This window comes from Polaribacter septentrionalilitoris (assembly GCF_009832745.1).
GTDB classification, from domain to species: domain Bacteria; phylum Bacteroidota; class Bacteroidia; order Flavobacteriales; family Flavobacteriaceae; genus Polaribacter; species Polaribacter septentrionalilitoris.
Map to the genome: position 1 here is coordinate 293,358 of NZ_VRMJ01000041.1, position 57,671 is coordinate 351,028.

The 57,671-nt window shown below is 30.7% G+C and carries 51 protein-coding genes and 5 tRNA genes (2 of these 56 cut by a window edge); 30 read left to right on the top strand and 26 right to left on the bottom strand.

The window, feature by feature from the left end; all coding sequences use genetic code 11:
• Positions 1 to 1,212 carry the 3' end of a glycoside hydrolase family 3 N-terminal domain-containing protein gene (locus tag FP421_RS11505; protein ID WP_159950767.1) on the top strand. The gene continues 1,707 nt to the left of window position 1, outside the view, so the window shows 1,212 of its 2,919 coding nt (coding positions 1,708-2,919); the start codon falls outside the window, past its left edge; the stop codon is at positions 1,210 to 1,212.
• A gap of 154 nt (positions 1,213 to 1,366) precedes the next feature.
• Here the strand turns inward: FP421_RS11505 and FP421_RS11510 are convergent, their stop codons facing one another.
• The 9 genes from FP421_RS11510 to FP421_RS11550 form a co-directional block, all read right to left on the bottom strand.
• Positions 1,367 to 2,413 (bottom strand): lysophospholipid acyltransferase family protein, encoded by a 1,047-nt coding sequence (locus FP421_RS11510; protein ID WP_159950769.1) that lies wholly within the window; start codon positions 2,411 to 2,413, stop codon positions 1,367 to 1,369.
• A gap of 10 nt (positions 2,414 to 2,423) precedes the next feature.
• Entirely contained in the window at positions 2,424 to 3,377 is a 954-nt protein-coding gene (locus tag FP421_RS11515; protein ID WP_159950771.1) for a bile acid:sodium symporter family protein, read from the bottom strand.
• Positions 3,361 to 4,002 (bottom strand): DUF4159 domain-containing protein, encoded by a 642-nt coding sequence (locus FP421_RS11520; protein ID WP_159950773.1) that lies wholly within the window; start codon positions 4,000 to 4,002, stop codon positions 3,361 to 3,363. The genes FP421_RS11515 and FP421_RS11520 overlap by 17 nt, the downstream gene beginning before the upstream one ends.
• A gap of 173 nt (positions 4,003 to 4,175) precedes the next feature.
• The gene (locus FP421_RS11525) at positions 4,176 to 4,709 is read right to left on the bottom strand and encodes a DUF3575 domain-containing protein (protein ID WP_159950775.1); all 534 of its coding nucleotides are present in this window, start codon (positions 4,707 to 4,709) and stop codon (positions 4,176 to 4,178) included.
• Between the two features lie 142 nt (positions 4,710 to 4,851).
• Positions 4,852 to 5,988, bottom strand: coding sequence for a helix-turn-helix domain-containing protein (locus FP421_RS11530; protein ID WP_159950777.1), 1,137 nt, complete (start codon positions 5,986 to 5,988; stop codon positions 4,852 to 4,854).
• Between the two features lie 68 nt (positions 5,989 to 6,056).
• Positions 6,057 to 6,851 carry a hypothetical protein gene (locus FP421_RS11535; protein ID WP_159950779.1) on the bottom strand — a complete coding sequence of 265 codons (795 nt, stop codon included), beginning with the start codon at positions 6,849 to 6,851 and terminating at the stop codon, positions 6,057 to 6,059.
• Between the two features lie 153 nt (positions 6,852 to 7,004).
• Complete coding sequence (locus FP421_RS11540; protein ID WP_159950781.1) at positions 7,005 to 7,715, bottom strand: 16S rRNA (uracil(1498)-N(3))-methyltransferase; 711 nt, start codon at positions 7,713 to 7,715, stop codon at positions 7,005 to 7,007.
• A 290-nt stretch (positions 7,716 to 8,005) separates the two neighbouring features.
• Entirely contained in the window at positions 8,006 to 9,124 is a 1,119-nt protein-coding gene (locus FP421_RS11545; protein ID WP_159950783.1) for a GTP cyclohydrolase, read from the bottom strand.
• 12 nt (positions 9,125 to 9,136) lie between these two features.
• The gene (locus FP421_RS11550) at positions 9,137 to 10,156 is read right to left on the bottom strand and encodes a transporter (protein ID WP_159950785.1); all 1,020 of its coding nucleotides are present in this window, start codon (positions 10,154 to 10,156) and stop codon (positions 9,137 to 9,139) included.
• A gap of 177 nt (positions 10,157 to 10,333) precedes the next feature.
• Between FP421_RS11550 and FP421_RS11555 the strand changes: the two genes are divergently transcribed.
• Genes FP421_RS11555 through FP421_RS11575 form a run of 5 tightly spaced genes read left to right on the top strand, consistent with a single transcriptional unit; the run spans position 10,334 to position 17,001 of the window.
• Positions 10,334 to 10,591: a DUF4834 family protein gene (locus tag FP421_RS11555; RefSeq protein ID WP_159950787.1), complete on the top strand. Its 258-nt coding sequence runs from the start codon at positions 10,334 to 10,336 to the stop codon at positions 10,589 to 10,591.
• A 2-nt stretch (positions 10,592 to 10,593) separates the two neighbouring features.
• Entirely contained in the window at positions 10,594 to 13,023 is a 2,430-nt protein-coding gene (locus tag FP421_RS11560) for a YfhO family protein (protein WP_159950789.1), read from the top strand.
• Between the two features lie 33 nt (positions 13,024 to 13,056).
• The gene (locus FP421_RS11565) at positions 13,057 to 14,247 is read left to right on the top strand and encodes a glycosyltransferase family 4 protein (protein ID WP_159950791.1); all 1,191 of its coding nucleotides are present in this window, start codon (positions 13,057 to 13,059) and stop codon (positions 14,245 to 14,247) included.
• The gene (locus tag FP421_RS11570; RefSeq protein WP_159950793.1) at positions 14,244 to 15,509 is read left to right on the top strand and encodes a glycosyltransferase family 4 protein; all 1,266 of its coding nucleotides are present in this window, start codon (positions 14,244 to 14,246) and stop codon (positions 15,507 to 15,509) included. Before FP421_RS11565 ends, FP421_RS11570 begins: the two co-directional genes overlap by 4 nt.
• 1 nt (position 15,510) lies before the next feature.
• Complete coding sequence (locus FP421_RS11575; protein WP_159950795.1) at positions 15,511 to 17,001, top strand: lipopolysaccharide biosynthesis protein; 1,491 nt, start codon at positions 15,511 to 15,513, stop codon at positions 16,999 to 17,001.
• On the opposite strand, the gene FP421_RS15230 is transcribed toward FP421_RS11575, so the two are convergent.
• The 10 genes from FP421_RS15230 to FP421_RS11620 form a co-directional block, all read right to left on the bottom strand.
• Positions 16,992 to 17,300 (bottom strand): DUF6122 family protein, encoded by a 309-nt coding sequence (locus FP421_RS15230; protein WP_236548102.1) that lies wholly within the window; start codon positions 17,298 to 17,300, stop codon positions 16,992 to 16,994. The two genes, FP421_RS11575 and FP421_RS15230, sit on opposite strands and share 10 nt — an antisense overlap.
• Positions 17,301 to 17,434: 134 nt before the next feature.
• Entirely contained in the window at positions 17,435 to 18,010 is a 576-nt protein-coding gene (locus FP421_RS11580; protein ID WP_159950797.1) for a Crp/Fnr family transcriptional regulator, read from the bottom strand.
• Positions 18,011 to 18,068: 58 nt separating this feature from the next.
• The gene (locus FP421_RS11585) at positions 18,069 to 18,668 is read right to left on the bottom strand and encodes a WbqC family protein (RefSeq protein ID WP_159950799.1); all 600 of its coding nucleotides are present in this window, start codon (positions 18,666 to 18,668) and stop codon (positions 18,069 to 18,071) included.
• A gap of 4 nt (positions 18,669 to 18,672) precedes the next feature.
• Positions 18,673 to 20,376, bottom strand: a complete 1,704-nt coding sequence (lepB, locus tag FP421_RS11590) for a signal peptidase I (protein WP_159950801.1) — start codon at positions 20,374 to 20,376, stop codon at positions 18,673 to 18,675.
• Positions 20,377 to 20,452: 76 nt separating this feature from the next.
• A complete protein-coding gene (gene dapB / locus FP421_RS11595) occupies positions 20,453 to 21,154 on the bottom strand; it encodes a 4-hydroxy-tetrahydrodipicolinate reductase (RefSeq protein WP_159950803.1) in 702 nt (233 codons plus the stop codon).
• 1 nt (position 21,155) lies between these two features.
• Positions 21,156 to 21,638, bottom strand: a complete 483-nt coding sequence (locus FP421_RS11600) for a DUF5683 domain-containing protein (RefSeq protein ID WP_236548103.1) — start codon at positions 21,636 to 21,638, stop codon at positions 21,156 to 21,158.
• A gap of 111 nt (positions 21,639 to 21,749) precedes the next feature.
• Positions 21,750 to 22,634 (bottom strand): ParB/RepB/Spo0J family partition protein, encoded by an 885-nt coding sequence (locus tag FP421_RS11605; RefSeq protein ID WP_159950806.1) that lies wholly within the window; start codon positions 22,632 to 22,634, stop codon positions 21,750 to 21,752.
• Positions 22,635 to 23,399, bottom strand: a complete 765-nt coding sequence (locus FP421_RS11610; protein WP_159950807.1) for a ParA family protein — start codon at positions 23,397 to 23,399, stop codon at positions 22,635 to 22,637.
• Positions 23,400 to 23,590: 191 nt separating this feature from the next.
• Positions 23,591 to 25,051, bottom strand: coding sequence for an aminoacyl-histidine dipeptidase (locus FP421_RS11615; protein WP_159950808.1), 1,461 nt, complete (start codon positions 25,049 to 25,051; stop codon positions 23,591 to 23,593).
• Between the two features lie 25 nt (positions 25,052 to 25,076).
• Entirely contained in the window at positions 25,077 to 25,709 is a 633-nt protein-coding gene (locus FP421_RS11620) for an NAD(P)H-dependent oxidoreductase (protein ID WP_159950809.1), read from the bottom strand.
• Between the two features lie 111 nt (positions 25,710 to 25,820).
• On the opposite strand from FP421_RS11620, the gene FP421_RS11625 reads away from it, so the two are divergent.
• The gene (locus FP421_RS11625) at positions 25,821 to 27,092 is read left to right on the top strand and encodes a DUF2851 family protein (RefSeq protein WP_159950810.1); all 1,272 of its coding nucleotides are present in this window, start codon (positions 25,821 to 25,823) and stop codon (positions 27,090 to 27,092) included.
• An 8-nt stretch (positions 27,093 to 27,100) separates the two neighbouring features.
• Here FP421_RS11625 and FP421_RS11630 read toward each other — a convergent pair whose 3' ends face one another.
• From FP421_RS11630 to uvrA, 7 genes are all read right to left on the bottom strand, one after another.
• A complete protein-coding gene (locus tag FP421_RS11630; RefSeq protein WP_159950811.1) occupies positions 27,101 to 29,554 on the bottom strand; it encodes an alpha-ketoacid dehydrogenase subunit alpha/beta in 2,454 nt (817 codons plus the stop codon).
• 178 nt (positions 29,555 to 29,732) lie between these two features.
• Positions 29,733 to 31,403 carry an androgen-induced gene 1 family protein gene (locus FP421_RS11635; RefSeq protein ID WP_159950812.1) on the bottom strand — a complete coding sequence of 557 codons (1,671 nt, stop codon included), beginning with the start codon at positions 31,401 to 31,403 and terminating at the stop codon, positions 29,733 to 29,735.
• Between the two features lie 14 nt (positions 31,404 to 31,417).
• Positions 31,418 to 32,098 carry a hypothetical protein gene (locus FP421_RS11640; protein WP_159950813.1) on the bottom strand — a complete coding sequence of 227 codons (681 nt, stop codon included), beginning with the start codon at positions 32,096 to 32,098 and terminating at the stop codon, positions 31,418 to 31,420.
• 120 nt (positions 32,099 to 32,218) lie between these two features.
• On the bottom strand, positions 32,219 to 35,029 hold the full coding sequence (locus tag FP421_RS11645; protein ID WP_159950815.1) for a gluzincin family metallopeptidase: 2,811 nt from the start codon (positions 35,027 to 35,029) through the stop codon (positions 32,219 to 32,221).
• Positions 35,030 to 36,223, bottom strand: coding sequence for a T9SS type A sorting domain-containing protein (locus FP421_RS11650; RefSeq protein ID WP_159950817.1), 1,194 nt, complete (start codon positions 36,221 to 36,223; stop codon positions 35,030 to 35,032).
• Between the two features lie 79 nt (positions 36,224 to 36,302).
• Entirely contained in the window at positions 36,303 to 37,010 is a 708-nt protein-coding gene (locus FP421_RS11655; protein WP_159950819.1) for an LOG family protein, read from the bottom strand.
• A 52-nt stretch (positions 37,011 to 37,062) separates the two neighbouring features.
• On the bottom strand, positions 37,063 to 39,885 hold the full coding sequence (uvrA, locus tag FP421_RS11660; RefSeq protein WP_159950821.1) for an excinuclease ABC subunit UvrA: 2,823 nt from the start codon (positions 39,883 to 39,885) through the stop codon (positions 37,063 to 37,065).
• A 113-nt stretch (positions 39,886 to 39,998) separates the two neighbouring features.
• Here uvrA and FP421_RS11665 point away from each other — a divergent pair, with 113 nt between their 5' ends.
• The 23 genes from FP421_RS11665 to rpoC form a co-directional block, all read left to right on the top strand.
• The gene (locus FP421_RS11665) at positions 39,999 to 40,220 is read left to right on the top strand and encodes a PspC domain-containing protein (RefSeq protein ID WP_159950823.1); all 222 of its coding nucleotides are present in this window, start codon (positions 39,999 to 40,001) and stop codon (positions 40,218 to 40,220) included.
• A gap of 3 nt (positions 40,221 to 40,223) precedes the next feature.
• The gene (locus tag FP421_RS11670; protein WP_159950825.1) at positions 40,224 to 41,222 is read left to right on the top strand and encodes a potassium channel family protein; all 999 of its coding nucleotides are present in this window, start codon (positions 40,224 to 40,226) and stop codon (positions 41,220 to 41,222) included.
• A complete protein-coding gene (gene rfbD, locus FP421_RS11675) occupies positions 41,223 to 42,122 on the top strand; it encodes a dTDP-4-dehydrorhamnose reductase (protein WP_159950827.1) in 900 nt (299 codons plus the stop codon).
• Positions 42,123 to 42,208: 86 nt separating this feature from the next.
• A complete protein-coding gene (locus tag FP421_RS11680) occupies positions 42,209 to 43,876 on the top strand; it encodes an alanine/glycine:cation symporter family protein (protein WP_159950829.1) in 1,668 nt (555 codons plus the stop codon).
• A 12-nt stretch (positions 43,877 to 43,888) separates the two neighbouring features.
• Complete coding sequence (locus FP421_RS11685) at positions 43,889 to 44,791, top strand: ComEA family DNA-binding protein (protein WP_159950831.1); 903 nt, start codon at positions 43,889 to 43,891, stop codon at positions 44,789 to 44,791.
• A gap of 20 nt (positions 44,792 to 44,811) precedes the next feature.
• Positions 44,812 to 45,978 carry an acyl-CoA dehydrogenase family protein gene (locus tag FP421_RS11690; RefSeq protein ID WP_159950833.1) on the top strand — a complete coding sequence of 389 codons (1,167 nt, stop codon included), beginning with the start codon at positions 44,812 to 44,814 and terminating at the stop codon, positions 45,976 to 45,978.
• A 461-nt stretch (positions 45,979 to 46,439) separates the two neighbouring features.
• A complete protein-coding gene (gene rpsU, locus FP421_RS11695; RefSeq protein WP_015480739.1) occupies positions 46,440 to 46,637 on the top strand; it encodes a 30S ribosomal protein S21 in 198 nt (65 codons plus the stop codon).
• A 184-nt stretch (positions 46,638 to 46,821) separates the two neighbouring features.
• Positions 46,822 to 47,712, top strand: coding sequence for a tyrosine-type recombinase/integrase (locus tag FP421_RS11700; RefSeq protein WP_159950835.1), 891 nt, complete (start codon positions 46,822 to 46,824; stop codon positions 47,710 to 47,712).
• Between the two features lie 3 nt (positions 47,713 to 47,715).
• A complete protein-coding gene (hpf, locus tag FP421_RS11705) occupies positions 47,716 to 48,024 on the top strand; it encodes a ribosome hibernation-promoting factor, HPF/YfiA family (protein WP_159950837.1) in 309 nt (102 codons plus the stop codon).
• 110 nt (positions 48,025 to 48,134) lie between these two features.
• A tRNA-Thr gene (locus FP421_RS11710) sits at positions 48,135 to 48,208 on the top strand.
• 35 nt (positions 48,209 to 48,243) lie between these two features.
• Positions 48,244 to 48,325, top strand: a tRNA-Tyr gene (locus FP421_RS11715).
• Between the two features lie 13 nt (positions 48,326 to 48,338).
• Positions 48,339 to 48,411, top strand: a tRNA-Gly gene (locus tag FP421_RS11720).
• A gap of 17 nt (positions 48,412 to 48,428) precedes the next feature.
• Positions 48,429 to 48,501, top strand: a tRNA-Thr gene (locus FP421_RS11725).
• Between the two features lie 59 nt (positions 48,502 to 48,560).
• Positions 48,561 to 49,748, top strand: a complete 1,188-nt coding sequence (gene tuf, locus FP421_RS11730) for an elongation factor Tu (protein WP_159950839.1) — start codon at positions 48,561 to 48,563, stop codon at positions 49,746 to 49,748.
• A gap of 76 nt (positions 49,749 to 49,824) precedes the next feature.
• Positions 49,825 to 49,897 (top strand) — tRNA-Trp (locus FP421_RS11735).
• A gap of 18 nt (positions 49,898 to 49,915) precedes the next feature.
• Complete coding sequence (gene secE / locus FP421_RS11740) at positions 49,916 to 50,104, top strand: preprotein translocase subunit SecE (protein WP_114425156.1); 189 nt, start codon at positions 49,916 to 49,918, stop codon at positions 50,102 to 50,104.
• A 10-nt stretch (positions 50,105 to 50,114) separates the two neighbouring features.
• The gene (gene nusG, locus FP421_RS11745; protein ID WP_159950841.1) at positions 50,115 to 50,663 is read left to right on the top strand and encodes a transcription termination/antitermination protein NusG; all 549 of its coding nucleotides are present in this window, start codon (positions 50,115 to 50,117) and stop codon (positions 50,661 to 50,663) included.
• A 71-nt stretch (positions 50,664 to 50,734) separates the two neighbouring features.
• Positions 50,735 to 51,172: a 50S ribosomal protein L11 gene (rplK, locus tag FP421_RS11750; RefSeq protein WP_159950843.1), complete on the top strand. Its 438-nt coding sequence runs from the start codon at positions 50,735 to 50,737 to the stop codon at positions 51,170 to 51,172.
• Between the two features lie 20 nt (positions 51,173 to 51,192).
• Positions 51,193 to 51,882 (top strand): 50S ribosomal protein L1, encoded by a 690-nt coding sequence (gene rplA / locus FP421_RS11755; protein ID WP_159950845.1) that lies wholly within the window; start codon positions 51,193 to 51,195, stop codon positions 51,880 to 51,882.
• Between the two features lie 19 nt (positions 51,883 to 51,901).
• On the top strand, positions 51,902 to 52,420 hold the full coding sequence (gene rplJ / locus FP421_RS11760) for a 50S ribosomal protein L10 (RefSeq protein ID WP_159950847.1): 519 nt from the start codon (positions 51,902 to 51,904) through the stop codon (positions 52,418 to 52,420).
• A gap of 50 nt (positions 52,421 to 52,470) precedes the next feature.
• Complete coding sequence (gene rplL, locus FP421_RS11765) at positions 52,471 to 52,845, top strand: 50S ribosomal protein L7/L12 (RefSeq protein WP_159950849.1); 375 nt, start codon at positions 52,471 to 52,473, stop codon at positions 52,843 to 52,845.
• A 155-nt stretch (positions 52,846 to 53,000) separates the two neighbouring features.
• A complete protein-coding gene (rpoB, locus tag FP421_RS11770) occupies positions 53,001 to 56,810 on the top strand; it encodes a DNA-directed RNA polymerase subunit beta (protein WP_159950851.1) in 3,810 nt (1,269 codons plus the stop codon).
• 114 nt (positions 56,811 to 56,924) lie between these two features.
• A protein-coding gene (rpoC, locus tag FP421_RS11775) for a DNA-directed RNA polymerase subunit beta' (RefSeq protein WP_159950853.1) crosses the window boundary here: on the top strand, positions 56,925 to 57,671 show its 5' end (the start). The gene runs 3,525 nt beyond the window's last position; 747 of the gene's 4,272 nt are visible here — the first part of the coding sequence; it begins with the start codon at positions 56,925 to 56,927; its stop codon lies beyond the right edge, outside the window.

A 57,671-nucleotide genomic window follows, 5' to 3' on the forward strand; every position in this document is an offset into this window, starting at 1 on the left:
AGGTTTGAATATACAATTCCAGAGGCTGCAAATGTATCCTCAGAAAAATTACAAGATATTGATTCTTTAGCCACTATTATTTTAGAAGATAAAATGGCTCCAGGTTTTCAACTCCTTGTTGCCAGAAATGGGAAGGTTATTTTAAAAAAAAGTTACGGCTATCATACAGATGAAAATAAAATAAAAGTTAAAGATTCTGATGTATACGACTTGGCATCACTTACTAAAATTTTAGCTTCTTTGCCTTTAATTATGAAAGCAGAAGAAGATAAAAAAATTACACTGAATGCAAAATTAAAAGACATTCTGCCAAGTTTTAGAAAAACCAATAAGGCTTCAGTTTCCGTAAAGCAAATCTTGTCTCATTATGGACGTTTAAAAGCGTGGATTCCTTTTTACAAAGAAACTCAAGATAGTATTACAGGCTTAAATCTTCAAGAGTTTTACAGTACAAAAAAGTCAAGAAAATACAACATTAAAGTTGCCCAAGATCTCTATCTCAATAAAAATTACAAAGACACTATTTATAAGCATATAAGAGAAGTAGATCAAAGAGAAAGACCAGGTTATAAATATAGTGATTTGGGCTATTACATCTTTAAAGAAGCACTTGAAAAAAAATACGATAAACCTTTGAATACTTTAGTAGATGAAGTATTTTACCAATCTTTAGGAGCAAATAGAACAAGTTATTTGCCGCTACAAAAGTTTCCAAAATCTCAAATTGTTCCTACAGAAAAAGATGATTACTACAGAAATCAACTATTGCATGGTTATGTACATGATATGGGTGCTGCAATGTTAGGTGGTGTAGGTGGTCACGCAGGTTTATTTGCCAATGCAAACGATGTGGCAAAAATTATGCAAATGTATTTGCAGAAAGGTTTTTATGGAGGTAAACGCTATCTAAAATCTGAAACAGTCGAAAAATTTAACAAAAGGTACTACTCAAATAAAAAAGTACGTAGAGGTTTAGGTTTTGATAAACCACAACTTAATAAACGTATAAAATCTACTTGTGGTTGTGTTTCAGATGAAAGTTTTGGACATTCTGGTTTTACAGGTACGTATGCTTGGGCAGATCCTAAAAGTGGTTTGGTGTATGTGTTTCTCTCAAATAGAGTCTATCCAACTATGGAAAACAAAGGATTGATAAAAAGTAATATGCGTACAGAAATACAGCAAATTATACAAGATGCTATTTTAGATTAGAAGCTGTTTCCTGCTATCCGCACTCGCTTTTTTTACTTTTGTTCTCGATACAAATTTGTTCATTCTTCTCAAATTCACTCGAACTGACAGTAAAAAAGAGCTCAAACAATTGCTCCTATCAGGGCTAAACTTGTTTGCCAACTTTTTAAAATCTTTAAACCTCAGTATTTGTTGGTGAACTTTTAGTGTAAATTAAGACCAATAAAAGAGAAGTAACTAAATAAACTATAGCAATTTCCCATCCCAAAAAAGCTTTAAGAATTAAAGTCTTGATAGCATAAAATAAAGGAAAAGTAACTGTACTCAATCCAAATCGAAACGTATCAACAAATTCAATTTCATCAATTTTTTTAGAGGCTATTTTCCAAATAAGAAATGGAAATATACTATTCAATACTATCAAATAATATAATGGTTTTAAATAGTTGTTATTTTTTGGTTTGTACTCAGGAATATTTTCCTCACAAATCATTGTATTTACAAAATCAACTTTGGTGAAATCTACATTCGCTTTGTTAAGTTTGTTTAAAATATCGTCATAGTTCTCATCATCAGGAATATGAACGCTTAACTTTTTTAACTGAACACTAACTTCATTCTTTAATTTAACTATAGAAATATTTAACTTCTCAGGATTGTAAAAATCATTTGCTAAAATTGGTGTTCCATAATTTATAGCAACTTTAAAAGGATATTGAGAAGCATTTTGATAAGTTAGTCCTACAGGAATAATCGTAATTTTTAAATCATTATATTTCTCAAGAGCACCAAATACTATTCTTGTAAAGCCTTTACTTAAAGGTCTTATGGTTCTTTTTCTATTATGACTTCCTTCAGGGAAAATCATCAAAGTCTCTCCTTTTTTAAAAATATCAAAACAGTTTTCAAAAATTTCTTGGTTTTTTCCTAACTGACTTGCGCCATCACGAATTCTGTAAATAGGCATTAAGTTTAAGGTACTCAAAAATTTTTTCACCAAAGGTCTTTTAAAAACAGCTGCTCTAACCAAATAATGATTTACTCTCGGTAAATGTGTAGTTACCATTAATGGGTCAATTAATCCGTTTGGATGATTTACCATAAATAAGACAGCACCTTTTTTAGGAATATTTTTTTTACCAGAAACCTTTATTTTTTTGGAATAAAAATGAAGACTTGTTTTTAGTAAAACTTTCCATAAATAGTACCAAATTGTTTTCAAAGTAGTATGATTATTGATCTGAATTAGTTTCTAAAACCTTAGCTTCTTTTTTTGCCTTACTTCCCCAGTAGGTTGCTAATGCCATTCCTGAAAACACATCCCAAATTCCCCAAAAAGCAGCTAATAAAGCCATTCCTCCTAAACCTTCAAAGAAACCAAAGATTAATAATAAACCTAAGCCACCATTTTGTATTCCAGTTTCCATGGCAATGGTTTTCATATCTTTTTTGTTTAGTTTAAAAACTTTTGCAGTATAAAACCCTAAGATAAAAGCAAAAATATTATGAAAAATCACCAAAAATAAAACATGATGAATATGATTGACAAACACTTCTAAATTTTGTGAAAAGGCAATAAAAATCAACGCAATAAAAACCAACATAGACAATGGTTTTAAAACTTTTTCAATTTTACCAGCCATTTCAGAATGATAATGTTTGATGAGCATTCCTAAGATTAAAGGAATCCCTAAAATTAAAGAAACCAATTTGAATAAATCAAAAGGATTTAAAGACACTGTTTTTAAGATTTCATTAGTAGGTTCGTATAAACTACCCCAAAACTGTAGGTTAAAAGGTGTCATGAAAATACAAATTAAGGTTGCAAAAGCAGTTAAACTAACAGATAACGCTGCATTTCCTCCAGCCATTTTACTAAAAAAATTAGATACATTTCCTCCAGGACAAGCAGCAATCATCATCATTCCCAATGCAAAACTTGGATGCGGTTTTAGAATCAAAATTGCCACAAAAGTAGCTGCGGGGAGTAAAAAAAACTGAGATAAAACTCCGACAAAAACTATTTTTGGGTTTTTAAACAATCGCTTAAAATCATCAAGGGTAATGCCTAAAGCTACACCAAACATAATAACAGCAATCGCAATATTCAAGACCCATAAACCTTCTGTGTCAAAGTTTATTTTAATGTCATCAATATCTAAATATGGACTAATTTTTAAAAGCATATTCAATAATATTAGCACCCATTTTCAGTGCTTTTTCGCGAACACTTTTTGGATTGTTATGTATTACTTCATCTTCCCAACCATCACTTAAATCGGTTTCATAATCGTAAAAAACGACCAATCTTCCCTCAAAAAACAACCCAAAACCTTGAGCTTGTTTTTTATCATGTTCGTGAATTTTTGGCATTCCGTTTGGAAATTTAAATGTCTGATTGTAAATAGGATGATTTGTAGGTACTTCTTTAAATTCTAAACTAGGAAAAACCTTTTTTAATTCTCTTCTAATGTATTTGTCTAAACCATAATTGTCTGAGATATGTAAAAAACCTCCAGAAATTAAGTAATTTCTTAAGTTGTTAGCTTCGTCATCAGAAAAAAGTATGTTGCCATGACCTGTTAAAAAGAGTATAGGAAAATTGTAAATATCTTCACTATTTACAGCAACAGATTGTGGATTCTTAGAAATATTTGTTTTGATATTTATATTGCTAAATTCAACTAAATTAGGAATTGCAGTAGGGTTTGCATACCAATCTCCACCACCATTGTATTTTAAAATGGCTACTTCTTGAGCGTTAGATTGTAGCAATAGCATACAAAGAAAAAAAGTAAAAATATATTTCATAAAATAAAACGTTCTCGATACAATTTCGATGTAAACGAAATCACTCGAACTGACATTTTGCTAAAGGATAAGCAAGATAGTGATTCTAATTTTGAGAATAAAAAAACGCCATTAAAATTTTAATGACGTTTTTTTTGGAAGACAATTTTCCTTTTTCAAATATTATTATGAGGTTAAAAGATTTTCCCGATGATGATGCCAGCTCTTGGATAAAGTAGATTTACTTTGTCAGAATTTACTAATGTTCTACTTATTCCAAAAGAAATTTCACCAATCCAACCATTTTTTGTTCTGTATTTTTTGCCCACATTAAAACCTATACCAAAACCAGTACCACCTTGTTTTTCTTCCGAAAAAAAATCACCTTCTGTTTTTTTCTGAGAATAAATATTTAGATTAGCTTCTACAAAAAATCCTGTGTTTGGTTTTTCTCCAAAATAAACTCTATAATAGGGTATTAAACTAAAGTTATAAGCATTGTTTTCTTCTTCATTAGATTTATTATCTATGGCAAAACTTAATGATATCCCTAAAGAAGTTTCTGACGTTAATACTCGTTCAAAAATTATTTCTGGATAACCAGCAATTAAATAAGCTACATTTAATTTTAGCTCATTTTTACTTGTAAAACCTTTATAAGATTTTTGTTCTTGGGAGTAAGAATTTATACTTAAAATAAAAGCAAATAATAAAATAAAATGTTTCATTACAAATGTTTTAAAGTTGTTTCCAAAATTATAGTTTGTAAAAAAACAAGAGTCCAGAATTTCTTAGTTTTAGAAAATTCTGGACTCATTTGTAAAATATCGGACTCATTTTAAATGTTAAAATGCCAATATGAAATTGCGTTTATTTTATAAAAGATTTTTGATATTCTGCAGGTGTAAAACCTGTATGCTTTTTAAAGGTGGCATAAAAGGTAGATTTCGAATTGAAACCAGACTCTAAACCAATAGATGTAATTGTGTAGTTTTTATATTCTTCGTGTATTAGTAGTTCTTTTGACAAATCAATTCTGAACTCATTTAAATAATCGTTTAGGTTTTTGCCTGAAAATAATTTAATGGTGTTGGATAATTTATAAGCACTCACATCTACTTCGTTTGCTAAAAATTCTGCGTTTAATTTTGGTTCTATAAATAGTTTTTTTTCTTGAATTAATGCTTCAATTTTATCGAACAATACTTTTTTATCTGCGTCTTTTTCTTCTTCATTGTTCACTGGTTCTTCAGCAAAAGGAGCAAAATTTAATTTTTTACGCAAGTGTTTACGTTCTTTTAAAAGCCTTAGTTGTATGATGGCTTGGTAACCAATCCAATAAATTAAAACAGTTGTTAAAACTCGCAAGGGATAATATGAATAAATAAATTCTTTAAAGTCTAAAGCCACAGTAATTGCCAAAGCAATAATCCAAAAAATATAAGTTAATAAGCCTAATTTAAAGAATGTGTATATCCATTTTAAATTATCAAAAGACAGTATTTTGGTAAATAATTGCTCTTTTTTAGATAAAATATGAAACGAATAAAAAAAGACACTTAAAGAAATAATTAAACTAAATATTTCTTCTATAGAGGTATATTTTTCAAATAAATAAGCAACATCTGCTGTGTTTTTATCACTAAAAAAAGATACAAAACCAATTCTAATACATATGATAATTACAAAAATGGTAAGTATTATTTTCAATAAGTTTTTACTCCGTTTTTGAATTTCTAAATAGTTCATTAAAAACATGTAAAAAAAGGGTGCAATTAAAAAATGCCAAGGAATATGTACATAATCTAAAAAGAAATATTCGATGAAAAAGTTTTTGGCAAGAATCCAAGATTGTATGTTGTTTAAAGAAATGATTAGCACTAATAAGTTGATGAACAACATGCTTTTTTCTTTCCTATTTTTAGAAAATAAGATGATTGTACAAAATAAAAAACCGTGTAAAGCACTTATTAATAAAAAGAGGTTGAAAATTTCTTTAACAGACATTCATTTTTTTAAAGCAAGATAGTAAACGAAATTGAAAGAGGTGAAAAATTATTGCTTTATGAATTGATTTATAATTTATACAATAAACCTATATTAAATCGCATTCCCCAAAAACCTTCACTATTTACAACATATTCAAAATCTTCCAAAGCCCCAAATACACTAGTTTGTAATCTTAAAAATAATTGTTTTTGTTGTATTAATTTATACTCTAAATTTGAAGATAAAGCAATTAAAAACAAGTTATTCTTATCTAAGTTTTTTGTTTGAAGATTGTTTTCATAATAAAACTGGTTTTCTAGTGATTTTAATTTAAAGTAAGAGATTTTTAACCCATACCCTAATTTTAGTTTTTTGTTTTTTAATTGTTTTGTAATGTTTAATTGTAGAAAATAGGTGTTGTAATTTTGGTTGATAAAATCAATCTCCTCAATAGTTTTAGGATAATATTCTCTTAATTTTAATTGTTGACTTTCAAAGCCCATCAATATTTCTGTAGTATTAAAACTACCTAATTTAAATAAATTTAACAAACCAAAACCTAAACTATATCCATGGTTTTTGTTTTCTACATAATCATAACTTGGATTTCCAAATAAACCTTTTAAAAAAGTATATCTTCTATTTCTCCAATTTATATAATTATAAGAACCAAAAAGGGCAATTTTATTACTTAATAAATAACTAATATTAAAATAGGGTTCAGATTTTGAGTTTATTAGTACTTCAAACTTGAAACTACTTTTTTGGGAATTCCCAATTATTATATTGGGTGTTTTTACATATCTTACTTCTTGAGAGTTTATTTTTTTTATGGATGTTACAATTAAAAAAAATAAGAATAGGTATTTTAGAAACTTCATACTTGAGATTTTTAATACATACAAAACTAAATACTTGTTTAAAAACAAGAGTCCAGAATTTCTCAAAATTGAGAAATTCTGGACTCATTTATAAAATTATGAACTAATTTTCCTATTAAGTTTTAAAGATTTAAATTTTAATTAAATAAAAAGCTACGAATTAATAAACGAAACCAAATTAACAGCTATCAAAGCAGCTGTTTCTGTACGTAATCTACTTTCGCCCAAAGAAATTGGAATGCATTTTTTTTCTAGTGCTTTCTCAATTTCATCCATAGAAAAATCGCCTTCTGGACCAATTAAAATGGTGGTTTTTTCAGATAGGTTAATAGCGTCTTTTAAATGATTTTTATCTCTTTGGTCCTCACAATGCGCAATGCAAACTTTTCCATCAAAGTCATGATTGATAAACTCGTTAAATTTTACAGGAGCGTTTAATTTTGGTAAGTTAAATTTTAAAGACTGTTTCATGGCAGATTGAATGATTTTTTCAAATCGTTCTAACTTAACCACTCTACGCTCTGAATTCTGACAAATAATAGGTGTAATTTCATCAATGCCAATTTCTGTAGCTTTTTCTAAAAACCACTCTGTTCTGTCGTTGTTTTTTGTGGGTGCAATTGCAATATGAAGGTAATAATCCCAGGGTTTTGGTTGCTCCTCAGAGTTTATGATTTCTGCCAAACATTTTTTATCATTGGCAATGATAATCTTAGCATCAAACAAAAAACCTTTACCATTGGTAATTTTTAAAATAGCACCTTCTTTTTTTCTTAAAACACGAACAATATGTCTGCTCTCAACTTTATCAAACGTAATTTGTTTGGTTTCTAAAGAAATATCAGGATTGTAAAATAATTGCACTTTAGGTTTAAAATTTAAAGTTGAATAATCAAAGTTAGGTATTTAAAACGATTTTTGAGCATCAAAGTTTCAAAGTAGAGATTTCTCCTATCGTCGAAATGACATTCGTTAGAAAGTTTTGTTTTTTATCGAAATTGTATCAAGAAGTCTTTATTAATTAGTTCTCGATACAAATTTATTCATTCTTCATAAATTCACTCGAACTGACATTCGGTTTTTTTTTTTGGATTTTTGTTAACCACTAACCACTAACCACTAACCACTAACCACTAACCACTAACCACTAACCACTAAATATTCTTTCTGTAAGTTCTACGTCTTTTGTGTGTTATAGGATCAAAGTTTTCCCATATTTTTTTGATGGCTTCATTGTCTTCCAATTCAGGCGTTCTGATACAATTTACAATTCCTTTTGCTTCAAAAGTTTTTTGGTATTGTTCAAAAATAATTGCGTGAACTCCTTTGTTTTGATATTCTGGATGCACACCAATTAAATAAAAAGTAACATCTTTTGAATGTTTTCTGGCTTTTAATAAATGGAATAATCCAAAAGGGAATAACTTTCCTTTCGCTTTTTGTAGCGCTTCAGAAAAAGAAGGCATTACAATGGCAAAGGCAATTAATTTATTGTTTTCATCAACTACAAATTTGATGTATTCTGGATTGATAAACGTAATGTACTTCTGCTTAAAATAAGCAATTTGAGCATCGGAAATAGGAACAAATGTGGAGAGTTTAGAGTAGGTTTTATCAAATACCTCAAACATTTCATCTACATAAGGTAAAATATCTTTTGTTTTGGTAAAATCTAAAGCTTTTAGTTTCAAACGTTTTTTAATAATGTTGCTAATTCTATCAAAATAAACACCATCTACATTTTTAAACTTGAACTTGTTCTCTAAATATTCTTTCTCTTTTACAAAACCTAATTGTTCTAAATGCTCTTTGTAATAGGGATGATTGTACCAAGTTATCATAGTGCCAATATGATCAAAACCATCAATTAAAACACCAGTTTTGTCTAAGTTATTAAAGCCTACAGGTCCTTCAATGTATTCGAGATTATTTTCAAGTCCAATATCTTTGACCTTGTTCAGCAACACTTTGGTTACTTCAATATCATCAATCACATCAAACCAACCAAAACGCATTTTCTTGATTTGCTGTTTTTCTACCTCATACCAATTAATAATACCTATAATTCTTCCAACAATTTTATGATTGCGAATTGCAACAAAAAAATGAGCATCAGCATTTTTAAAAACCGGATTTATTTTTGGGTCAAAATTGTCAATTTCATCTTTAATAATAGGAGGTACCCAATATTTATTATCCTTGTATAATGAGAAAGGAAAGCGTACAAAATCTTTCATTTCTTTTCTTGAAGTGACTTTTTTTACTGTAATCATAAATGATAGAAATTAGTTTCTTTTTCTTCTAGGTCTTTTTCTAGATCTTTTTCTCTTATCTTTTTTCTTAAAAATACTAAAAATACGAGAGAAGAAACCACCTTTTTGTTTTTTATTATATCTAGTTATTGGAGTATCTTTAATTGCTTTTCCTTTACTATCTAAATCAACATAGGTATCTTTATGTTTGTCAATTCTATACGAAAGTCCTAATCCTCCATAAAAACCTTGAGCTCTTCCTTCGGTAATAAACCTTGCTGAGGTGTTAATTTGTAAATCTTCTGTAAATAAATACGCTAAACCTGTACCTAAATTGTTATTGGTTTGATGTTTTTGATATACACCTTGATTTTCAAAAAAAGCAGACCATCTGTCACTAAAATTTTGAGTAGCAGTTATGATATAAGAAAACTCTTCAAAACCTGTTCCTGCTTTATCGTAATAAAAATTAGTGATAACATTTAAATCTCTGGTTAAATTATTTTGCAAAAGAATTCCAATTTTAGGAGACATGTTTCCAGTTTTATGAATTTCGTTTACAAAATCTGTGTTTAAGCCTAAGTATAAAGCAACAGAAGGTATTAATCTTTTAAAATCAAAAGCATTTCTTTTTTTCCAACTTCTAACTTCTTTAGATTTATCTGTGTATTCTTGTTGATACACTAAATACTTTGCACCAAGGGTAAATTGGCTAAACCCAGAAGAGAAGTAATGAGAGGTAAAAATGTTTTTAAACGCTATTTTGTCTCTCTGATAGGTTAAATGTGCATTAATTTCTAACTTTTCGAGAAAAAAACTGGTCCTAAATAAAAAATCTGTTCCAAAAGATTGCGGCCTGGAAAATGTTGGTTCTATGGATGTGTTTCTTAGAAAAAAATTACTTTCAAATTGATACACTCCAGTACCAACACTATAAGGACTCTCAGAAAAACCAGGTTTATTAGAGTTAATTACTTCTGTGTATTGAGCGTTAATTGAAGAGATTACAAATAAAAAAATAACAAGAAGAAGTTTTTGAAAAATATGCTTCATAAAATTAGAAAACGTTTTTTAGTAGTACCTATCAATTATCACAAACATACTTTAAAAAAGCTGTTTTTTAAAAGCAAAATATACTTTTTTGAGTTTATGAAAGTTTTATAGATTCTAAACGCTTCAATTGTGTTCAAATTGTTATTTTTGATTGATTTTTTATAAACAAAAGAGTTAATGGGTTTACTAAAAACGATATTTTTTATACTGCTATTTTACTATGCTTTTAAATTTTTAGCAAGATTATTTGCACCTTTTTTAATGAAAAAAGCTGCAGAAACCATCCAAAAGAAAGCGCAACAACAATATGGTGGTCAACAAAAACAAAAAGAAACTGTTAGAGAAGGAGAAACAGTTATTGATAAAAAACCTAGAAATCATCAACAAGGTAAAGATTCTGTTGGCGAATATGTTGATTTTGAGGAAATAGATTAAATATGAAATTAAAAAAGTTATTACCATATGGTATTGCAATTGCAATTTTTGCGTTGGCTTCTGTAATATATTTTCATCCTGTTTTAAAAGGACAACAATTAAATCAGTCTGACATCACCCAATTTAAAGGAATGGTGAAAGAAATTAATGATTTTAGAGCGGAAAATAATAAGGAGCCTTATTGGACTGGTGCTTCTTTTAGCGGAATGCCAACCTATCAAATAAGTGCTTACTATCCTAACGACTTTGTAAGAACTTTAGATAAAACATTACGATTCTTACCAAGACCAGCTGATTATACTTTTTTATATTTTTTAAGTTTTTTTGTATTGATGATGGCACTAAAAGTAGAATGGAGGTTAGCAACTTTAGGTGCTCTGGCCTTTGGTTTTTCTACATATTTAATCATCATTTTTATTCCAGGACATAATGCAAAAGCCCATGCAATAGCATACATGCCACTAGTTTTAGCTGGTGTTTTGTGGGTTTTTCAAAGAAAATATGTGCTAGGTTTTATTGTTACAGGTTTGTCAATGGCTTTAGAGATTTATACCAATCATCCACAAATGACCTATTACCTTGGTTTTTGTTTATTGATTTTAGGAATTGTAGAACTCATCAATGCAATTAAGGAAAAAGTATTGCCAAGATTTATAAAACAAGCAGCTGTAATTATAGCTGCAGTAGTTTTAGGAATTGGAGCAAATGCACCTCGTTTATTAGCAATGAAAGAATATGCTGACAATAGCACAAGAGGAAAATCAGCATTAACGATTAGCCCAGATGGAACAAAAAAAACAGCCACTAAAGGTCTAGATAAAGCATATATTACTGAGTATAGTTACGCAAAATTAGAAACCTTTAACCTATTTGTACCTCGTTTTATGGGAGGTGGAACTGTTGAAAAATTAGGAGAAAACTCTAATTTCTACCAAACGATTGAAGAAAAAGCGGGTAAAAAAGTTGCCAAAGATTATTCTGAACAAGTATTAACGTATTGGGGTGATCAAACCATTATTGAAGCTCCTGCGTATATCGGAGCAGTTGTTTTCTTTTTATTTTTCTTAGGGATTTTCTTAGTAAAAGGAAGGTTAAAACAATGGTTAGTTGCAGCTACGGTATTTTCAATTTTAATGAGTTGGGGTCGTAATTTTGAGTTTTTAACTAATTTCTTTATTGATTATTTTCCTTTATACAATAAATTTAGAGCGGTTTCTTCCATTCAAGTTATCGCTGAATTGTGTGTACCAATTTTAGCAATTTTAGGATTAAAAGAATTCTTTTCAAATACAATTTCATCAGAAAATAAAAAAGAGGCATTAAAAAAAGCAGTGTATGTATTTGGTGGATTAATTGTTATTGGCTTTTTATTAGCACACGGTTTCTCAACTTTTGAGGGTATAAGAGATGGACAATACAATCAGATTCCAGGATTAAAAGATGCAGTCATTGCAGATCGAAAAGCAATGTTGTTTGCAGATACTGTTCGTTCTTTAGTGTTATTGTTACTTTCTGCTGGTGTGTTATGGATGTTGCTAAAAAACAAATTAAAACAAGTTTATGCAATTTTAGCCATTGCTGTTTTTGTATTGTTTGATTTAATTTCAGTGAATAAAAACTATGTGAGTAAAGACGATTTTAAATCGTCAAGAAAAGTTAAAAAACCATTTGTGGCTTCTGCTGCTGATAAATTGATACTACAAGATAAAGAACATTTTAGAGTAGGTAATTTTACGGTAAACCCTATAAATGATGGAAGTACATCTTATTTTCACCAATCTATTGGAGGATATCATGCCGCAAAATTAGGACGTTATCAAGAACTCTTTGAGCATCAAATTGCAAAGAATAACATGCAAGTGTTAAACATGCTAAACACAAAGTATTTTATTGTTCCTGATGATAAAGGAAATCCTCAAGCTCAGTTAAATCAGAACGCAAACGGGAATGCATGGTTTGTAGAAAATGTTAAAGTTGTACATTCTGCTAATGATGAAATAAAAGCACTAGATTCTTTGAATACCAAAACTAATGCAGTTGTGGATAAAAGTAAAATTGATAGTAAAATTCAATTTAATATTCAAAAAGACTCAACTGCAACAATTCAATTAACCAAATACGATGTTACCACATTAACATATCAATCTAAAACTCAAAAAGATCAGTTTGCAGTATTTTCTGAAATTTATTATGAAAATGGTTGGAATGCTTATGTTGATGGGAAATTAACTCCACATTTTCGAGTAAATTATGTGTTGAGAGGAATGATTGTTCCTGCAGGTGAGCATACGATTGAATTTAAGTTTGAGCCAAAGGTAATTCAACAAGGAAAAGTAATTTCTTTATCTTCTTATGGCTTATTGATTTTAATTGGTTTAGGTTGGTTTTTCTTCGATAAGAAGCAAATAAAACAAGAAGAACCTGATGCTTAAACCAACAATAATTTCTCTATTGAAAGCACAAAAATGAAAATAGGAATGATACTAGATGCTCCTTTTCCACCTGATCCAAGGGTAGAAAATGAAGCAGTTTCTTTAGTGAATTCAGGACATGAAGTTTTCCTTTTTTGTTTACAATATTCTAACGAGAAAAAGAGCGAAAAACTTAAAGGAATCAAAGTTAAAAGATTTACATCTAATACGTTTGAGTACAAATTATCTGCTTTAGCCTATACAATTCCTATGTATACTTGGTTGATGCAAAAAAAAATACATCAATTCATTAATTCTACAGAAGTTGAGGTTTTACATATCCATGATATCAAGATTGCTGAAGCTGTTTTTAGAGCGAATCAAAAATTTAAATTACCAGTTGTTTTAGATTTACATGATAATCTTCCTGAGGTGATGAAATTGTATCCTCATCTTCAAAAATTTCCGGGAAAGTATATCATTTCACCAAAAAAATGGAAAACAAAAGAAGAGGAATTCATAAAAAAAGCGAATAAAGTTATTACAGTCTCTCCAGAATTTATAGAATCAATTAAAGAAAGAATTCCGACATCTGAAAAGAAATTGGTTTTGGTTCCGAATACAATTCGACAATCATTTTACAAAAATTATACAATTGAGAATTCAATCTTAAAAAGGTATACAAATCAATTTGTGCTTTTGTATTTAGGAGATACACATCTAAGAAGAGGTTTGCAGACCGCAATTGCTGCAGTTAAAGTTTTAAAGGATGAAATACCAAATATAAAATTAGTTATCGTAGGTAAAAACACGACAGATACAATTTTAAAACAGCAAGTTCAAGAGTTAAATATAGAGCAGTTTGTAGATTTTGAAGGTTGGCAAAATGTTTCTTTATTTCAATCGTATATTTTATCGAGCGCAATTTGTATTTCTCCTTTACATCGAAATTTACAACATGACGTAGCTTATGCCAATAAAATTTTTCAATATATGAGTTTTTCCAAACCACTTTTGGTGAGTGATGCAACTGCTCAAAAGAAATTGGTAACAAAGCACAAAACAGGTTTGGTTCATTTAGATAGAGATGTGAAAGATTTTGTAGCGAAAACCTTACAACTGTATCATGATAATAATTTAAGAGAAGAACTTGGTGTAAACGGAAAACAATTTATAGAAAATGAATTTTCTTGGGAACAAACTTCAAAAAAACTCCTACATTTATACGATAATCTATCTTCTTGAAAGTATTAATTATTACATATTATTGGCCACCAGCAGGAGGCTCTGGAGTTCAGCGTTGGCTGAAGTTTGTCAAGTATTTAAGACAATTTGACATTGATCCAATTATTTATACTGTAGAAAATCCGAATTACCCCAAAGAAGATAATTCTTTGTCATATGAGGTTCCTAAAGATATTCAAGTTTTAAAACAACCCATTTGGGAACCAACAGATTTGCTGTTCTGGAAGAAAAAAAAATCTAGTAAAACTGGAGTATCAAATATCAATAAGGGAGGTTTGCTATCATTTATTAGAGGTAATTTTTTTATTCCAGATCCTAAAATATTTTGGGTAAAATCATCTGTAAAATTTTTAAATGATTACATAAGGAATCATAAGATTGATACCGTAATTTCTACAGGACCACCACATAGTATGCATTTAATTGCTCAAAAATTACATCAAAAAAATGATGTAAAATGGATTGCAGATTTTAGAGATCCATGGTCTGATTTGTATTATGCAAATGATTTTAATCAACTTAGTTTTGCCAAAAAGAAAAATCAAAAATTAGAAAAATTTGTTTTACAAAATGCAGATTGCATCCTTACAGTTAGCAAAACTTTAAAAAATGATTTTTCAAAAAATGCAAGTAGAGTAGAGGTAATTACTAATGGTTTTGATGAAGAAGTTTTGCAAACTAAAGAGATAAATTTAGATAAAAAATTCTCGATTTCTTATATCGGTTTGTTGCCAAAACAAAGTAATCCAAAGGCTTTATTTTCTGTGTTACAAGAAATTTGTGAAGAGAATAATGAGTTTAAAAATGATTTGCAGCTTAATTTTATAGGTGATATTTCTGATGAAGTAAAAGCAGAAATTAATTTGAATTCATTAGAGAATAATACCAAATTTGTTGGGTATGTCTCGCATCAAAAAGCAATTGAATATCAAAAAAAAGCACAAGTATTATTATTATTGATTCCTAATGTAAAAAAATCAGAAGGGATTTTAACAGGTAAATTATTCGAATATTTAACGGCTCAAAGGCCAATTTTGGCTGTTGGACCATCCAAAGGAGATTTATCAGAAATTTTAAAAGAGACTAATGCAGGAAATGTTATCGATTTTGAAGATAAAGAAATGTTAAAGTCAGAAATTCTGGCGCTATATCAACAATATAAAAAAGATAGTTTAGTTGTTACCTCTAAGAATATTTACAAATATCATCGTAAAGAATTGACAAAACAATTGGCTTCAATAATTAAAAGTTTACATTCGTAAAATGGGAATTGTACTAAAACAGTCTTTTAGAAATACAGTCATTATTTATGGTGCTTTTTTAATTGGAGGTATCAATACCATTGTATTTTACCCAAGAATTTTAGAATCAGAATTTTACGGGATGGTTACTTTTTTGTTATCAGCTTCTAACTTAATAATGCCATTAACTGCATTCGGAATTCAATACACCATCGTTAAGTTTTTTTCATCTTATAAAACTAAAGAAGAAAAAGATAAGTTTTTATCCTCAGTTATTTTTCTACCACTTTTTATAGCATTGCCTCTTGGTTTTCTTTGGGATCATGCGCACGATTGGATTATGAGTAGAGTTACAGAAGAGAATCAAATTATAGAAGATTATACCTTTTCTATTTATTTGATAGCCATTGCTTGTGCGTATTTTGAGTTGTTTTATTCTTGGACAAAAGTTCAGTTACAAACTGTTTTTGGCAATGTCTTAAAAGAACTGTGGAATCGGGTTTTTGTGATGATTTTATTACTGGCAGTATTTTTCGGATTTATAACAAAACCAGAGTTTATCTTATACTTAACAGGAGCTTATTTATTAAGAGTTCTAGTAATGATGAGCTATGCATTTTACATGTATTTGCCTAAGTTCTATTTTAAATTACCAGAGAATTACATAGAAATTTTTAAATACTCATTATACATTATTTTAGCAGGAAGTGCAGGAGCTATTTTATTAGATATTGATAAAATTATGATTCCAGGAAAAGACACAATTGAGAAAGCTGCCTATTATTCTGTAGCGGTTTTTATAGGGTCTTTTATTGAAGCGCCAAGTAGAGCAATGACTCAAATTTTACAACCTTTAACCTCAAAATCTTTAAATGATTTTAATAATAAAGAAGTAGAAAACCTCTATAAAAAGAGTTCTATTAATTTATTTTTAGTTGGAGGTTTGTTCTTTTTATTAGTGAATTGTGGTGTTAGTGAGTTGTTTAAAATAATGCCTGATAAAGGATACGCTGGAGGAGAATGGGTGGTTTTAATGATTTCTGCAGCTAAACTATACACGATGTTTTTAGGAAGTAATGGAGCAATAATTAGCAATTCTAAATTCTATAAAATTACATTGCCTTTAGCAGTTGGAATGTCTTTATCTGTTTACCTTTTAAACAAACTGTTCTATTTTAATTTAAACTTTGGTACAGATGGGTTGGCTTTAGCAACATTGATTACAATTCTGTCTTTTAATACTGTAAAACTGTGGTTTGTGCATCATAAATTTAAAATAACTCCTTTTACCCCAAAATCATTAAAAATGTTTTTTGTTTTATTGGTTTTGTTCTTGAGTTTTTATTTTTGGGATTTTAATTTACCAAGTATTGAAATTGCCAAGTTTTCGATAACACCCATATTAAATATTGTTTTAAAAAGTTGTATTATACTTGTCTTGTATGTTTATTTGGTGTTGAAATTAAAAATCTCAAATGAATTTGATGTGCTTTTAAAACGATTTTATAAATAACAATCTATAAAATCAGTTAGCATATGAAAAAGCAAAGCGAAACATAATATTCTTGTTTTTTTAAAGAACAATCCTATAAAATAAATCGCGATTGCAATGTAAGAATGCAATGGGTGAAAATTAATACTACATCTATTTTTATCAAAAATTGGGTTTGCCAATAAATGATCTAAATCTACTAACATCGAGAGTAAAAAAATTAAATAAACGGTTTTCCACTGCTTTCTAAAGAATAGAAAAGCGATAAAAAAAGGGACTACAAAATGAAGTCCATAATGTATAAAAAACTTAAAATTCATAAAATAAAAAAGGCTTATTAAAAAATAAGCCTTTATTAAAATTGTTAGATTAACAATAAATTGGGGGAAATAATATGAATTCAAAAATACAACTTTATCTTTATTATCGTATTAACATATGTTAATAGGTTTGATTATTTTGAATAAATTTCTTTACGTATTCTGCTCAACTGAACAGGAGTAATATTTAGGTAAGAAGCAATGTGATATTGTGGTATTAAGTGCTCAATATCAGGTATTTGTTTTTTTAGCTTTAAATATCGTTCTGTAGCGTTTAATACAGAAAGGTCATAGATTTTAGACTCTAGCGTAAGAAATATGTATTCTAAGATAGTAGAATATAAGTTAGAGATCGCTTTATCTTCTTTAGTAAGTTTCTTAAATTTATTGAAATTGATTGAATACACTTTACATTCTGTTAAACAATCATAAGATAATCTAGAGGGTTTATTTAGTATTAAAGCACCTAATGCACCTGTTGTTTTAACTGGAATGAATAGGTTTCTAATATATTCTTTTCCTTTTTCATCAGTGAAAAACGAACGAATAACTCCTGATTTTAAAACATAAACATCACTAGGAATCTCTCCTAATTTGGCAATAGAGTCCCCTTTTTTAAATTCCTTGTAGCTTATTATAGTTAATAACTTCTCAATAGATACATCAGGAGTTTTTTCAATGCTATTAATAAAATCAGTTAAAAATTTCATGTTTAAAATGAGACATTAATCATTAATGTTTATCTGACTTAAAGTTAGTGTTTTTTTATTAAAGGTAGCTAATCGTATTAGGTCCTTCCATAAAAAGAAGATCTAAAATGGATAAATTTGGAAGAAATCCATGTTTGTCATCAAACATTTGAATGTATTTGCCTACCAATTTCTCAGGTTGATTTTTAACAGAAGCTAAATCTCTATAATCATTGTTTACTTCTAGATGATATTCTTTGGTTTTTGAATAGTCTTGATTGATCTGAAGTGCATCAGTAACAAACAAAAAAGTATCAATATTTACATCTTGTAAATACTTGTATTTTTTTGTAAATATTGGTAGTAAATCGTCTTCATAAAACTCATAAAAAGGAGATGTTCTGTATGCGGTTTGTAAAGATTTTAAATGATGATCTTGCCAAGAAACATTGTTTTCAACCAACATATCTTTGGTTTTTTTTCTAGAAGAAACTTCTTTACTGCCATCTTTTACAGGAATGTTAAGCAATTGTTTTCCGTTAGAATTAAAAATATAACATCTATTTCTATAGCTCTGTTTCTGAAAATTATCTTCCATTTCAAAAACAATAGCATCCGATTTTACAATCTCAGAATATTGTGAAATAGGAGAGAAGTACGTAGGAATAAATACAGACAAGATTTTATTTTTTTGCTTGTTTTTTCTTTCCTTTAAAGAAACTATAACCAATGTAGATTGCTATCAAAGCAAATACTAAATAACGATAAGAAACAGGTTCTCCATCTCCATGAACAGTGGTAAACATTCTGTCCCAACGAATTGATTTTAGTTTAGCGCCAAAAGAAGGTGCATTAGCATCCCAACTAAACCATACCATTACAGGTTTTCCAAGAACATGATCAAAAGGAACATAACCCCAGTAACGAGCATCTAAAGAATTGTGTCTGTTGTCTCCTATTAAATAAAAATAATCTTGTTTAAATGTGTAAGAATCTACTTTTTCTCCGTTAATGAAAATGTTTTCACCTACAACCTGCAAATCATTATTCTCATAATTTTTGATAATCTGCTCATAAAAAGGCAATGATTTAGAGTCTAATTTTACAGTTGTTCCAGCTTCTGGAATGTAGATAGGTCCAAAGTTATCTTGACTCCAACCTAGCTCTTTAACATGAGGAAAAATAGCATTATCAGCATCATGATTAATTTTGGTCACAGAGGATGTTAATGGGGATTTTTGTAAGCGAATAACTTCTTCTGCTGTTAAATTAATATTTATTTTATTAGAAACTGATTGCATTTTTAATCGTCTTGCAAAATCAGGATTTACCCCTCCAGCAACTTCTGTATATAAAGAATCAGCACCAATTTTTGTCAAACTTCCATTTTCTTTAATAGCTTCTTGAACTTTAGGATTTGTCCAGTATTCGGTTAAGATTTTATAAACAAAAGTACGTTCTTTATCAATTAAAAATTTGGGATATGTACTTTGACTAATTGGTTTTTTGGCCTCGTACGTATAATAAAATTGTAATTTAGCTCTGTCTGGTAAAATGTTTTTCTTACCGTTGATGTAGAAATATCCATCTCTCATTTCTAAAGAATCCCCAGCGATACCAACACAACGTTTTACATAGTTGGTTTTCTTGTCAACAGGTTTGTAGGTAAATTTTCCAGAAGTATCTCCCCACATTGTTGCCAATGTATCTGCAGGCCAATTGAAACAAACAATATCGTTGTTTTTTATTTTTTGTAAACCAGGAAGTCTAGTATATGGTAATTGAGGTTTTTTTAAGTAAGAAGCACTACCAGTAAAAGGTAAAGAATCATGTACCATTGGTGCAGCAATTACTGTTGATGGAACTCTAGCTCCATAATGAAATTTACTCACAAATAAATAATCACCAACCAATAAAGATTTTTCTAAAGATGATGTTGGTATGGTAAAAGGTTGCATAAAGTAAGTATGCACTAAAGTTGCAGCAATAATTGCAAATGCAATAGAACTTACCCATTCACCAAGTTCAGATTGAGGTTTTAAACTTCTATCAGTATTGTAGTCAGGATTTGTAGCATAATTGATATAATAAATATACAGACCTAAAGTAAGAATTACCAAGGCAGAATCAATTTTACTTTTAAATCCAAAACTTCTAATGGTTTCAATCCAAATAACAGGAAACATCAACAAGTTTACTATTGGTATAAAAAGTAGAATAATCCACCATTTTGGACGCTTTATAATGTTCATTAAAACAACTCCGTTATAAATAGGAATTGCAGCTTCCCAGGCTTTTCTACCTGCTTTTATGTATAGTTTCCAAGTTCCTAAAAAGTGAATTACTTGAATTGCTAAAAAGAAAATAAACCATTCTGTAAATGTCATAATTGTATACTTTGAACTCTCTAAAGAGAATATTTTTAATTTTATTAGGCGAGAAAAAACCTATTTGTTACAGCTTTTAACGGATGTTTAACACATCTTTCATAGAGAAAACTCCTTCCTTACCAATAATCCATTCTGCTGCAACTACAGCACCTAAAGCAAAGCCTTTTCTATTGTGTGCTGTGTGTTTAATTTCTATAGAATCTACTTCAGAATCATACCAAACAGTGTGAGTTCCAGGAACATCAGGTATTCTTTTTGCTACAATGGGTATTTCTTCGTTAGACGCTTTATCACCCAATTTCCAGGTTTCTTTAACAGTGTTTTCAATAATACCTTCTGCAAGTGTAATTGCTGTTCCGCTTGGAGCATCTAACTTTTTTGTATGATGAATTTCTTCCATAGAAATATTGTAATCTTCTAGGTTGCTCATCATTTTTGCCAATTGTTTGTTGAGTTCAAAAAAGATGTTAACTCCTAAGCTATAGTTAGAAGCATATATAAAAGCACCTTTATTTTCTTTACAAGTAGTAACAGCAGCATCATATTTATCTAACCAACCTGTAGTGCCTGAAATAACAGGAACATTATTCTTTAAACAGTTTGTAATGTTATCAAAAGCAGATGAGGGAACACTAAAATCAATAGCAACATCAGCTAATGTTATATCAATTTCATCATCTACATCTTTTCGAATTACAATTTCATGTCCTCGTGATAAAGCTATTTTTTCAATCTCTTTACCCATTCTTCCATAGCCTAATAATGCAATTTTCATTTTAAAAATTATATTTTAATGTTAATCCTATTTTTGGAGCATCAAATTGAATAGGATCATTAATAAATGTTGGTTTAAAAGACAAGTTGTCATCTGTGTTAAACTGCAATAAATGGGCGTTTACACTAGCTTCTACAATTTGTAATACGTATAAAATTACAGTTGTTAGTAATGACAAATCTCTATTTTCTCTCAATTGTTCTTGAGCTCTTTCTAATGTTTCTGAGGATACAGATTCATTTCCTGCATTATCAGTAAATTCATCTTGTAAACCTATTTCTCTTAATTTATATGCAGTTCTAAACCTTTTATATTCAGAGTTGTTTTGTAAATAATAGTAAATACTTGTTCCTAAAGCCCCCCAAACTATAGGAGCTTTCCAGTATTTTTTATTGTAAACTTGTCCCATTCCAGGAAAAATAGCAGAATAAAATGCAGCCTTAGAAGGTGCTAAAGGATTGTATAAGCCTTTTTTATTTTTCATAAACCTACCTTTAATTTTCACATCTTTAACTTCAACAGAGTCCTTTTGGGCGAGAAGAGATGCAGAGAAAAAAGCAAGAATTAAAACGAGTATGATTTTTTTTAAAAACACTTATTTCAATAAGTTTTTTATACGGTTGAAATCTTCTTCAGAATGAAAAGGAATAGAAATTTTACCTTTTCCGTTATTGCTTACAGTAACGTCTATTTTGTGACCAAAATATTCACTAATTTCTTTCATGCTACTTTTAATATAGCTAGGAATGGGTTTCTTTTTTGGTTTGGGTGTTTTACCAGATTTTAAACTTTTTACTAAATCTTCTGTTTGTCTTACAGATAGTTTCTCTCGTAAAATCTTTTCATAAATAGCTAGCTGATCTTCAGTGTTTTCTATGTTTATCATGGCACGACCATGCCCCATAGAAATAAAACCATCACGCATTCCTGTTTGTAAAATAGGATCTAATTTTAACAAGCGTAAGTAATTGGTAACTGTAGAACGTTTTTTACCAACTCTTATGCTTAATTCTTCTTGGGTTAACTGAATTTCATCAATCAAACGTTGGTAAGATAAAGCAACTTCAATAGGATCTAAATTTTTACGCTGTATGTTTTCAACCAATGCCATTTCTAGCATTTCTTGGTCGTTAGCAATTCTTATATAAGCAGGAATTGTGGTATTGCCAATTAATTTTGATGCTCTAAAGCGACGCTCACCTGAAACCAACTGAAATGTATTTCCGTCTAATTTTCTAACCGTAATTGGCTGAATTACACCTAACTCTCTAATAGAGCTGGCCAATTCTCTCAATGCTTCTTCATCAAAGTATGTTCTTGGTTGAAAAGGGTTTACATCAATACTATCAATTTCAATTTCTATGATACTACCAACAACTTTGTCTGCATTTTTATCTGATGCAGAATTGATGTTAGAAGATTCTTGTAACAAAGCAGATAATCCCCTTCCTAAAGCCTGTTTCTTGGTTGCTTTTGCCATTTATGCATTCTTTTTTAATAATTCTTGCGCCAAATTTAAGTAATTTATAGCACCTTTACTTGTTGCATCGTAAGCAATTATACTTTCTCCATAACTTGGAGCTTCTCCTAAACGTGTGTTTCTGCGGATAATTGTATCAAAAACCATTGAAGAGAAATGTTTTCTTACTTCGTCAACTACTTGATTAGAAAGGCGTAAACGAGAATCGAACATTGTTAAAAGTAAGCCTTCAATATCTAAATCTGAATTGTGAATGTTCTGAACACTTTTTATGGTGTTTAGTAGTTTTCCTAAACCTTCTAATGCAAAATATTCACATTGAATCGGGATAATTACAGAGTCTGCTGCAACTAAAGAGTTTAAGGTAATTAAACCCAGTGATGGTGCACAATCAATTAAAATGTAATCATAATCATCCTTGATTTCTACCAATGATTTTTTGAGCATATATTCTCTGTTCTGTTTATCCACCAATTCAATTTCAATAGCTACTAAATCAATATGAGCAGGAATAATATCTACATTTGGAGAATCTGTTTTTACAATAGTGTCTTTAGCAGAAATAGTATGTTCTAAAACCTGATATGTTCCATGCTCAACAGCCTCAACATCAATACCTAAGCCAGATGAAGCATTTGCTTGCGGATCTGCATCAATAAGCAATACTTTTTTCTCTAGAACCCCCAAAGAAGCAGCTAAATTTACACTTGTAGTTGTCTTTCCAACACCTCCTTTTTGGTTTGCTATTGCAATTATTTTTCCCATTATAAACTAATATCTATACAATTAGTAAAAATACATTTTTTTATGTTTTTATGAAGTGAAAGATGTTAACAAAATAATAAAACTATAAATACCTTGTAAATAATTGATTGAGGTTGATTTAGTGAAGTTTTTAAACAAATTTTACATAAAAAAAACCGAAGTTTAACTTCGGTTTTTTTTATGTTTATCAATTACTTTTTTGGAGTATTCTTAAGGATTTCAATTAAAAATTCCCAAAATTTTTGAGTTGATGAGATTTGAGCTCTTTCGTCAGGTGAATGTGCTCCTTTAATATTTGGACCAAAAGAAACCATATCCATATTGGGATAATTCTGACCTAAAATACCACATTCTAATCCTGCATGACAAGCAGCAACATTGGCTTTTTGTCCGTGTAATTTTTCATATAAACTGTCAGCCACCTCTAAAATTTCTGAATTTACGTTAGGTTGCCAACCAGGATATTCACCTGAAAGTTCAACATCAAAACCAGCCAATTCAAAAACAGATTGTAAAGAGTTTGCCAAATCGTATTTGTTACTTTCTGATGACGAACGTGTTAAACATCCAATTTTAATTTGTCCATCTTTTACAATTACTCGTGCAATATTATTAGAAGTTTCTACTAACCCTTCAATATCAGGACTCATTCTATACACACCATTTAAAGCTCCATAAATGGCTTTTGTTAAGTTTTCTTGAATTCCTAAAGTCATCACGCTATTTGGAGTTGTAGTCTCTTGAATATCAATAGATAAATTGGGTTCTAATGTTGAAAACTCATCTTTTATATTGTTAATAAGTGCGTTGCTTTCAGTGATGAAACTTGTAGCAGAGATAGTATCAACAGTAACGATAGCAAAACTTTCACGTGGAATTGCATTACGCAAACTACCTCCATTAACTTCAGAAATCCGTAAACCAAATTTCGAAAAACCATCAAACAACAAACGATTCATGATTTTATTTGCATTTCCTAAATCTTTAATGATGTCCATACCAGAATGTCCACCTTTTAGCCCTGTAACAGAGATGGTAAATGCTTTAGCGTCTTTACTAGCAGCTTCTTCAGAATAGTTTTGAGTTGCAGTAATGTCTATTCCTCCTGCACAACCCATCCCAATTTCATCGTCTTCTTCAGTGTCTAAGTTGAGTAGGATATCACCTTTTAAAATTCCGGCTTCTAATCCCATAGCACCAGTCATACCAGTTTCTTCATCAATAGTAAAAAGAGCTTCAATATTTGGGTGTTGAATGTCATTAGAAGATAATACAGCCATAATTGCAGCAACTCCTAAACCATTATCTGCACCTAATGTAGTACCATCTGCAGTAACCCAATCATCATTCACAAGCATTTTAATTCCTTCTGTATCAAAATCAAAGTTTGTATCAGCATTTTTTTGATGAACCATGTCTAAGTGACTCTGTAATACCACTGTTTTTCTATCTTCAAAACCTTTTGTTGCGGGTTTTTTGATGATAACATTACCAACTTTATCTACAAAAGTTTCAAGGTTTAATTTTTTGCCAAAATCTACCATAAATTGAATAACACGTTCTTCTTTTTTTGATGGACGTGGAACTGCATTCAAATCTGCAAAGTGATTCCATACAATTTTAGGTTCTAAATTCCTTACTGCTTCACTCATTTTTAATATGTTTTATGGTATAAATTTAGTTGATTTCGATGACAGTTTCTTTAGTTTCTTTTCTAACTTTTGCCAAATCTTTCATATAATCATCATTAGCTCTGAAACCCACAGGTAATGCCAAAACTGATTTTAAATTTTGAGCCTCTAAATTTAAAACTTTATCATATTCTGCAGGAATAAAACCTTCCATTGGGCAGGCATCAATTTTCTCTAATGCGCAAACGGTTAGCAAGTTTCCTAAGGCTAGATAAGCTTGGTTTTTATTCCAGAGAAATAATTCTTCTTGCGTTTTTTGCTCAATTTCCTTGGTTAAAAATTCTTTAAATGGATTGATAACTGCATCTGGAGTATTTCTGATTTTTTGAACCAATTCAAAATACTTTTGTACTTCTTCTGAAGTGTAATTTTTTGGGGCGCAAATAACCAAAAGGTGAGAAGCTTCTAAAACTTGAGGTTGGTTCCAAGAATGTAAAACCAATTCTTTTTGAATGTTCTTATTTTTAATAACCAATAACTTTAATGGCTGTAACCCATAAGAAGTTGCAGTTAGGTTGAAGGCTTCTTTTAATGTGTTAATTTGATTTTTTGAAAGTTGTTTTTCTGTATCGAATTTTTTTACGGCATAACGCCACTTTAAGCTATCTACAATGTTCATTTTTCTTATTTATTTTACAAAAATACATCATATTGAATGATGTTTTCTGTTAATACAATTGTAAAAATTTATAATTCTATAATGTTTTTTTGTACCTTGAAAACAAAAACTATGAATGAAGATTTTCTACATTATGTATGGAAATATCATCTCTTTGATATTCATAATTTAAGAACAACATCAAATGAAGAGTTGGTTGTTTTAAATGCAGGTTTGCACAATCAAAACTCTGGACCTGATTTTTTAAATGCTCAACTAAAGATTAATAATCAATTCTGGGCAGGTAATGTAGAAATTCATTTAAAATCTTCTGATTGGTATGCTCATAATCATGAAATAGACAAGAATTATGATGCTGTTATTTTACACGTTGTTTGGGAGGATGATACTACTGTATTTATGAAAAACAATGCGCCTCTGCCAACACTTATCTTGAAAAATTTTATATTGGATTCTGCAATTAAAAATTACCAAAATTTGTTTTCTGTTCAACAAAGATGGATTCCTTGTGAGCAAGAAATAAAAACCATAGATGCATTTACTTTTGACAATTGGAAAGAGCGTTTATTTTTTGAACGATTAGAACGAAAATCTAATGAAATAAATAGTGTTTTGTCAAATAATAACAATGATTTTGAAGCCACTTTCTTTCAATTATTAGCCAAGAATTTTGGGTTGAAAGTGAATGCTGATCCTTTTTTTGCTCTAGCAAAATCAATTGATTTTAATGTACTAAAAAAAGTAAGGTTTGATAAACATCAATTGGAAGCATTGTTATTTGGTCAAGCTGGTTTTTTAGAGGAAAATAGAGAGGAAAAACATCATGAAGAATTAAAAAAAGAATATCAATATTTACAGCATAAATACAAATTAAAACCAATTGCTAAATTTCAGTTTTCTTTTTTTAGAATGCGACCTAATAATTTTCCGACAATACGAATCGCACAATTAGTGGTTTTGTGTCATCAGTATCAAAATATGTTTTCTAAATTGTTAGAACTTGAAAAGTTAAAAGATTTTTATGCTTTTTTTAATGTTGATGTTCATCCGTTTTGGAAAACACATTATACTTTTGAAAAAGCATCGAAATCATCACCAAAAAAAATCACAAAATCATTTATTGATTTGTTGTTGATTAATACTATAATTCCCTTAAAATTTAACTATCAAAAGAGTAGAGGAGAGGTGTCAGAATCTGATTTTTTAGATCTAATTCAGCAAATATACGCTGAAAAAAATAGTGTAATCAATAAGTTTAACTATATAGGAGTTTCATCAAAATCTGCATACGATTCTCAAGCTTTATTAGAACTTAAAAACAATTATTGCGCAAAGAAACGTTGTTTAAATTGCGCAATAGGAGTAAAGTTGTTAAAAAAATAACTTACTGTTTAATACAAGTTTTTGTATTTATTTGGATTTGCTTCGTGCATGATATCATATATTTTTTCAAAAATATCTTCTGCAGAAGGTTTTGAGAAATAATCTCCATCAGTACCATATGCAGGTCTATGCGATTTAGATGTTAACGTTGAAGGTTTGCTGTCTAAATACATGTATCCATTTTGTTTTTCAAGAATTTCTTGTAAAATGTAAGCAGAAGCGCCACCAGGTACATCTTCATCAACAATTAATAATTTGTTGGTTTTTGCAAGACTTTTTACACAATCATGATTTAAATCAAAAGGTAGTAAACTTTGAGCATCAATAACTTCGATATCAATATCTACTTGTTGAAGTTCAACCGCAACTTCTTGTACAATTCTTAAGGTAGATCCATAGGAAACTACAGTAATGTCTTTTCCTTCTTTAACAGTTTCTACATAGCCAATAGGTGTTTTAAATTCTCCTAAATTTGCTGGTAGTTCTTCCTTAATACGATATCCGTTTAAACACTCTATAACTAAAGCAGGCTCATCACCATCTAACAACGTATTGTAAAATCCTGCTGCTTTTGTCATATTTCTTGGTACTAAAACGTGCAGTCCTCTAACGTTATTAATGATTCCTCCCATTGGTGAACCTGCGTGCCAAATTCCTTCTAAACGATGACCACGAGTTCTAATAATTAAAGGTGCTTTTTGTTTTCCGAAAGTTCTATAATGTAGTGTAGCTAAATCATCACTCATAATTTGAAGTGCATATAGCAAATAATCTAGGTATTGAATTTCTGCAATTGGTCTTAAACCACGCATTGCTAAACCTATACCTTGACCAATTATAGTAGCTTCTCTAATACCTGTATCAGAGATTCTAATGTCTCCATATTTTTCTTGAAGTCCTTCTAAACCTTGATTTACATCACCAATAAAACCAGCATCTTCACCAAAAATAACTACTTCTGGATGTTTCTTTAAGATTGCATCAAAGTTATCTCTCATAATAACACGAGCATCCACCAAAGTTTTAGCTTGATTGTAAACAGGTGCTTTTTCTATGACGTTTAAGGCACCAAAATCAGATTCACTCATTAAATGAGAAGAATACTTTGATTTTGCTTCTTTAATTTTAGTTTTTATAAAGTTTTGTAGTACTATTTTTTCGGCAAAATTTTCATCTTTTAGGTATCTTAAAGATTTTCTTGCTGCTGATAAAACATCTTTTCTATTTGGTTCTGCATTGGTAATCAAGTCTTTTCTGTACTTCGAAATAAAAGCTCCGTTTTTACTTTTGGTAGCAGTTTTTTCTAAAATTTGCGCTAAAGCGGCTACTTCTGATTTGATTTCATTCAAATAAGAATTCCAAGCATTTCTTTTTGCATTGACTACTTCTTTCTTAGCTTGCTTTTCTATTATGATTAAATCTTCTTCAGAATCAACAAAACGTAATATTTCTCCGTTTTCAGTTTCTAATTCAAAATCTAAAATCCATTCTCGCATTTTGGTAATGCAATCGTGTTCTTTTTCCCAGTTTAATCTTTCTTTAGATTTATATCTTTCATGAGAACCAGAGGTAGAATGGCCTTGAGGTTGAGTTAATTCGTTTACATGAATTAAAACAGGTACATGATTTTCTCTTGCAATTTTTGCAGCCTTATTATAGGTGTCTACTAACTTTACATAGTCCCAACCATTAATAACAAAAATTTCGTAACCGTCTTTATTTTTTTCTCTTTGAAAACCTTTTAATACTTCAGAGATACTTTCTTTAGTAGTTTGATGTTTTGCATGAACGGAAATTCCGTATTCATCATCCCAAACACTCATCACCATAGGAACTTGTAAAACACCAGCAGCGTTTATGGTTTCGAAAAATAGACCTTCACTTGTACTAGCGTTTCCAATTGTACCCCATGCAATTTCATTTCCTTTATTAGAAAAATGGGTTTTATGTTGTACACTTTTTTCGTTTCTGTATATTTTTGATGCTTGAGCTAAACCTAATAAGCGAGGCATTTGTCCTGCAGTGGGAGAGATATCAGAACTAGAGTTGAATTGTTTAGTTAAGTCTTTCCAACTACCATCTTCATTTAAACTGTGCGTTGCAAAATGGCCACCCATTTGTCTTCCAGCAGACATAGGATCTGCTTTAATATCTGTATGTGCATATAGGCCTGCAAAGAATTGTTGTGCAGTTAATTCTCCTAAAGCCATCATAAAGGTTTGATCTCTGTAATAACCAGATCTAAAATCACCTAGTTTGAAAGCTTTAGCCATGGCTAACTGAGGAATTTCTTTTCCGTCACCAAAAATACCAAACTTTGCTTTACCAGTTAACACTTCTCTACGTCCTAGTAAACTACACTCTCTACTAATTTTTGCAATTCTATAGTCATTTAAAACCTCGGTTTTAAAATCTTCAAAAGATAATTTTTGCTTATTCTTACTGAGTGTTTCTTGCAGCATTTTAATAATGTTTTGGATGTTGCAAAGATAGTTTTTTTAGTTGATATTTAAAAATGTAAATAATACATTACGAATATGGTAATAGAATTGTATTAATTAGGCGTTTAATTGTGTTTTACTCAATAAAAAAGAGATATTGTTTTCACAATATCTCTTTTTATGTTGATTTTATAAATTATTAGAAAAGTCTATTACATAATTCTGCTGGAATTTGATAACTATCATTTATGTATTCTGTTTTGTCAAAAGCAATACTTTGAGAAAAGAATTGACCGTTGTAATATGTTCCAAATTCATATTGTTTATTCAATTCAATTTGTCTGATAGTAATACTACCTCTATATACATAACCAATATATCTCCAGTAACCATACGTTGGGTCTTTCATATATAAAGGTACGGTAGGTTCTAATACTTTACCGTTACAAACCCCCTTGTAGCGAACAGTAACGTTTACTAATTTTGGTAGTTGAGATACTATATTTGATACATCAATATTTACAGTTCCAGAACAAGGACTAAAAGCAGAAGATCTATAGATTTCATTTCCTTTTCGATATCTACTTCTTCCGCTGTAAACAACCATTTGAAGATCTCTTGAAGGTGCGTTTCTAATTTCAAAAGTTTGACCGTCATAGTACGTTTTTGTTTTTCCAGACCAGTAAGAAACTGATTGGTTTGTACCAGCGAAAACAAAATCAGTAAAAAGCGAATGTGAATTGCTTCTACTAACTCCATTCATAGATATAGCTATAGTAGCTAGTGGTGAATACACCCATCTACCACCTGTACGTCTCCAACCTCCATTAGGGCATCTTCTTCCATAATAATCTAAATTATACCAAGATAAATGAGTGGTAGTGTAAACAACTTCAAAATTATTATTAGCGTCTCTGGTAACAGTACCTTTTGTGTGATAATCCCATTTTCCATCATCTTTACTGTAAGACCAAATCGGAATTTCATCACCAACTTTAATGATATTTCCTGTCTCTGGATTAATGTAGTCTGATGCAACTTTCATTTTAATTGTTATCGGTTCAGAAAATTGCTTTACTTCTGTATTTCCTACTTTCATATCTACAGATACAAATCCTGCAGTTTCAAAGTAAGCATCTTCTACTTTATTACCACTTTCGTCAGTAACTTCTTGTGGCATAAATCCACCTGGAAAAGAGGCAAGAGATTCAGGGTTACTACTATTAAAATGAACAACTTCACTTTCTAAAGCACCTCCTGAAATATCATTACCATTAATATCTTTAAACTTAGTACCAGCTTTTATTGAGATTTCAGATTTTGTGCCAGCTTTTGAGCCTGATGTTTCAAAAGTAATATCATTACTTAGAGTATTATTAACTAAAGATTCTGTGCTTTTTATATAGTCTATTCCGTTAGGAGTGTTGAGTTTGTTAACTACATTAGCACTTATTGTAGCAATTGAATCTGTACTTGATAAGAATACAGGAACAGTTGTAGTTAAATAATTATCACCACTAATTTTTAACATAAATTCTACAGGGTCTCCAGTTGTGTTCTTATTTGGGTTTACAGCCAATGATATTGCTCCATTAACAACTTTTGCGGTGTTTGCGTCATTACCTGCATCTGTAACAATTTTATCGGCATCTGTACCAATTACTTCTACTTTTAAAACGTTTGATCCGTTTAGATTTGACTGATCTACAGGGTCGAAAATTTCTACTACTATTTGTTGTTTAAAAATAGAGTTGTTAAAAACAATGTCAAAGTCATCAGTAATCTCTTCAAAGCTTTTGCAAGAGCTAATTATTGCTATCATAACGATAACAATAGAAAGTGATATTTTTAATAGTTTATTAGTTTTCATAATTTTTCTTTTTTTTAGAATTTATAGGCTAGTCTGAATTGTAATCTTGGTATAAATTTGAAACTTTCAAGTGATTCTTGAAGATTTTCTTCCTGAGAAGCTGTAGGTGCTAGTAGTTTAGAAGCAGTTAAGTCTACAGTGGGTGCAGAAGTAATATATGTGCCCAATTCTATACCAAAACCTAATCTTTTCTTTGGTATAGCTCTACCAAAACCGATTCCTACATACGGAGCCATACCACTCCAATTTACATCTGCTATTATTTCACCAACATCTTGTTTTGTTATGGTTACAGATCCTACTACAACATCTTCTGTATACGTAAAAACAGAATTTAAATTAACTTTAGATAAGATGCCTATCCCTGTAGTAAGTTTAAATGATGAGTTTTTAAAGGGTAAATACTCAATACCTAAATCTATAATACCCACTTCTAGATTGGCAAGCAAGTCTACTTTGTCACCATCTAAGTCTAAATCTTTTTGTTCGAAATCTTCAAGTTTAAATGAGTGCCAAACGACTTTTGCATTTAGTTTTGGACTCAGTTTTCTAGCATACTCTAAACCTAGCCCAGGTGATCCAAATGAAATGGCAAAAGCATTCTTTTTTTCTTTTGCTAATTCATTTTCTTGTGATGAAATTCTTGCATAGAAGCAAATGCAGAAAATACACAGAAATAGTGTTTTAATTTTCATAGTTTAATTTTTTTTGTTAATTTTTATTAAAATATTGGTCAAAAGTAAAGTTTATTTAAATAAAAACAAGTACTCATGATGAGTATTTTTAACTTTTTTTCTACCTATTTGTAGGTATTTTTATAAAAACCCTCTTCTAAAAAAATTATAAATGGAGGCAAAATCTGCAGATAATGTAAATCTTATTTTTTGTGGGTAGGCACCTTGTGTTATTTCCCAGCCGTTATTTGAATACAAAGGGAAATATACTTCTAGAATCTCATGAACAAAATTGAAACGAATTCCGTTTTCATAAGCAAAATAAATAGGTTGTTTTCTGTTTTTTAGAAATGCAACATTATTGTAAAATTCTAACCAGCGCCATAGCCCAATACTTGAGTTGGTAGAAATCATATATTGATTTGCAAACCTAGTTGGTAATACTGATTTAAAACCTCCTTCTGCAATTATAAATTGTTGACTAAAAAAACCAGAACTTTCAGAACGACCTAAATAGTTTAGCTGAAATAAATAATCATTTGCTCTATCTAAACCAAAGCTAAAGTAATTACCAAGGGTGTTATTGCTAAAAAAAGTACCTGCATAAAATCTAAAATCTAATTGAGTGTCTGATGTGTTTAACGTTCTGTATCTTAAATCTATGGCTGCTTTAGAGAAATTCCTAGCCAATTCGGCACTAAAACTATATCTAAATTCCTTAATAATATCAGGATTCATAAAACTATATCTTAAGCTTAATACGTTATAGTTATCTTCTGATGTTTTTAAAACTCCTGGAGCAACTTCTTTGTCTATATGTAGTAGTTTTAAACTTAAAAACTCTGTAGATGCATCTCTTAATGTTTTTCTTTTGAAAACCATGTTTACATAGGGAACAAGTGATTTGTATGATAAATTGGGGGCATAATCAAGAGTGCCTCCTTGTAAACCATATTCAATTTTGTAGATATTTGTTTTCTCGAAAAACTGATTGTATTTCAGAGAAAACGAACCAATTACGCTTTGACTTTTTGTGGCATAAGCTGGAGCAAATTTAAATTCGAAGTTTCTTTTTATTAGTGGCCTATTATGAAGTTTTAAACCTAAAATTAAACCATTGTAAAAATTATAACTAGCTTCTGGTTGATAAAATATTTGATTATAGTTAGGGTCGCTAACATCTTTTAGGAAAGAAAATTTAATAGGTTTGTTTAAAATCTTTTTTTCTATAGATTTCCAGTTGTCTAAAGTATTTAGTTCTGGGTATAAATTCTCATAATTCAAAACAAAGTTGTCATAGTTTCCTTTTTTTATAAGAACTGTTTTGGTAGAATCTATATTAGAAATCCATTTTTTTATCTTAATTTCTTTATCTTTCAAAGCGTATAAAGCAACTGGAGTAGTAATGTTTCTTTTGTTTTTTATGGTAACTTCAAGACTATCTTTTTGGTTTTCTATCTTAGAAATAGTATGATCAATTTTTTTATTGGTATTTAAGTAATCGTTGAAAAACCATCTAAGATCTTTATCGGTTTTAGAGGAGATAATTTTGTTGAAAGAATTGCTTGTTATTATTTTAAGCTGATTTTTTTGATATAGTTCTTTAATAGATTTTTTTAGAATACTATCGCCTACATAACCTTTTAAAAATCTAAAACCTAAACCTGCTTTGTATTTACTTACAATCTTTCTATTGAAATTAGAGAGTGAGTCAGCAGAAGTTGTTAAGGATTGGTCTAAAAACTTTCTTGCTGTAAATTGATATAAAAAAGGGTATTTGTCATTGTAATTTAATTTAGAAACGTTAAAAGTTCTCAATAACCAAGAGTCTGAAATTTTACCTAACAATTTTACTTCAGGATAAAACCTTTCTACATATTCTATCATTAAATAGTTTTGTATTCCATCAATTAACCAATAGTCTTTTCTTTTGTTAAATAATAAAGTGTTTTCTATATACTTTCTAGTTAGAGCTTTAAACATGGTTACATCCCATTTAAATGTATCAGAAAAAGGTCTTAGAAACTTTGGGAGTTGGTCTAATCCAAAAACAGGATTTTTCTTTTCTGTAGCTTCATCAATAAAGATGTCTACATGTGGGTATTTACCTAGATATTCTTGAATAAATAGTAATTCTCTGTTAAGAATGCTAGTTGTAAGATTAAAACCTAGTTCTTTGTAGGAAATATCTGTGTGAACTGTTACTGTTTTTGTATTAAATTTTTTAAACTTCTTGTTTTTATCAATGTTTAAAATAATATCTGTTTTATTTTTTCCTACTAAATAGTAATTGTTTTTAGATTCTTTTTTTGTTTCATATTGGTAAAGATTACTTTCTAGAGTGTATTTTTTTGGCAGATTTATTTCAATATCAAAGTTGGTGCCACCTTCATACAAATCATCTATATTAAGATTGCTCATGAACTGCCAATCTTTGTCAAAAACTACAGGAGCCAAATACCAAAACCGCAGATGATATCCTGTTTTAGTTTTTCCGTAGTTTGTAAACTTTGCATTAGCAACCTTTACAAGGTAGGTAATAGATATTTTTATTTTTGATTTTGGGTATAATGGACTGTTTAATGAAACCTCTAAAATATCTGCTTGATTTTTTAATTCTTTAAAAGAAACATTTTCAAAATCTACAGAAATACTTTTTACAATTGTATGCCCTAGGTCTTCTTTTTTTGCAAAATAAAGGTCTTTTCTATAGTCTTCAATAAAACGTTTTGATAATGGTGTTTTTCTATCTCTGTAACTATTGGGCCAGTTGTGAAAGTAAATACTGTTTAGAATTGAGTCTGAATTATTGTAATAAATGACTTCTTGCTGAATTTTTAGAATATCATTATCATCATCTAACTCCGCCTTGATGTTTATTGAGTTTTCTTGACAATTCACAATAGCAGATAATCCTAAAAAAACCACAAATATGTAAAAACGGAAATTCAATTATATTTTAATAATTTTTTTGGGTTGTAAAGAATCTGCAGTAAGATAATAAACTCCTTTAGAAAACGATGTTAAATTAATGCTTATTTCTTTTTGATTGTTTATCTCTATTGATTTTACTTTTTGACCCAAGTGATTGTAAATGGTGATAGATTTTAAATTTATGTCTGAGACTTGTATAAATAAATAATCTTTTACAATGTTAGAATTTAAAAATTTAATGGAAGTTGTATTATAAATTGATAGCGTATTAGCAACTTGTAAATCTAAAGTTATTGGTAAATGATCGCTAAATTGATACAAAGCATTTCGTAAGTTCTGAGAGAATTCTCCTAAACATGTTGTGTTACTAACAAAAGAATTGTAGCAATTACCATTATTACCAATGGTTTTATATGATTCTGGCTTGTAATATAAATTATTGTTTTTGGTTAAGTTTTCTGAAATTAGTATAAAATCAAAACGATCGTCCATACCGCCTCCAGAACCGTCACTTAAAGAAGAGCTTCTGGTAGATTGTGAATGAACATCAGCAAATGAGCTGTTGTTCCAAAAATATGTAGAATCGTAGTCGTCATTAAAATAATCTTTGTTGTCATCAGGAAAAGCAGGACATAAACGATTCACAGGATCTATTATTTTTATAGGATTTGAACTGTTGGTTATTGTCTGAAAACCACTTTCATTACTGGTGTAAAAATTAAAATCTCCTGCAAATAACACATAGCTATTTGTTGGTAACCTATCTAATTCTCTTGTAAAAGTTGTAGCGGATGAATTTCTTTTTTCTCTATTGTCTTGCCCTCTAGAAGCCTTTAAATGTGTTACGAAAACTTCTATTCTTACAGGGTTTGAGTTACCAGATTCAACCTTAACTTTAAAGGTATAATGATTAATGTCTCTTATCCGTGTTGGAATAACGCTGGTTTGTTCTAATTCTAACTTGGCGGAATTATAATACACCATTTGCAACAAGTTTGTTGCAGGTGACTCACTGTATTTAAAAGGTGTTTTTTTAAAACTTTGTTTAAATGGTAAAATAGCATTTGTATAAAGATAATCAGAAGCCGTTTCATTTTTTAGTTCACAAACCATAAATAAATCTGGTTGAACAGTTTCTAATATAGTTTTTAAACGTGGAGTTCTATTCTGACTTTCTGTATCAGAATTATAATTTAATATATTGTAAAACATAGCTTTTATGGTGTTTTGCCCAAAGAAGGAGATAGACCAAAAGCACAGAACAAACAAAGAAGCCTTTTTAATTAGCATCTTAAAAATTAGGTTTTAATTGATATTTAGAGTAGAATTTATTTAAGTGATCAATAGCTTCATCTGCTGTGTCTACTACTCTAAAAAGATCTAAGTCTTTTTCACTGATATTACCTTCTTCTAAAAGAGTGTTTTTAATCCAATCTATTAATCCAGACCAGAATTTTTTACCAACTAAAACAATAGGGAAACGTCCTATTTTATTAGTTTGAATTAATGTAATTGCTTCAAAAAGTTCGTCCATGGTTCCAAAACCACCAGGCATTACAATAAACCCTTGAGAATATTTTACAAACATCACTTTTCGAACAAAAAAGTAATCAAAGTCTAAGCTTTTATCAGAATCTATCCATGGATTATCATGTTGTTCAAAAGGTAGTTCTATGTTTAATCCAACAGAAATCCCTTTTCCTCGTTTTGCTCCTTTGTTACCAGCTTCCATAATTCCTGGTCCACCACCTGTAATTACGCCATAACCATTTTGAGTCAATTTAAAGGCGACTTCTTCTGCTAATTTATAATATGGGTGGTTTGGTTTTGTTCTTGCTGAACCAAAAATAGAAACAGAAGGTCCTATTTTACTTAACTTTTCATATCCTTCAACAAATTCTGCCATAATCTTAAATATGGCCCAAGAGTCGTTAGTTTTTATTTCGTTCCAAGTTTTTTGTTCAAGTTTTTCTCTTATTTTTCTATCGTCATTCGTCATATTCGTGTTTTTTTTTGTATTAAAATCTTATTCTTTAAAAAAGAAATGCTTGCTAAACTAATTCTTTTTTTAAAAACTTTGCAGTGTAGCTTGTTTTGTGTTGAGCAACTTGCTCAGGTGAACCTGTAACTAAAATTTTTCCGCCTTTTTTTCCACCTTCCATGCCAACATCAATAATATGATCAGCTAATTTTATGACATCTAAATTGTGCTCAATTATTAAAACTGTATTTCCTTTATTGGCTAATTTATTCAAGACTTCCATTAGTACTCTAATGTCCTCAAAATGTAATCCTGTTGTAGGTTCATCTAGAATGTAAAAGGTATTTCCTGTATCTCTTTTTGATAATTCGGCAGCCAATTTAATACGTTGTGCTTCACCTCCAGAAAGTGTTGTAGATTGTTGACCAAGAGTAATGTACCCTAAACCAACATCTTTTATGGTTTTTAGTTTTCTATAGATTTTAGGAATGTGTTCAAAGAAATTAGTGGCGTCTTCAATGGTCATATTTAAGACATCAGAAATTGATTTTCCTTTGTAACGGATTTCTAAAGTTTCTCGGTTAAAACGTTTTCCTTGACAGGTTTCACACTCTACCTGAACATCAGGTAAAAAATTCATTTCGATAACACGAACACCACCTCCTTGGCAAGTTTCACAACGACCGCCTTTTACATTAAATGAAAAACGACCAGGTTTGTAACCGCGAATTGACGCTTCTGGAGTTTTTGCAAATAAACTTCGAATTTCGTCAAAGGTTTTGGTGTAAGTTGCTGGATTAGAGCGAGGAGTTCTACCAATAGGAGATTGATCGATATCAATAACTTTATCTACATTTTCTAAACCTTCAATTTTCTTGTAAGGCATTGGTTTTTTTACACCTCTATATATATGAGCATTTAAAATAGGGTATAAAGTTTCGTTGATTAAAGTTGATTTTCCACTTCCAGAAACACCAGTCACGCAAATCATTTTTCCGAGTGGAAATTCAACTGAAACATTTTTTAAATTGTTGCCAGTAGCACCTTTTAATTTGATGGTTTTTCCATTTCCTTCTCTTCTCTTTTTTGGAATAGAAATTTCTTTTTTCCCTGTTAAATAATCTGCAGTTAGTGTGTTGTGTTCTTTTAAATCGTTAAAAGTGCCTTCGCTAACAATTTCACCACCATGTCTACCAGCACCAGGGCCAATGTCTAAAACAAAATCTGCTTTTTTAATCATATCTTCATCATGCTCAACTACTAGAACAGAGTTTCCAACGTCTCGTAATTTAATTAAAGAATCGATTAATTTTTGATTGTCACGTTGATGCAAGCCAATGCTAGGTTCATCCAAAATATACAAAACACCAACCAGTTGCGATCCAATTTGAGTCGCTAAACGAATTCGTTGAGCTTCTCCACCAGAAAGTGATTTTGAAGTTCTGTCTAGTGTTAAGTAATCTAAACCAACATCCAATAAAAACTGAATTCTAGTTCTAATTTCTTTTAATATTTCAGATGCTATCGTGATTTGTTTTTGTGATAAATTTGCTTCTATTTTCGAAAACCAAGCAGCCAATTCTGTAACGTCTAATTGTGCTAGATCACTGATGTTTTTATCTGTGATTTTAAAATGTAACGCTTCTTTTTTTAAACGTTTTCCTTGGCAGTTAGAACAGGTAACTTCATCCATGAAACCTTTTGCCCATCGTTTTATAGAAGTACTTTCAGCGCTTTTGTATTGATTTTCAATAAACGCTACAATTCCTTCAAAATCAATTTTATAATTTCTTGTAACTCCAACAGTTTTAGAAGTGATTTCAAAAGATTCATTTCCGCCATTTAAAATCATTTCTAAAGCTTCTTTAGGAATGTCTTTTATAGCATCAGTTAAATTGAATTTATAACGTTCAGCAATATTTTGCAGTTGTTTAAAAATCCAACTATTTTTTTGTTCTCCCAAAGGAATAATTCCACCATTTTTTATAGAAACACTATTGTCAGGAATTACCTTTTTTAAATTAATTTCATTAGTAATTCCTAATCCATTACAAGTTGGACAAGCTCCTTTTGGTGAGTTGAAAGAAAATGTATTTGGCTCTGGATTTGGATAGGCAATCCCAGTTGTTGGACACATCAATTCACGGCTAAAATAACGAGGAGTGTTTTCATTAATATCAATAACCATCATAATGTTGTTTCCAGAATACAATGCTGTTTTTATGGTTTCTTCAAGTCTTTTCTCTGCAGATTCATTAATTAATAATCGATCGATAACAACCTCTATATCATGTGTTTTATAGCGATCTAAACGCATTCCTTTTTCAATCTCTCTAATTTCTCCATCAACACGAACTCTAACAAAACCTTGCTTAGAAATCTGTTCAAAAAGTTCTCGATAATGCCCTTTTCTAGATTTAATTAAAGGTGCTAAAACAGCTACTTTTTTACCATCAAAATCTTTTAAAATTAATTGTCTGATTTGTTCATCAGAATAACTCACCATTTTTTGCCCAGTATTGTAAGAATAGGCATCAGCAGCTCTTGCGAATAATAATCGTAAAAAATCGTAAATCTCTGTAATGGTTCCTACAGTAGAACGTGGACTTTTATTGGTGGTTTTTTGTTCAATAGAAATTACTGGAGATAATCCATCAATTTTATCAACATCAGGTCTTTCCAATCCTCCTAAAAATTGTCTAGCATACGCAGAAAATGTTTCTATATAACGTCTTTGACCTTCAGCATAAATGGTATCAAAAGCTAAAGAAGATTTACCGCTTCCACTTAAACCAGTAATTACAACTAGCTTTTCACGAGGAATTTTGACATCAATATTCTTTAAATTATGTGCTCTTGCACCATAAACTTCTATATATTCTTGGTCTTTCAAAAAGTGAGTTTTTTTAGGAAAAGTGCAAAGTTAAAGAATCCTAATTTAATTTTAATTGAAGTGTTGTTATGAATTCTTAAAATAGTATCTTGCATTGGAAAAGGAAGATGCTTATGTTAGATAATATTCGACATTTTTTTGAAAGAAACGGATTTGGTGTTTTTACCAGATTAGCAGATAGATTAGGGATGAGAGCCTCTAATGTGCGTCTGTTTTTTATCTATGTAACATTTTTTACAGTAGGTTTGTCTTTTGGCTTTTATTTAACATTGGCTTTTTTGTTAAAACTAAAAGATATGGTCTATACAAAAAGAAGTTCTGTATTTGATTTGTAATTTATGAAGCTACTAGAATCTAAAATAAATACTACATTACTTTTAGTAATATCGACAATTACAATAGGTACTTTAGGTTATATTTTACTTTCAGGTTTTTCTTTTGTTGATGCACTATATATGACCGTAATTACGGTAACAACTGTTGGGTTTGGTGAAGTGCAACCCTTTACCCCTGAAGAAAAAATATTTACAATTTTTTTAATTTTATCAAGTATTACAGTTTTTGGTTACGCGATTTCATCGTTTTCTGAATATTTAGTAAGTGGTAGATTATTTGAACATTTTAAACATCGAAAAGTGGAAAAACAGATATCTAGGCTAAAAGGTCATACCATTGTTTGTGGCTATGGTAGAAATGGAAAACAAGCTATTTTAAAGCTTAAAAACTATAATAAAGACTTTGTTGTAGTTGAATATGACAAGGAAATGTCTGAATTGTTAGATTCTGAAGAACTTTTAAATATTAATGGAGATGCTACTCTTGATGAAACGCTTTTAAGAGCTGGTATTATGAATGCTGCATACTTAATTACAGCGTTACCATCTGATGCCAACAATTTATTTGTGGTGTTAACGGCAAGTCAATTAAACAGAAATTGTAAGATCATAAGTAGAGCATCAAATGAAACTTCATACAGTAAATTAAAAATTGCGGGAGCAGACAATGTAATTATGCCAGATAAATTAGGAGGAGATCACATGGCTTCTTTGGTAACAACTCCAGATGTAATTGAATTTGTTGACAGGCTTACTATAGAAGGAGAAACAACTGCAAACTTAGAAGAAATTTATGTAGATGATTTACCTAAAAAATACATAGGTAAAACCATTTTAGATTTAGATTTAAGAAGGCAAACAGGTTGTACTGTAATTGGTTTTAGAAACCCTGATAGAGATTATATAATCAATCCTGAAGCTTCAACAGTTTTAGTAAGAAAAGCACATTTAATTGTTCTAGGTAGACCAGAGCAAATTATTAAATTAAGAGAATTATTTTAAATGATTAAAGTTGTTATTACAGGAAGTAATGGACTGTTAGGACAGTCATTGTTAAACCTATTATCACAAGAAAAAGAAAGGTATCAAGTATTTGGTTTTTCGAGAGGAGAAAATAGAAGTGGAAGAAATGACTTCAATTACATTTCCATTGACATCACTGATGAACAAAAGCTTAAAAAAGTACTTTTAGAAATCCAACCCGATTTTATAGTCAATACAGCTGCAATGACACAAGTAGATGATTGTGAAACTCATAAAGTGGAATGTGATATTTTAAATGTTGAAGTTGTAAGATGGTTGTCAGAAGTTTCTGGAGAAGTCAATGCACACGTAATTCATCTATCTACAGATTTTATTTTTGATGGAAAAAAAGGCTATTACAAAGAAACAGATAATCCAAATCCATTAAGTTATTATGGGTTGTCGAAACTAAAATCAGAAGAAGTCTTAATAAATTCAAATATCAATTATACCATTTTAAGAACCATTTTGGTTTATGGTAAAGTATATGATATGAGTAGAAACAACATCGTACTTTGGGTAAAATCGATGTTAGAAAATGAGAAAGAAATTACCATTGTAGATGATCAGTTTCGAATGCCAACTTATGTAGAAGATTTGGCTTTAGCCTGTAAAATTTCTATGGATAAAGAAGCAAAAGGAATTTACCATATTTCATCAAATAAACTATTAAGTGTTTTTGAAATTGCACAACAAATTGCTGACGTTTTTGGGCTGGATAAAAGTTTGATTAAACCAATTTCTACTTCAACTTTAAATCAAAAAGCGCCAAGACCAGCAAAAACAGGTTTTGATTTGTCAAAAACAAATGAAGAGTTAAATTTTTATCCAAAATCCTTTAAAGAAGATTTACAAAGATTTAAAGAAACCTTAAACTAAAATCGACATTTAACTACTAAAAGTTGTTAAAAGTCCATTTTTTTAAGATATTGCACGACAGTAAAATCAAAACTAACAATTTTATTATGATAAAAAAACTTCTTTCGTTATTGCTTTTAGCATTTCCAATTATATCATTTGCACAAAGCACAACAGATAGCATCGATGCAACTTTTAAAGATTATACAGGTTGGTTTGTAGATGCTATTTTTTATGAAATTCCCTTTTCTGATACATTTCAAATACCATGGGTTTTAATTGTATTAATTGGTGGTGCTTTATTTTTTACATTTTACTTTAAGTTTATCAATTTTACGGGCTTTTTAACAGCTATACAGGTAGTTAGAGGTAAGTATGAAGATATTGAAAAACACGGTGTAGATAAACTCTATGGTGAAAATGCACAACAAGCAATTGTTGGTGAAGAAAATAATGAAAAAGCATATGGAGATCAAACTCCAGGTGGAGATTTAATTGAAACAATTAGAGATGAAAGTGCTGATGGAGAAGTTTCTCACTTCCAAGCATTAACAGCAGCATTATCTGCAACAGTTGGTTTAGGTAATATTGCTGGTGTTGCAGTAGCTTTATCAATTGGTGGTCCAGGTGCAACATTTTGGATGATAGTTGCTGGTCTTTTAGGAATGGCATCAAAATTTGCAGAATGTACATTAGGTGTAAAATATAGAGATGTTGGTGAAGATGGAACTGTTTATGGAGGTCCAATGTATTATTTAACTAAAGGATTAAAAGAAAAAGGAGCAGGTGGTTTTGGTAAGGTTTTAGCTGTGCTATTTGCAATTTTTGTAATTGGAGGTTCATTTGGTGGTGGAAACATGTTTCAAGCTAACCAAGCAGCTGCACAGTTTACAAAATTATTTGAATTAACTGGGCCAAATGCAGGTTTGTATTTTGGTATAGTAATGGCGGTTTTAGTAGCAGTTGTAATTATTGGAGGTATTAAAAGAATTGCTTCTGTAACAGAAAAAGTAGTACCATTCATGGCAGGTATTTATGTATTAGCTGCTTTAATTATCTTGTTTGCTAATTTTAGTTTAATAGATGATGCTTTTGCTTTAATTTATGAAGGCGCATTTTCTGGATTAGGTATAGCAGGTGGTTTAATAGGTGTAATGATTCAAGGTATACGTAGAGGAGCATTTTCTAACGAAGCTGGTGTAGGTTCAGCAGCAATTGCACACTCTGCAGTAAGAACTAAATACCCAGCAAGTGAAGGTATTGTTGCTTTATTAGAGCCATTTGTAGATACAGTAGTAATTTGTACAATGACTGCCTTGGTAATCATTATTACAAATTTCGATGGTCAGTTTATGCAATATGGAGTGGAAATAAAAGAAGGTGTAGAGTTAACAGCTGTAGCATTTGATTCTGTAATTCCTCATTTCTCTGTAGTATTAACAATTGCAGTAATATTATTTGCTTTTTCTACTATGATTTCTTGGTCTTATTATGGTATGCAAGGTTGGAAATTCTTATTTGGAAAAGGTAAAATTACAGATTTAGTTTATAAAGTATTATTTTTAATGTTCGTAGTTGTAGGTGCATCTATCAGTTTAGGAGCTGTTATCGATTTCTCAGATGCTATGATTTTTGCAATGGTAGTGCCAAACATTATTGGTGTAATTATGTTATCTCCAATTATTAAAAAAGAGCTAAGTAAATACATGAATGCTATTAGCAAAAAAGAAGAAGCTATAGAAGATGGTGCTGTTGATATCAATGAGCATATGTAAAAATCAATTTATATGAAATTTTTTAAATCCCATTTCTGGTACAACAAAAACCAAAGGAATGGGATTTTTTTATTGGCTATTATTATCATAGCATTGCAGTCTTTTATAGTTTTTGGTAATTTTTCTACTGATAAAAAAAAGGATACAAACTCATCTCAAGTTATATCGTTTTATAAACAGATTGATAGTTTAAGATTGGTAGAAATTGAAAATAGAAAACCAAAGATTTTTCCATTTAATCCTAATTATATTTCAGACTATAAAGGAGAACAATTAGGGATGTCTTTAGATGAAATTGATAGATTGCTAGCATTCAGAAAAACGAATAAATTCATAAATTCAAAAGAAGAGTTCCAAAAAATTACTCAAATTTCCGATAGCTTACTTGATCAAATATCTCCTTATTTCAAATTTCCTGATTGGGTTGTAAAAAGAAATCAGAATAAAAAAAGTTTAAAGCTAACTTCGAGCGCAATAGCGAAACCTTATTATAAAAAATCAAAATACAAATTATCAACAACAGACATCAACAAAGCAACTCAAGAAGATTTTAAAACCATATACGGAATTGGAGAGAAGCTGTCAGAACGTATTATTAAGTATCGTTCTAAATTACAAGGATATTCTTTCGAAGATCAAATTTATGAGGTTTGGGGTTTAGATAAAGAAGTTGCAAATAAAGTCATCTCCACTTTCAAGGTAATAGAAAAACCTATTATTAAAAAAGTGAATGTAAATACTGTTACTTTCAAGCAGTTGCTTAAAAATCCTTATATCGATTATAAATTATGTAAAAAGATTTTTGAGTATAGAGATGAAGTTGCTGAAATTCAAAATTTAACAGAACTACAACATATCAAAGATTTTCCTGTAGAATTGTATGATAGAATAGTCTTATATTTGTTAGCTGATTAAACTAACAAATTTAGAGCCTAATGAACAGTATGTATTTTACTGAAGAGCACGAGATTTTCCGTGCAAGTTTCAAAGAATTTTTACAGAAAGAAGTAGTACCACACATCAATAAGTGGGAAAAAGATGGTGAAATAGAACGTTTTATCTGGAAAAAATTTGGAGAAATGGGATATTTCGGTTTGTCTACTCCAGAAGAATATGGAGGGATGGATTTAGATTTGTTTTATACAGTTATCTTCTTAGAAGAAATGCAAAAAATCAATTCTGGCGGATTTGCAGCTGCAATGTGGGCACATGAATATCTAGCGATGACACACTTGAACAAAGAAGGAAATCATCAGCAAAAAGAAAAATATTTGACACCAAGTGTTGAGGGAGACATGATTGGTTGTTTGTGTATCACAGAACCTTTTGGTGGAAGTGATGTTGCAGGAATGCGTTCAACAGCAGTAAAACAAGGAGACAAATATGTTTTAAACGGATCAAAAACATTTATTACAAATGGAGTGTATTCAGACTATTTAATAGTTGCTGCAAAAACAGATCCTTCAGATAAATATAAAGGTATTAGTATTTTTATAGTTGATAGAGCATCAAGAGGAATTTCAGCAACAAAATTAGACAAGTTGGGTTGGAAAGCTTCAGATACAGGTGAAATTGCTTTTGATAACGTAGAAATTCCAGCTGAAAACTTGCTTGGTGAAGAAGGAAAAGGGTTTCCGTATATTATGCAGCATTTTGCTTTAGAACGTTTGTTAATGGGGGTAAATGCACATGCAAGGGCTGAATATGCAGTAGAATATGCCTTAGAATATATAAAAGAACGTGTTGCATTTGGTAAATCTTTAGATAACTTTCAAGTATTAAGACATAAAATAGCAGAAATGGCGAGTAGAGTAGACATGTGTAGAGAATACAATTACTCCATTACAAAACGTCTAGATAATGGGCAATATGTAGTAAAAGAAGCAAGTATGTCTAAGTTATTATCAACAAAAATGGCTGATGAGGTTATTTATGATGCGCTTCAACTTTTAGGAGGTTATGGTTATATGGAAGAGTATCCAATGGCTCGTTTATTAAGAGATAGCAGACTGGGTCCAATTGGTGGTGGTACTTCTGAAATCTTGAAAGAGATTATCGCAAAAATGGTAATTGATAAGAAGGAGTACAAGCCAGCTACATAGTTTTTCTAAATTATCTTTTTGCGAAAATAATTCTAATATTATCGCAAAAATGGTAATTGATAAGAAGGAGTACAAGCCAGCTACATAGTTTTTCTAAATTATCTTTTTGCGAAAATAATTCTAAGATTATCGCAAAAATGGTAATTTATGGTCAAAGTTTATGTTAATGAGGTAATTTTCATTTTTCCTATCAACTATCAACTATCAACTATCAACTATCAACTAACAACTAAGTATTTGGGCGTTCCCTAAAGGTCGGGCTTTACGTTTTATCTTTTTTATCATTCTTCAAAAAAAGGATGTCACTCCAATCCCTAACGCAAAAAGCAACTCAATAAAAGAAATTGCAAAATAAAATTGTAATTCATAATTAATAATTATCTTTGCAGTCCAAAATTTAGAAACCAACAGTTTAACTGTTTTAAAATATTAAAGATACGTATGAAGGGAGGTGCCAACTTATGTTAATTATACCTGTAAAAGAAGGAGAGAATATAGATAGAGCTTTAAAACGTTACAAACGAAAGTTTGACAGAACAAAGACTATGAAGAACTTACGTAACAGAAAAAACTTTACAAAGCCATCTGTTGCTAAAAGAGCTCAAAGAATTAAAGCGTCTTACGTTCAAAGATTAAGAACACAAGAAGAAGTAGGGTAGTGAAATCCAATTTTTAAAATTGCTTAGCAATCTTAAAAATTGACAGTTAAACTAATTCTGATGAAAATCAGAATCTATTTCTTAAAATTATAAAACTCGTATTGAATTTTCAATACGAGTTTTTTTATGTATTTTTTTGTAGTTTTACTAACATCGAACTTCGAACAACAAACAACGAACAACCGTGATAAAATCCTTTTTAGAATATTTATCCTTAGAAAAAAAATATTCAATTCATACAGTTACTGCTTATAAAAACGATTTAATTTCATTTAGAGATTTTTTAGTAACTGAACATGATCAAGAAAATTTACTAGAAGTACATTACAATCAAATTAGAGGTTGGATTGTATCTTTAGTAGATTTACAACTATCAAATCGTACTATAAATAGAAAAGTAAGTTCTTTAAAATCGTTCTATAAATTTCTGCAAAAAACACATCAGATTCAAGTAAATCCACTTTCAAAACATAAAGCGTTAAAAGTTGAAAAGAAAATACAAGTACCCTTTAATGCTTTAGAAATTAATCAAGTTATCTATAATACCACTCAAAATAATCACGATTTTGTGTCAGTTAGAAATAAGTTAATTGTCGAATTGTTTTACTCAACAGGAATTAGAAGAGCTGAACTAATAGGTATAAAAGAACAGGATATAAGTCTGCCTGATAAAACAATTAAAGTGCTGGGAAAAAGAAATAAAGAGCGTTATGTGCCTTTATTAAAATCTGTTGTTAAGACATTGAATAATTATTTAGATTTAAAACAAGAGTATTCAAAAGGTAAAAATGAGTTGTTCATAACTGAAAAAGGAAATAAAATATATGAAACTCTTGTTTACAGAATTATTAATTCATACTTTAGTGAAGTCTCTACAAAAGAGAAAAAAAGTCCTCATATTTTAAGACATTCTTTTGCAACACATCTCTTAAATGAAGGGGCTGATATAAATTCGGTTAAAGAATTGTTAGGGCATTCTTCTTTAGCTTCAACTCAAGTCTATACCAATAGTAGTTTAGATGCGATTAAAAAAGTGTATAACCAAGCTCACCCTAAGAGCAATAAAAAAAAGTAACGTATGAAAGTATTCACGCAATCAGTAAACTTTAATGCAGACAAAGAATTAGTAGAATATTCAGAAAATAAAGTTTCATCATTAACTAAATTTCATGATAAAATTGTTGATGCTGAGGTTTTCTTAAAAGTGCAAAACACAAGTGATAAAGAAAATAAGATAACAGAAGTGAAAATTAACATACCAGGAAGCGAGTTAATTGTAAAAAGACAAACAAAAACCTTTGAGGAAGGGCTTAATTCTGCAGTAGATAATTTAAAAAGACAGCTAAAAAGATCTAAAGAAAAACATCGAGATTCTTTAATCTCGTAAAAAACTTAAAAAAATAATAATAAAAAGTTTTAGAAATAAAAAAAACTTTATACATTTGCAATCCGTTAGAAATAGCGGGTTGTTTTTTTGTGATAATTTTCGCAACAAAAGCCGATGTAGCTCAGCTGGCTAGAGCAGCTGATTTGTAATCAGCAGGTCGTGGGTTCGAGTCCCTCCATCGGCTCAAAAAACATAAGTTCATAGATATAGTAAATTAGAGGGGAGATACTCAAGCGGTCAACGAGGACGGACTGTAACTCCGTTGGTTACACCTTCGCAGGTTCGAATCCTGCTCTCCCCACAATTTACATTTTGCGAAAGTAGCTCAGTTGGTAGAGCGTCAGCCTTCCAAGCTGAATGTCGCCGGTTCGAACCCGGTCTTTCGCTCAGAGTATTCCAATCAAGCCGGTGTAGCTCAGTTGGTAGAGCGCATCCTTGGTAGGGATGAGGTCATGGGTTCAAATCCCATCATTGGCTCATTAAAAAGTATTATTAGACACTAAATATATTTAAACTAAGAATTAAAATTAATAATTATGGCAAAAGGAACTTTTGACCGTTCGAAACCACACTTAAACATTGGTACTATCGGACACGTAGATCACGGTAAAACAACTTTAACTGCGGCTATTACTAAAGTATTAGCTGATGCAGGTTTCTCTGAAGCTAGATCTTTTGATCAGATTGATAATGCACCAGAAGAAAAAGAAAGAGGTATTACAATTAACACTTCTCACGTAGAATATCAAACAGCAAATCGTCACTATGCACACGTTGACTGTCCAGGTCACGCCGATTATGTGAAGAACATGGTAACAGGTGCTGCTCAGATGGATGGTGCTATATTGGTTGTTGCTGCAACAGATGGTCCAATGCCTCAAACTAGAGAGCATATCTTATTAGGTCGTCAAGTAGGTATTCCTCGTATCGTTGTTTTCTTAAACAAAGTTGATATGGTAGATGATGAGGAGCTTTTAGAATTAGTAGATATGGAGGTTAGAGAATTATTATCTTTCTATGATTACGATGGAGATAATGGTCCTGTAGTTTCGGGTTCTGCTTTAGGAGCTTTAAACGGAGAGCAAAAGTGGGTTGATAGTGTGTTAGAGTTAATGGAAGCTTGTGATTCATGGATTGAAGAGCCTTTAAGAGAAGTAGATAAAGATTTCTTAATGCCAATTGAAGATGTGTTTTCTATTACTGGTCGTGGTACTGTTGCTACTGGTCGTATAGAAACTGGTATCGCTAACACTGGTGATGCTGTAGATATTATTGGTATGGGGGCTGAAAAATTAGCATCTACAATTACTGGTATCGAGATGTTCCGTCAAATCTTAGATAGAGGTGAAGCTGGAGATAATGCTGGTATCTTATTAAGAGGTATTGAGAAAACTCAAATCAAAAGAGGTATGGTAATCTGTAAGCCAGGTTCTGTAACTCCACATGCTAAGTTTAAAGCTGAGGTTTATGTTCTTAAAAAAGAAGAAGGTGGACGTCATACTCCATTCCATAACAACTATCGTCCTCAGTTCTATGTAAGAACTACCGATGTAACAGGTACTATTAATTTACCTGATGGAGTTGAAATGGTAATGCCAGGAGATAACTTAACAATTACTGTTGATTTAATTCAACCAATCGCATTAAACTTAGGTTTACGTTTTGCAATCCGTGAAGGTGGTAGAACAGTTGGTGCAGGTCAGGTAACTGAATTATTAGACTAATATTTTATTAGTTTATTGATTAATAAATTCTAAGGGTGTTCCGTTTTTAACGGAACGCCTTTATCAATGAATAAGAACGGGTTTAGCTCAGTTGGTAGAGCACTGGTCTCCAAAACCAGTTGTCGGGAGTTCGAGCCTCTCAACCCGTGCAAAACAAAATAAGTAAGATGAACTTTATACAATATATCAAAGATTCTTTTGACGAATTAAATAATCACATGACGTGGATATCTAAAGAAGATGCTCAAAAAACAACTGTAACTGTAGCTGTTTTTACAATTTTATTCGCATTAGCAGTTGCTGGTATAGACTATGTTTTTCAAACTGGGTTAGATAACTTTTTCAAATTATTTTAAGAAATAAATTATGGCTGATTCAGTAATGAAATGGTATGTTGTAAGAGCCATTGGAGGACAAGAAAATAAAGTTAAATCTTATATAGAAACTGAGATTTCTAGAGTAGGGTTATCTGATTATGTTAGTCAGGTAATTGTTCCAACAGAAAAAGTTGTTCAAATTAGAAACGGTAAAAAAGTTAACAGAGAAAGAGTTTATTTTCCTGGCTATATAATGGTAGAGGCTAATCTTTCTGGAGAAGTTCCTCACGTTATTAAGGCAATTACAGGTGTTATTGGTTTTTTAGGAGAAACAAAAGGAGGAGATCCTGTACCTATGCGTAAATCTGAAGTAAACAGAATGTTAGGTAAAGTTGATGAATTGTCAATTCAAGAAGAAAACATTGCAATACCTTTTAATGTTGGCGAAACTGTAAAGGTTGTAGACGGTCCTTTTAATGGATTTGACGGAACTATCGAAAAAGTAAATGAAGAAAAGCGTAAGCTTGAAGTAATGGTGAAAATCTTTGGAAGAAAAACACCATTAGAGTTAAGTTATATGCAAGTAGAAAAAATATAATTGTTACACAAATATATATCGATTTGTTTTTGAGCTTCCAAATCTAAAACAAATCATTAAACATTTTTAAAATGGCAAAAGAAGTTAGTAAAGTAGTTAAATTACAAGTAAGGGGAGGCGCAGCGAATCCATCGCCGCCGGTTGGACCCGCTTTAGGAGCTGCTGGTGTTAACATTATGGAGTTTTGTAAACAGTTCAATGCAAGAACGCAAGATAAGCAAGGTAAAGTTTTACCTGTGGTTATTACTGTTTTCAAAGACAAATCATTCGATTTTGTTGTAAAAACTCCTCCTGCAGCAGTACAGTTACTAGAAGCGGCCAAAATCAAAAAAGGTTCAGGAGAACCAAACAGAAAGAAAGTAGCATCAGTTACTTGGGATCAAATTAAAGTTATTGCAGAAGATAAAATGGCAGATTTAAATGCTTTTGAAGTTGCTTCAGCAATGCGTATGATTGCAGGTACAGCACGTTCTATGGGATTAACAGTAAAAGGTGATGCACCAGCATAAACTTTATAAAAAGTAGTAAAATGGCAAAATTAACAAAAAAGCAAAAAGAAGCTTACGCTAAGGTTGATAAAACGCAATCTTATGATTTAGCAGCTGCTTCAGCGCTAGTCAAAGACATTACTAATGTAAAGTTTGATGCATCAGTAGATTTAGCAATTCGTTTAGGAGTAGATCCACGTAAAGCTAATCAAATGGTTAGAGGTGTAGTAACATTACCTCACGGAACTGGTAAAGATGTAAAAGTTTTAGCATTAGTAACTCCAGATAAAGAAGCAGATGCTACAGCAGCAGGTGCAGATTATGTTGGATTAGATGAGTACCTTCAAAAAATTAAAGGAGGATGGACAGATGTAGACGTAATCATTACAATGCCAAGTGTAATGGGTAAATTAGGTCCTTTAGGAAGAATTTTAGGTCCTAGAGGTTTAATGCCAAACCCAAAAACTGGTACAGTAACAATGGATGTTTCTAAAGCTGTACAGGATGTAAAAGCAGGGAAAATCGACTTTAAAGTTGATAAAACTGGTATCGTTCATGCTGCAATTGGAAAAGTATCTTTTGATGCTAAGAAGATTGAAGAAAATGCAAACGAATTAATTCAAACAATTCTTAAACTGAAACCTACAACAGCGAAAGGAACGTATGTAAAAAGCGTTTTTATGTCTAGCACGATGAGTCCTAGTATTCCTGTTGAAGTTAAAACTGTTTAATACGTTAAAACTTATAATTATGACTAGAGAAGAGAAATCACAAGTAATACAAGATTTAACAGCAGTATTAGCAGACACAAACACTTTATATTTAGCAGATATTTCTGGATTAGATGCACAAACAACATCTAATTTACGTAGAGCTTGTTTTAAGGCAGGTGTTCAGTTATCAGTTGTTAAAAATACTTTGCTTGAGAAAGCAATGGAAGCTTCAGATAAAGATTTTGGAGACTTAACATCAGTATTAAAAGGTAATACTTCTATGATGATTGCTGAGGCAGCAAATGCACCAGCAAAACTAATCAAAGAGTTCAGAAAGAAATCTAAAGATAGACCATTATTAAAAGGGGCTTTTGCAGAAGAGTCTATTTATATTGGTGATGATCAATTAGATGCTTTAGTAGATATTAAATCTAGAGAAGAACTTATTGGAGAAATCATCGGATTATTACAATCACCAGCTAAGAATGTTGTTTCAGCATTACAATCAGGTGGACAAACACTTTCAGGTATTATCAAAACATTATCTGAAAAATAATTACGCGCACAAATAAACTATAATAAACAAAATTTTTAAAAACAATTAAAATGGCAGATTTAAAAGATTTCGCAGAACAATTAGTTAACTTAACAGTAAAAGAAGTTAACGAATTAGCTACTATCTTAAAAGACGAATATGGTATTGAGCCAGCAGCAGCAGCAGTTGCAGTAGCAGGTCCAGCAGCAGGAGGAGACGATGCAGCTGAAGAGCAAACAGAATTCGATGTAATCTTAAAAGCAGCAGGAGGTTCTAAATTAGCAGTAGTTAAATTAGTAAAAGAATTAACTGGTTTAGGATTAAAAGAAGCTAAAGGTATCGTTGATAGCGCACCAGCAGCAGTAAAAGAAGCAGTTTCTAAAGATGAGGCAGAAGGTCTTAAAAAATCTTTAGAAGAAGCAGGAGCTGAGGTAGAGCTTAAGTAAGCTATTACTTCTCGATTTTCGAACAAGGATATCGAAATCGAGATAACAAATTTAGGTTTAGGTACTAAAAACTGCGGTTTTTAGGCCTAAACCATTTTGTGTATATATTCGTTCTTTATTTTAATTCAAGATTTTAATCAAAAAAATATTCTCTTTTGGCAACGAAAAACACTACTGAAAGAATCAACTTCGCAACTTCTCAAATGATTAAAGAGTATCCAGATTTTTTGGATATTCAGGTAAAATCTTTTCAAGATTTTTTCCAACTTCAAACTAAAGCAGAAGAAAGAGGCGAAGAAGGTTTGTACAAAACCTTCATGGATAACTTTCCAATTACAGATACAAGAAATCAATTCGTATTAGAATTTTTAGACTACTTCGTAGATCCACCAAGATATTCTATTCAAGAATGTATCGAAAGAGGGCTTACACACAGTGTGCCGTTAAAAGCACGTTTAAAATTATACTGTACAGACCCAGAACACGAAGATTTCGAAACCATTGTACAAGATGTTTATCTAGGTACAATTCCTTATATGACAAACTCTGGTACCTTTGTAATTAATGGTGCAGAGCGTGTGGTAGTTTCTCAGTTACACAGATCACCAGGTGTATTCTTTGGACAATCTTTCCACGCAAATGGTACTAAATTATATTCAGCAAGAGTAATTCCTTTTAAAGGATCTTGGATAGAATTTGCTACAGATATCAATCAAGTAATGTACGCTTATATTGATAGAAAGAAAAAATTACCAGTAACAACATTATTCAGAGCCATAGGTTTTGAAAGAGATAAAGATATTTTAGAGATTTTTGATCTTGCAGAAGAAATAAAAGTTTCTAAAGCTGGATTAAAGAAAGTATTAGGTCGCAAATTAGCTGCCAGAGTTTTAAAAACTTGGCATGAAGATTTTGTAGATGAAGATACTGGAGAGGTTGTATCTATTGAAAGAAATGAAATTATTTTTGATCGTGATACAATTTTAGAAAAAGAACATATTGATGAAATTATAGATGCAGGTGCTAAAACCGTTTTACTTCATAAAGAAGATAACGACATGGCAGATTATGCTATTATTCATAATACACTTCAAAAAGATCCTACAAACTCAGAGAAAGAAGCTGTAGAACATATTTATAGACAATTACGTAATGCAGAACCGCCAGATGAGGAAACTGCAAGAGGTATTATAGATAAGTTATTTTTCTCAGAGCAACGTTATAATTTAGGTGAAGTTGGTCGTTTTAGAATGAACACTAAACTTCAGTTAGATGTTGATATGGACCAAAAAGTATTAACAAAACTAGATATTATTACAATTATCAAGTTTTTAATACAGTTAATCAATTCTAAAGCAGAAGTTGATGATATTGATCACTTATCAAACAGACGTGTAAGAACTGTAGGTGAGCAATTAGCAAGTCAGTTTGGTGTTGGTTTAGCACGTATGGCTAGAACCATTCGTGAGCGTATGAATGTGCGTGATAACGAAGTATTTACACCAATAGATTTAATTAATGCAAAAACATTATCATCTGTAATAAACTCATTCTTTGGTACAAACCAGTTATCTCAGTTTATGGATCAAACAAATCCATTAGCAGAGATTACACACAAGCGTAGATTATCTGCACTTGGACCTGGAGGTTTATCAAGAGAAAGAGCAGGTTTCGAGGTTCGTGACGTTCACTATACACATTATGGTCGTTTATGTCCTATTGAAACTCCTGAGGGACCAAACATTGGTTTAATCTCTTCACTTTCTGTATTTGCAAAAGTGAACAACTTAGGGTTTATTGAAACTCCATATAGAAAAGTAAATGACGGTGTTGTAGCCCCAGAAGAGCCTATTTATTTAAGTGCTGAAGAAGAAGAAGGTATGAAAATTGCCCAATCTAATTTAGAATTAAATGAAGATGGAAGTTTTGTTACAGATAGAGTAATTGCTCGTGAAGAAGGTGATTTCCCTGTGGTAACTCCACAAGATATTCAATATATGGATGTTGCACCAAATCAAATTGCTTCAATTTCGGCATCTTTGATTCCGTTTTTAGAGCATGATGATGCAAACCGTGCATTGATGGGATCTAACATGATGCGTCAAGCAGTTCCATTATTACGTCCAGAATCACCAATTGTTGGTACAGGTTTAGAACGTAGAGTTGCAAAAGATTCTAGAATCTTAATAAACGCAGAAGGAGCAGGAGTTGTAACATATGTAGATGCTAACAAAATAACCATTAAGTATGATAGAACTGATGAAGAAAGGCTTGTAAGTTTTGATTCTGATGAAGTTTCTTACAACTTAATTAAGTTTAGAAAAACAAATCAAGGTACATCAATTAACCTAAAACCTATTGTAGAAAAAGGAGATAGAGTTTCTGAAGGACAAGTACTTTGTGAAGGTTATGCAACGCAAAAAGGAGAATTAGCGCTAGGTAGAAATATGAAAGTAGCCTTTATGCCTTGGAAAGGGTATAACTTTGAGGATGCAATTGTAATTTCAGAAAGAGTTGTTCGTGAAGATATATTTACATCTATTCACATTGATGAGTATTCTTTAGACGTAAGAGATACAAAATTAGGAACTGAAGAGTTGACTAATGATATCCCTAACGTATCTGAAGAAGCTACCAAAGATTTAGATGAAAATGGAATGATTAGAATTGGAGCAGAAGTAAATCCTGGTGATATCTTAATTGGTAAGATTACACCAAAAGGAGAATCTGATCCAACTCCAGAAGAAAAATTATTACGTGCTATTTTTGGTGATAAAGCAGGTGATGTAAAAGATGCATCATTAAAAGCTTCTCCATCATTAAGAGGTGTAGTAATTGATAAAAAATTATTTAAAAGAGCTGTAAAAGATAAGAATAAGAGGTTAAGAGATAAAGAAGCAGTTGCTGCTTTAGAACAATCTTTTGTTTCTAAGTTCGAAGGATTAAAAGATGAATTAATTGAAAAATTATTCACTTTAATAAGTGGAAAAACTTCTCAAGGTGTATTTAACGATTTAGGTGAAGAAGTATTACCAAAAGGTAAAAAATATACACTAAAAATGTTAAACTCTGTTGATGATTATGTGCATTTAACAGGTTCTTGGACTACAGATAGCGACTTAAACAAATTAGTTGGTGAGTTAGTTCATAATTATAAGATTAAAGTAAACGATTTACAAGGTTCTTTACGTCGTCAAAAGTTTACTATTTCTGTAGGTGATGAATTACCAGCAGGAATTTTAAAACTAGCTAAAATCTACATTGCTAAAAAACGTAAGTTAAAAGTAGGAGATAAAATGGCGGGTCGTCACGGAAACAAAGGTATTGTTGCACGTATTGTAAGAGCTGAAGATATGCCTTTCTTAGAAGACGGAACTCCAGTAGATATCGTATTAAATCCGTTAGGTGTACCATCTCGTATGAATATTGGTCAGATTTATGAAACTGTTCTTGGATGGGCAGGTCAAAAGTTAGACAAAAAATATGCAACACCAATTTTTGATGGAGCGTCTTTAGACGAAATCAACAAATATACAGATGATGCAGGTGTACCAAGATTTGGACACACTTATTTATATGATGGAGGAACAGGAAAACGTTTTGATCAACCTGCAACAGTTGGGGTAATTTATATGATTAAATTAGGACACATGATTGAAGATAAAATGCACGCGCGTTCTATTGGTCCTTATTCATTAATTACACAACAACCATTAGGTGGTAAAGCACAGTTTGGTGGTCAGCGTTTTGGAGAGATGGAAGTTTGGGCACTTGAAGCATATGGGGCATCAAGTATCTTAAGAGAAATCTTAACTGTAAAATCTGATGATGTAATGGGTAGAGCAAAAACATACGAAAGTATCGTTAAAGGTGAAGCTATGCCAGAACCAGGTTTACCAGAATCATTTAACGTATTAATGCACGAACTGAAAGGTTTAGGATTAGACGTTAGATTAGAAGAATAAATTTTAATAGTTGGTAGTTGTTAGTTCTTGGTTATTGGTTTCAAACCTTTAATTAGAATTTGAGAGTCAAAACTAAAAACTAACAACTAAAAACCAAAAACTATATAAAAGAACATGGCAAGAAAACAAGAGAAGTACACTGTAAAAAAGTTTAATAAAATCTCAATTGGGTTATCATCACCAGAAGCTATTTTAGAAGTTTCTAAAGGTGAAGTTTTAAAACCAGAAACTATAAATTATCGTACTCATAAACCAGAACGAGATGGTTTATTTTGTGAGCGTATTTTTGGTCCTGTAAAGGATTATGAGTGTGCTTGTGGAAAGTACAAAAGAATTCGTTATAAAGGAATTGTTTGTGATAGATGTGGGGTAGAAGTTACCGAAAAGAAAGTACGTAGAGATAGAGTAGGGCACATCAACTTGGTGGTTCCTGTGGCTCATATTTGGTACTTTAGATCATTACCTAATAAAATGGGTTACCTTTTAGGGTTACCATCTAAAAAGTTAGATATGATTATTTACTACGAACGTTACGTAGTAATTCAACCAGGTATTGCAAAAAATGTTGAAGGAGAACCATTACAAAAAATGGATTTCTTAACTGAAGAAGAATATTTAGATATTGTGGACGAGTTGCCACAAGATAATCAATATCTAGAAGATGCAGACCCAAATAAGTTTATTGCTAAAATGGGTGCTGAGTGTTTAATAGACTTATTGGCTCGTATAGATTTAGACCAATTATCTTTTGATTTAAGACACAAAGCAAACACAGAAACGTCTAAGCAACGTAAAACAGAGGCGTTAAAGCGTTTAAATGTTGTTGAAGCATTTAGAGATTCACAAAAGAATAGAGAGAAT

Bases quoted from the DNA above. Each gene is read 5' to 3' on its own strand.
- FP421_RS11515 (WP_159950771.1), bottom strand. From the start codon at position 3,377: ATGCTTTTAAAAATTAGTCCATATTTAGATATTGATGACATTAAAATA.
- FP421_RS11520 (WP_159950773.1), bottom strand. From the start codon at position 4,002: ATGAAATATATTTTTACTTTTTTTCTTTGTATGCTATTGCTACAATCT.
- FP421_RS11525 (WP_159950775.1), bottom strand. From the start codon at position 4,709: ATGAAACATTTTATTTTATTATTTGCTTTTATTTTAAGTATAAATTCT.
- FP421_RS11530 (WP_159950777.1), bottom strand. From the start codon at position 5,988: ATGTCTGTTAAAGAAATTTTCAACCTCTTTTTATTAATAAGTGCTTTA.
- FP421_RS11535 (WP_159950779.1), bottom strand. From the start codon at position 6,851: ATGAAGTTTCTAAAATACCTATTCTTATTTTTTTTAATTGTAACATCC.
- FP421_RS11545 (WP_159950783.1), bottom strand. From the start codon at position 9,124: ATGATTACAGTAAAAAAAGTCACTTCAAGAAAAGAAATGAAAGATTTT.
- FP421_RS11550 (WP_159950785.1), bottom strand. From the start codon at position 10,156: ATGAAGCATATTTTTCAAAAACTTCTTCTTGTTATTTTTTTATTTGTA.
- FP421_RS11555 (WP_159950787.1), top strand. From the start codon at position 10,334: ATGGGTTTACTAAAAACGATATTTTTTATACTGCTATTTTACTATGCT.
- FP421_RS11560 (WP_159950789.1), top strand. From the start codon at position 10,594: ATGAAATTAAAAAAGTTATTACCATATGGTATTGCAATTGCAATTTTT.
- FP421_RS11565 (WP_159950791.1), top strand. From the start codon at position 13,057: ATGAAAATAGGAATGATACTAGATGCTCCTTTTCCACCTGATCCAAGG.
- FP421_RS11575 (WP_159950795.1), top strand. From the start codon at position 15,511: ATGGGAATTGTACTAAAACAGTCTTTTAGAAATACAGTCATTATTTAT.
- FP421_RS15230 (WP_236548102.1), bottom strand. From the start codon at position 17,300: ATGAATTTTAAGTTTTTTATACATTATGGACTTCATTTTGTAGTCCCT.
- FP421_RS11580 (WP_159950797.1), bottom strand. From the start codon at position 18,010: ATGAAATTTTTAACTGATTTTATTAATAGCATTGAAAAAACTCCTGAT.
- lepB (WP_159950801.1), bottom strand. From the start codon at position 20,376: ATGACATTTACAGAATGGTTTATTTTCTTTTTAGCAATTCAAGTAATT.
- dapB (WP_159950803.1), bottom strand. From the start codon at position 21,154: ATGAAAATTGCATTATTAGGCTATGGAAGAATGGGTAAAGAGATTGAA.
- FP421_RS11600 (WP_236548103.1), bottom strand. From the start codon at position 21,638: ATGAAAAATAAAAAAGGCTTATACAATCCTTTAGCACCTTCTAAGGCT.
- FP421_RS11605 (WP_159950806.1), bottom strand. From the start codon at position 22,634: ATGGCAAAAGCAACCAAGAAACAGGCTTTAGGAAGGGGATTATCTGCT.
- FP421_RS11610 (WP_159950807.1), bottom strand. From the start codon at position 23,399: ATGGGAAAAATAATTGCAATAGCAAACCAAAAAGGAGGTGTTGGAAAG.
- FP421_RS11615 (WP_159950808.1), bottom strand. From the start codon at position 25,051: ATGAGTGAAGCAGTAAGGAATTTAGAACCTAAAATTGTATGGAATCAC.
- FP421_RS11620 (WP_159950809.1), bottom strand. From the start codon at position 25,709: ATGAACATTGTAGATAGCTTAAAGTGGCGTTATGCCGTAAAAAAATTC.
- FP421_RS11625 (WP_159950810.1), top strand. From the start codon at position 25,821: ATGAATGAAGATTTTCTACATTATGTATGGAAATATCATCTCTTTGAT.
- FP421_RS11630 (WP_159950811.1), bottom strand. From the start codon at position 29,554: ATGCTGCAAGAAACACTCAGTAAGAATAAGCAAAAATTATCTTTTGAA.
- FP421_RS11635 (WP_159950812.1), bottom strand. From the start codon at position 31,403: ATGAAAACTAATAAACTATTAAAAATATCACTTTCTATTGTTATCGTT.
- FP421_RS11640 (WP_159950813.1), bottom strand. From the start codon at position 32,098: ATGAAAATTAAAACACTATTTCTGTGTATTTTCTGCATTTGCTTCTAT.
- FP421_RS11650 (WP_159950817.1), bottom strand. From the start codon at position 36,223: ATGTTTTACAATATATTAAATTATAATTCTGATACAGAAAGTCAGAAT.
- FP421_RS11655 (WP_159950819.1), bottom strand. From the start codon at position 37,010: ATGACGAATGACGATAGAAAAATAAGAGAAAAACTTGAACAAAAAACT.
- FP421_RS11665 (WP_159950823.1), top strand. From the start codon at position 39,999: ATGTTAGATAATATTCGACATTTTTTTGAAAGAAACGGATTTGGTGTT.
- FP421_RS11670 (WP_159950825.1), top strand. From the start codon at position 40,224: ATGAAGCTACTAGAATCTAAAATAAATACTACATTACTTTTAGTAATA.
- rfbD (WP_159950827.1), top strand. From the start codon at position 41,223: ATGATTAAAGTTGTTATTACAGGAAGTAATGGACTGTTAGGACAGTCA.
- FP421_RS11680 (WP_159950829.1), top strand. From the start codon at position 42,209: ATGATAAAAAAACTTCTTTCGTTATTGCTTTTAGCATTTCCAATTATA.
- FP421_RS11685 (WP_159950831.1), top strand. From the start codon at position 43,889: ATGAAATTTTTTAAATCCCATTTCTGGTACAACAAAAACCAAAGGAAT.
- FP421_RS11690 (WP_159950833.1), top strand. From the start codon at position 44,812: ATGAACAGTATGTATTTTACTGAAGAGCACGAGATTTTCCGTGCAAGT.
- rpsU (WP_015480739.1), top strand. From the start codon at position 46,440: ATGTTAATTATACCTGTAAAAGAAGGAGAGAATATAGATAGAGCTTTA.
- hpf (WP_159950837.1), top strand. From the start codon at position 47,716: ATGAAAGTATTCACGCAATCAGTAAACTTTAATGCAGACAAAGAATTA.
- tuf (WP_159950839.1), top strand. From the start codon at position 48,561: ATGGCAAAAGGAACTTTTGACCGTTCGAAACCACACTTAAACATTGGT.
- secE (WP_114425156.1), top strand. From the start codon at position 49,916: ATGAACTTTATACAATATATCAAAGATTCTTTTGACGAATTAAATAAT.
- nusG (WP_159950841.1), top strand. From the start codon at position 50,115: ATGGCTGATTCAGTAATGAAATGGTATGTTGTAAGAGCCATTGGAGGA.
- rplK (WP_159950843.1), top strand. From the start codon at position 50,735: ATGGCAAAAGAAGTTAGTAAAGTAGTTAAATTACAAGTAAGGGGAGGC.
- rplA (WP_159950845.1), top strand. From the start codon at position 51,193: ATGGCAAAATTAACAAAAAAGCAAAAAGAAGCTTACGCTAAGGTTGAT.
- rplJ (WP_159950847.1), top strand. From the start codon at position 51,902: ATGACTAGAGAAGAGAAATCACAAGTAATACAAGATTTAACAGCAGTA.
- rplL (WP_159950849.1), top strand. From the start codon at position 52,471: ATGGCAGATTTAAAAGATTTCGCAGAACAATTAGTTAACTTAACAGTA.